This window comes from Delftia lacustris (genome assembly GCF_040267515.1).
In the GTDB taxonomy this organism is placed as follows: Bacteria; Pseudomonadota; Gammaproteobacteria; order Burkholderiales; family Burkholderiaceae_C; genus Comamonas; species Comamonas tsuruhatensis.
Map to the genome: position 1 here is coordinate 1,233,311 of NZ_CP141274.1, position 57,179 is coordinate 1,290,489.

Sequence of the window (57,179 nt, forward strand, 5' to 3'; positions counted from 1 at the left end):
CCACAATCGGTCACCAGCGGCAGGGATGGACCGCGAAGACCACAGCATTCATTGCGAAGGAGACAGACATGCACAGCTTGCTCAGGGTGGGCGCGGCGCTGGCCGTGGCCGCATCGGCCGCCGGCGCACAGGCCGACACCGAACTCGTGATTGCGACCGTGAACAACGGGCACATGATCGAGATGCAGAAACTCTCTGCCCGCTTCGAGCAGGCCCACCCCGGCATCACGCTCAAATGGGTCACGCTGGAAGAGGGCATGCTGCGCCAGCGCGTGACCACCGACATCGCCACCAAGGGCGGCCAGTTCGACGTGATGACGGTGGGCCTGTACGAGGTGCCGATCTGGTCAAGGAATGGTTGGCTGCTGCCGATTGCCACCGATGCCGCCTATGACGCAGACGACTTGCTGCCTTCCATCCGCAAGGGCCTGTCGCACGAAGGCAGGCTCCACGCCCTGCCGTTCTATGGCGAGGCATCGATGCTCATGTACCGCCGTGATCTGGCCGAAAAGGCGGGTTTCACCATGCCCGCGCAGCCGAGCTGGGAGCAGGTGCGGGAATTTGCCGCCAAGGCCCATGATCCCAAGGCTGGCGTCTACGGCATCTGCCTGCGCGGCAAGCCGGGCTGGGGTGACAACATGGCCCTGGTCACCACCATGGTCAACACCCACGGTGGCCAGTGGTTCGACATGCAATGGAAGCCGCAGCTGGACACACCGGCCTGGAAGAAGGCGGTGGGTTTCTATGTGGAGCTGCTGAAGGCCTACGGGCCGCCCGGCGCATCGGCCAACAGCTTCAACGAGAACCTGGCGCTGTTCAACGAGGGCAAGTGCGCGGCCTGGGTCGATGCCAGCATTGCGGCCTCGTTCGTGGGCGATCCACGGCAGTCCAAGGTGGCCGGCAAGGTGGCGTATGCGGCCGCTCCCGTGGCCTCCACGCCCAAGGGGGCGACGTGGCTGTGGACCTGGAACCTGGCCATTCCCGCCAGCTCCAGGAAGGTGGATGCGGCCCAGGCCTTCATCAAATGGGCCACTTCCAAGGAGTATGTGCAGTTGGTGGCGCGCGAGCATGGCTGGCGCGCCGTTCCCACGGGCACGCGGCAGTCCACCTATGCGAGCGCCGAGTTCCAGAAAGTCGCGGACTTTGCCGGCGCCGAGAAAAGCGCCATCGACAGCGTGAGCCTGAGCGATGCGACCGAGCCGCGCTCACCATACATCGGCGTGCAGTACGTGGCCATCCCCGAGTTCCAGGCCATAGGCATTGCCGTGGGGCAGCAAGTCAGTGCGGCGCTGTCGGGCAAAGCCACGGTGGAGCAGGCGCTCAAGACCTCGCAGACCCTGGCGGACCGCGAGATGAGGAAAAGTGGCTACTACAAGTGATGGCTGCCTCGATGCTTCGACCAAGCCCCGCGCCCATGACGCGCCTGCTGCCCCGCGCGCTCATGGCTCCCGCCGTGGCCGTGCTGCTGTGCTGGATGCTGGTGCCGCTGCTGATGACGGTGTATTTCTCGTTCGTCGACTACAACCTCATGCAGCCGGGCGGCCACCCCTTCGTGGGCCTGCGCAACTACGAGTTCTTCGTCACCGACCCGGACTTCATGCCCGCCGTGCGCCAGACCCTGGTGTTCCTGGCCAGCGTGGTGTCGATCACCGTGGTGCTGGGCGTGCTGCTGGCGCTGCTGGTCAACGAGCCATTTCCGGGCCGCGGCATGGTGCGCGTGCTGCTGATCTCGCCCTTCTTCGTGATGCCCGCCGTCAACGCGCTGCTGTGGAAGCACATGATGATGAATCCCATCTACGGCGTGCTGGCCAGCCTGTGCAGGGCGCTGGGCCTGGAGCCTGTGGACTGGCTGACCGAGGTGCCGCTGCTGTCCGTGGTCATCATGGTGTCCTGGCAGTGGCTGCCTTTTGCCTGCCTGATCTTCATCACCTCGCTGCAGTCGCTGGACCGCGAGCAGATGGAGGCGGCGCGCATGGACGGCGCCAATGCCCTGCAACGTTTCCACCACCTCACGCTGCCCCATCTGGCCCGCCCGATGGCGGTGGTGGTGATGATCGAGATGATCTTCCTGCTGGGCGTGTTTGCGGAGATCGCCATCACCACGGCGGGCGGCCCGGGCAACGAGAGCACCAACCTCACCTATCTCATCTACAAGCAGTCGCTGATGCATTTCGACGTGGGCGTGGCCTCTGCGGGGGCATTGTTCGCCGTGGTGCTGGCCAACATCGTTGCCGTCTTCCTGATCCGCATCGTCGGCAAGAGCCTGGACTGAGCGCATGACGGCCCCTTCACTTTCCACCGCCTTGCGTGCCGCCGCGGCCTGGGCGCTGGCGCTGCTGCTGTTCTTTCCGCTGGGCTGGCTGTTCCTGACCGCGTTCAAGACCGAGCTGCAGGCCATTGCCGTGCCGCCGCTGTTCGTGTTCGAGCCCACGCTGGCCAACTTCGGCGAGGTGCAGCAGCGCAGCAACTACCTGCTGCACGCACGCAACTCCTTGGTCACCAGCCTGGGGTCCACCCTGGCGGGCCTGGCCATCGCCGTGCCCGCAGCCTATTCGATGGCCTTCTTTCGCACGCGGCGCACACGCGATGTGCTGATGTGGATGCTGTCCACCAAGATGATGCCCGCCGTGGGCGCATTGCTGCCCATCTACGTGCTGGCCCAGGGCGCCGGCCTGCTGGACACGCTCACGGTGCTGACCGTGGTCTTCACGCTGTCCAACCTGCCCATCATGGTGTGGATGCTCTACAGCGCGTTCAAGGACATCCCGCACGAGATCCTCGAAGCCGCGCGCATGGATGGCGCCGGCCTGTGGGCCGAGTTCCGCCATGTGGTGCTGCCGCTGGCGCTGGGCGGCATTGCCTCCACGGGCCTGCTGTGTCTGGTGCTGAGCTGGAACGAGGCCTTCTGGTCGCTCAACCTCAGCAGCGCGCGCGCCGGCACGCTGGCCACGCTGATCGCCTCCTACTCCAGCCCCGAGGGGCTGTTCTGGGCCCGTCTTTCGGCCGCCTCGCTTTTGGCCATCGCGCCCATCGTGGTGTTCGGCTGGTTCAGCCAGAAGCAACTGGTGCAGGGCATGACCTTCGGCGCCGTCAAGTAGCCGCTCTTCCAACCAAGAAAACCATGGCCTATCTGCAACTGCAAGACATGCGCAAGAGCTTTGGCGAGGCGCACATCATCCGTGGCGTGGACCTCGCCATCGAGCGCGGCGAGTTCATCGTCTTCGTCGGCCCCTCGGGCTGCGGAAAATCCACGCTGCTGCGCCTGATCGCGGGGCTGGAGTCCGTCAGCGCGGGACATCTGCTGCTCGATGGGCGCGACATCACGCACGCGCCCTCGGGCCGGCGCGATCTGGCCATGGTGTTCCAGAGCTATGCGCTGTACCCGCACATGAGCGTGTACGACAACATGTCCTTTGCGCTGCGCCTGGCGGGCGTGCCGCGCAAGGAGATACTGCGCAAGGTCGGCCGGGCGGCAGAAACGCTCAATCTCACGGCCTGCCTGGAGCGCCGCCCGGGCGAGCTGTCGGGCGGGCAGCGCCAGCGCGTGGCCATCGGACGCGCCATCGTGCGCGAGCCCAAGGTCTTCCTGTTCGACGAGCCGCTGTCCAATCTGGATGCGGCGCTGCGCGGCAACACGCGCGTGGAAATCCTCAAGCTGCACCGTGCATTGGGCGCCACCACCATCTATGTGACGCACGACCAGGTGGAGGCCATGACCCTGGCCGACCGCGTGGTGGTGATGCGCGACGGTGCCATCGAGCAGGTGGGCTCTCCTCTGGAGCTCTATGACCGCCCGGCCAACCGCTTTGTCGCGCAGTTCATCGGCATGCCGCCGATGAACCTGCTGGCGGCCCATGCCGTGCCGGGCCTGTCGGCCAGCACGCAGGGGCGCTTGCCGCGGGACGGCACGCTGGGCATACGCCCCGAGGCGCTGCGCCTGTCCCGGGCAGATGCAGGTCCCAGTGATGGGGCTGGCGTCCAGGGGCGCGTGGACCTGATCGAAGCCTTGGGTGCCGACACGCTGGTCCATGTGGATGTGGCCGGCGTGCCGCTGGTGGCACGCCAGACCGAGCGCATGCCGCTGGCCGTGGGCGATGGGGTGAGGGTGTCCCTCGACCCGGGCTGCATGCTCCATCTGTTCGACCGCGATGGCCGTGCGCTGGCGGCCTGCTGAGCCTGGCGGCCGAGCCCTGCCTTCTTCTTTCCGTCTCTTCCCATCCCTTTGTCCGGGACACCATGAACGCGACTGCCCCCTCCCTTTCCCGCCCCACGGTGCTGCACCTGGGGCTGGGCTCTTTCCATCGCGCGCACCAGGCTGCCTACCAGCAGCGATTGATGGATGCGGGCGACACGCAGTGGGCGCTGGTGGGCGCCAACCTGCGCCCTGACATGGCGCAGACGCTGGACGCCCTGGTGCGACAAGGCGGTGCCTACACGCTGGAGACGATTGCGCCCAACGGCACGGTGCACTACCAGTGGATGGATGCCTTGAGCGAGGTGATTCCGTACGCGCCCGGGCTGGCCGCCGTCGTGCAGCGGGGCGCCTGGCCGGCCACCCGCATCATCTCCTTCACGGTCACCGAGGCCGGTTACTGCCTGGATGGTCAGGGAGCGCTCGACGCCGCGCATCCCGATCTGGCGCAGGACCTGGAGCGCGCACGCCGGGGAGAGGCGGGGACCACCCTCTATGGCGTGCTCTGCGCCATCCTGCAGGCGCGCCGCGCCACCGATGCCGGCCCCGTCACGCTGCTGAGCTGCGACAACCTGCGCCACAACGGCGACCGCCTGCGCTCCGGCCTGCTGGCCTTCATGCGCCAGGCACAGCTGCATGGGCTGGCCGACTGGGCACAGCGGCATACCAGCTGCCCCAACGCCATGGTCGATCGCATCACTCCCCGCCCGCCACCTGAGCTGCGCGCGCGCGTGCTGGCCGCCACCGGCCGCGACGACGAGGCCGCGGTGATGGCCGAGCGCTTCACGCAATGGGTGATCGAGGACCGCTTCATTGCCGGGCGCCCCGCCTGGCAGACCGTGGGCGTGGAGCTGGTACCCTCGGTGGCGCCTTACGAAGAGGCCAAGATCCGCATCCTCAACGCCAGCCACAGCTGCATCGCCTGGGCCGGGACGCTGGCGGGCCTGGAGCATATCCACGAAGGCTGCGCCGTGCCCGCGATACGCCAGATGGCCTGGGACTACGTGACCCGGGATGTGATCGCCTGCCTTTGCGCACCGGGCCGGCCCAGCCCGCTGGACCTGCCGGCCTACCGTGACACGGTGCTGGAGCGCTTTGGCAATGCGGCCCTGCGCGACACCAACCAGCGCGTGGCGGCCGATGGGTTTGCCAAGATCCCCGGCTTCATCGCGCCCACGCTGCGCGAGCGGCTGGAGGACAACGCCGCCATCGATGCCGCGGCCATGCTGCCAGCGCTGTTCCTGGCCTTCCTGCAGCGCTGGCACCGGGGCACACTGCCCTATGCGTACCAGGACCAGGCCATGGACCCGGCGGTGGCGCATGCCATCTGCGCGGCGCCCGATCCCGTGGCCTCGCTGTGCGCCGAGCCGCTGCTGTGGGGCGAGGTGGCAGGCCATCCGCAGCTGGTGGAGTCGGTGCGCCGGGCCTCGGAGCGGGTACGGGCATTTGTGGACAGAACCGAAACATGCACAAGGCGGAGCTGACATGCGCATAGCCATCGTGGGCGAGGCCCTGATCGATTTCACCGCCACGGGCGGCCTGGCCTTCCAGGGCCATGAGGGCGGGGCGCCCGCCAATGGCGCCATCGCGGCGGCGCGGCTGGGGCAGGCCACGGGCCTTGTCTCGCAGCTCTCGGAGGACCTCTTTGGCGAGCGCCTGTTCGCGCACCTGCAGCGCAACGGCGTGGACATGCGCCTGGTGCAGCGCTGCAGCGCGCCCAGTACGCTGGCCTTTGTGGAGCGTGGCGAACACACCAACCGCTATGCCTTCTACATGCAGGGCACGGCCGACACGCTGTGGGCGCCTGCCGAGCTGCCGAAGTTGCCGGACGAATGCCGCATCCTGCAGTTCGGCTCCATCGCGCTGCTGCATGCGCCGGCGGGGCCGCGCATCCTGGATCTGGTGGCCGCGCAGCGCGGTCGGCGCCTCATCGTCTTCGACCCCAATGTGCGCCCCACGCTGATCCGCGATGCGCAGGCCTTCCGGCGCGACTGCCTGGCCTGGCTGGCCCTGGCCGACCTGGTCAAGCTCAGTGACGAGGATGCGGCCTTCATCGCGCCCGGTCAGCCGGTGCTGGAGGCTGCCGGGAGCTGGCTGTCGCGCGGGCCCAGGGCCGTGGTGCTCACGCAGGGGGCCGAGGGGGCCACCTTGCTGCGCGCAGGCCACGCGCCGCTGTCGGTGCGCCCGCCTGCAGTGCCGCTGGCGGACACCATCGGCGCGGGCGACACCTTTGGCGCGGCACTGTCCGTGGCGTTGCTCGAGCGCGGCGTGGAGCAGGCGCAGCAGTTGAAGTCCCTGCCAGATGCCGCGTGGCGCGAGGTGCTGCGCTTTGCGGCCACGGCTGCCGCGCTCAACTGCACGCGCGCCGGCGCCCAGCCGCCCTGGCGTGCGGAGCTGGATGCCGCGCTTGCGGGCCTGGATGCTGCGCAGGCGCAGCAGCACCACAGGGCGTAGCGGCCGCCGGTGTTACCGTGCGCCCTGTGCCCGTCTCCATCGTCCCTGATTGACCGACTGCCATGCCCAGCACACGCCGCCGCCCGCCGCGCCAGCGCCATCCCGAACTGGAGCGCGACTTTGTCCGCACGCCCGCCCTGGGCTATGAAGACGTGGAGGGCAGTGGCCTGGTGCGCTGCCTGGCGCATGGTTTCCCGAGTCCGCTGGTGCGCTGGCATTTCCATGACGAGTACGAACTGCATCTCATCACCCACACCTCGGGCCGTGCCTTCGTGGGTGACTGGATAGGGCCGTTCGAGCCGGGCCACCTCGTGCTGTGCGGGCCGCGCCTGCCGCACAACTGGATATCGTTCGACGTGCCCGAGGCCGGCGCGCCCGAACGCGATCTCGTCATCCTGTTCAACCACGATCCCATTGCCCGTGCGGCCGAGCAGATCCCCGAGATGCGCGAGGTACTGCAGCTGCTGGACCGCGCGCGCCACGGCATCGAGTTCTTCGGCATGGCCGAGGCAGCGCGCGCGCACTGGGAGGGGGTCCGGGGTGCGCGCGGCATGCGCCGCTTCGCGGCCTTTTGTGATCTGCTGTCCGATCTTTCCGAATGCACGGCCTACCGGCTGCTGTCGGCCGTGCAGATGCAGGGCGTGCAGGCCGAGGCCCAGGTGGACCAGATCAACGAGGTGGTCAACCGCATCATGGCGCGCGTGAACGAGCCGCTGAGCCTGGCGGACGTGGCGGCCGAACTGGGCATGAGCGAAAGCCGCTTCAGCCGTTTCTTTCGCCGTGCCACAGGCAACAGCTTCACCGACTTTGTCAGCCGCGTGCGCATCAACAGTGCCTGCCATCTGCTCATGCAGACCGATTGCTTCATCGCCGATATCTGTTTTCAGGTCGGCTTCAGCAATCTGGCCAACTTCAACCGGCGCTTCCTTGAAATCAAGGGGATGACGCCCTCGGAATTCCGCAGGCAGGCCGAAAGCCGCTTCGGCGCGGGCTGAGGCGGGCGAGGGACCTGGAATCCGGGAAAGAAGGGGTGTGGTATTGCGCGCCACATGGGTAGAGCCCTTATTGCCGCGCTGGCACAGATCGATATGCTGGGTTGCGAAAAACACATGTTCCGCACCGGATCCGTGGCCAGTTTGTGACCACGATCAAGGAATGTGTCTTCCTCTGCGCGCAGGGGCGAAAGCAGGGTTCCTGACGATATCAATCACAGGGGGCCCCATTGTAGAATCCGCCGAATTTTGCGCTTTCAACAACAGAACCACGCCCTCGATATGAAGTTGCTTGCCTCTTTGCTGACGGCTGCCATTCTTGCTGCAGCCCCCGCCTTTCCCGCTTTCTCCGCTGGCGAGGCACCTGCTGCCCCGGCTCAGCCGAAGGCGGCCAAGGCCGATCTGGCGAAGGGCGAGGCCAGCTACACCGCCGTCTGCGCGGCATGCCATGCGGCCGACGGCAATTCGACGGTGCCCATCCAGCCCAAGCTGGCCGGCCAGCATCCCGAGTACCTGGTCAAGCAGTTGCTGGAGTTCAAGGACGACAAGCGCAAGGACCCGGTGATGAAGGGCTTTGCCAGCATGCTCAGCGAGCCTGACATGAAGAACATCGCCGCCTGGCTGCATGCGCAAAAGCCCAAGGACGGCTTTGCCAAGGACAAGGACCTGGTGGCCATGGGCGAGCGCATCTACCGTGGTGGCATCCAGGAGCGCAACATCGCCGCCTGCGCAGGCTGCCACAGCCCCAACGGCGCCGGCATCCCGGCCCAGTACCCGCGTCTGGCCGGCCAGCACGCCGACTACACCACCACCCAGCTCACGGCCTTCCGTGACGGCAAGCGCGGCAATAGCATTCAGATGACGCAGGTTGCTGCCAAGCTTAACGATCGCGAAATCAAGGCCGTGGCAGACTACATCGCTGGCCTGCGTTGATGTGCTCCCGGAACCGATGCGGTTCCCAGGGTAATCACCGGGAACCTATTGCCCTATAGACGCCCCAAGCCAGGCGGGTCCATCGCATGAATGCAGATGGTCCCGCTTTTTTCATTCGGGTTTTGGCTTTTCGCTCTTCATGTCAGACAACTCTTCCGGTGCCGCTCTTGCCTCCCCCCGCCCGCAGGCCGCGCGCGCGATGCTGGAGCTGCTGGCATCGATGCGCTTCGCGATCTCGCTGCTGACGGTCATCTGCATTGCCTCGGTGATCGGCACCGTGCTCAAGCAGCATGAGCCGGTGGGCAACTACGTCAACCAGTTCGGACCGTTCTGGGCCCAGCTGTTTCTTGCGCTCAAGCTCAATGCGGTCTACAGCGCCTGGTGGTTCCTGCTGATCCTGGCCTTTCTGGTGATCAGCACCTCGCTGTGCGTGGCACGCCATGCGCCCAAATACCTGGCCGATCTGCGCAATTTCAAGGAAAACGTTCGCGAGCAAAGCCTCAAGGCCTTCGGCCACCGTGCGCAGAATGTGGTGCCCGGCAGCACCGAGGAAGCCGCCAGGCGCCTGGGCCAGCAGCTGGTGTCGGGCGGCTGGAAGGTGCGGCTGCAGCAGCGCGATACGGCGGCCGGTCCCGGCACGGGCTGGATGCTGGCGGCCAAGGCGGGCGCGGCCCACAAGCTGGGCTACATCGCCGCCCATGGCGCCATCGTGCTGATCTGCCTGGGGGGGCTGTTCGACGGTGACCTTATCGTGCGTGCGCAGATGTGGCTGGGAGGCAAAACACCTTATACCGGCGGTGGCCTGATCTCCGAGGTGTCCGAGCAGCACCGGCTGAGCGAACGCAACCCCACCTTCCGCGGCAACCTGCTGGTGACCGAGGGCGGAACGGCGGGCACGGCCATCCTGTCGCAGTCCGATGGCGTGCTGCTGCAGGAGCTGCCCTTTGCGGTGGAGCTCAAGAAGTTCATCGTCGAGTACTACTCCACGGGCATGCCCAAGCTGTTTGCCAGCGAGGTCGTCATCCACGACAAGGCCACGGGCGAGAAGCTGGAAAAGCGCATCGAGGTCAACCACCCGGCCAGCTACCGCGGCATCGAGATCTACCAGTCCAGCTTTGATGACGGCGGCTCGTCGGTGAAGCTGCATGCCGTGCCGCTGGAGGCCGGGACCAAGCCCTTCGATGTCGAAGGCGTGATTGGCGGCTCCAGCCAGTTCACGCGCAAGCTCGCCGACGGCAAGGACGAGGCGCTGACGCTGGAGTTTGCCGAGCTGCGCACCATCAACGTCGAGAACTTCGGCGGTGCGGGCGGCGCCAGTGGCAGCGCCACCGATGTGCGCAAGGTGGACCTGAAGCAGGCCATCGACGAGCGCCTGGGCGCGGCCCACAAGACCGTGACCAAGAAGGAACTGCGCAACATCGGCCCCAGCATCCGCTACAAGCTGCGCGATGCCGCGGGCCAGGCGCGCGAGTTCCAGAACTACATGCTGCCCGTGGACACGGGCGACGGCCAGCGCGTGTTCCTGCTGGGCGTGCGCGACAACCAGGCCGACGCCATGCGCTATCTGCGCATTCCCGCCGACCCCGAAAGCGAAATGGACACCTTCCTGCGCCTGCGCAGCGCGCTGCAGGATCCCAAACTGCGCGAGCAGGCGGCCCGGGCCTATGTGGCCAAGGCCATCGATTCCTCGCGCTCCGAGCTGAGCGGTGCGCTGGCGCAGTCGGCCACCAAGGCGCTGGAGCTGTTCGCGGGACAGACCGACAAGAAGGGTCCCGATGGCAAGCCGCTGGGCGGGCTGCAGGCCATCTCCGATTTCATGGAAAGCAATGTGCCCGCGGCCGAGCGTGAACGCGCGGGCGAGGTGCTGGTGCGCATTCTCAATGGCGTGCTGTTCGAGATGGCCCAGATCGTGCGGGCCCAGGCCGGCCAGGCACCGCTGGAGCCCAGCGAGCAGACGCAGTCCTTCATGACACAGGCCGTGTTCTCGCTCAGCGACGCGCAGTTCTACCCCGTGCCCATGGTCTTCATGCTGCAGGACTTCAAGCAGGTGCAGGCCAGCGTGTTCCAGGTGGCGCGTGCGCCGGGCAAGAACGTGGTGTATCTGGGCTGCCTGTTCCTCATCATCGGCGTGTTCTGCATGCTGTACGTGCGCGACCGCCGCATCTGGATCTGGCTCACGCCCCGCGATGGCCAAAGCCATGCCGAAATGGCCTTGTCCACCAATCGCAAAACGCTCGATGGTGATAGAGAATTCGCCATGCTGGCCGGCAAGCTGATAGGCGCCGAGCCCATCCACAAGAAACCCCCCGGAGGTTCCGCATGAACACCGCCACCACGACGACTTTGACGCTCAACGAGGGCTTCTTCGCCCGCCGCAACTGGTTCGACTGGGTGTTTGCGGCCCTCGTGGCGGCGGGGCTGCTCTATGCGCTGCAGCGCTATGGCGAGTACATGGATGTCTACGAGAAGTGCATCCTGGTCGGCACCATTCCCGCGGCCATCTGGCTGGGCTGGTTCTGGCGCTCGCTGCGGGCGCTGATGCTGGTGGTGGCCGGGCTGTCGCTGCTTGCCATTGCGCTGTACCAGGGGCCGGAGGGGGCGCAGCTGGCGCGCTCGGACACGGTGTTCGGCCTCAAGTACTTCCTGTCCAGCCAGTCGGCCATCCTCTGGATGAGCATGGTGTTCTTCATCAGCACCGTCTTCTACTGGATCGGCATGTTTGCGCGGGGCGAGGGCACGGCGCTGTCGCTGCTGGGCTCGCGCCTGGCCTGGCTGGCCGTGACGCTGGCGCTGGTGGGCACCATGGTGCGCTGGTACGAGAGCTATCTGATCGGCCCCGATGTGGGCCACATCCCGGTCAGCAATCTCTATGAAGTGTTCGTCATGTTCTGCTGGATGACGGCGCTGTTCTATCTGTACTACGAACAGCACTACGATACGCGCGCCCTGGGTGGCTTCGTGATGCTGGTGGTCAGCGCGGCCGTGGGCTTTTTGCTGTGGTACACGCTGGTGCGCGAGGCGCACGAGATCCAGCCCCTGGTGCCGGCGCTCAAGAGCTGGTGGATGAAGCTGCATGTGCCGGCCAACTTCATCGGCTACGGCACCTTCGCGCTGGCTGCCATGGTCTCCTTCGCCTACCTCATCAAGCAGCAGGCCACGGAGACGCGCTGGTACAAGCTCGCCCCGCTGTGGATGCTGGGCGTGGTGCTGTGCTTCGAGCCCATCGTTTTCCGCAAGGGTGCGACCGACAACGGCGGCAGCTACTGGATGGTGTACTTCGGCGTCTCGGCGCTGATCGTGGCCGGCATCCTGCTGGCGCGCAAGCGCATCGCCGAGCGGCTGCCCAGCTTCGAGCTGCTGGACGATGTGATGTACAAGTCCATCGCCGTGGGCTTTGCCTTCTTCACCATCGCCACCGTGCTGGGCGCGCTGTGGGCGGCCGAGGCCTGGGGCGGCTACTGGAGCTGGGACCCCAAGGAAACCTGGGCGCTGATCGTCTGGCTCAACTACGCGGCCTGGCTGCACATGCGCCTGGTCAAGGGCCTGCGCGGCACCGTGTCCGCCTGGTGGGCGCTGGGCGGGCTGGCCATCACCACCTTCGCCTTCCTGGGCGTGAACATGTTCCTGTCGGGACTGCACAGCTACGGCGAGCTGTGATCCGCTGCTGATTCGGACTGCCGCCGAACAAAGGGCTGCATGCGCCGGCGCGCATGCAGCCCTTTTTGTATCCGGCTCTTTTTCATGGCAGTTGAGGCTGGGGCGTAGCATGGAACTTGCGCGGGCCTGCAAGGCTCCCAATCGTCATGCCGCCCGGCACCCCTGCCTCAGCAGGCACTTTCGGAGATTCCCATGCTGATCCGCTCCCACGACAACGGCTTCCAACATCCGCAAGGCAGCGAAATCACGCCCCGGGCGAGCTACCTGCAGCGCCGGGCCTGGTTGCAGTACCTGGCCGCAGGTTCGGCCGGTGCCGCCTTGCCGGGCTGGGCGGCAGGCGTGCAGCGCCCCGGCAAGCTGGCGGCGCTGGCTTCCGTGCCTTCGCAGGTGCCGGGCGCGAACTCCATGGAGCGCGTCACCGCCTATGCCGATGCGTCGCAGTACAACAACTTCTACGAATTCGGCCTGGACAAGGACGATCCTGCCAAGAACGCCCACACGCTCAAGACGCGGCCGTGGACAGTGAAGATCGAAGGCCTGGTCCAGCAGCCGCAGACACTGGACCTGGATGCGCTGCTCAAGCTCGCACCGCTGGAAGAGCGCATCTACCGGCTGCGCTGCGTGGAAGGCTGGTCCATGGTGATTCCCTGGGTCGGCTATTCCCTGGCCGAGCTGCTGCGCAAGGTGCAGCCGCTGGGCAGTGCCAAGTACGTGGAATTCGTGACCCTGGCCGACAAGGCGCAGATGCCGGGCCTGCGCAGCGGCGTGCTGGACTGGCCTTACACCGAGGGGCTGCGCCTTGATGAAGCCATGCACCCGCTGACGCTGCTGGCCTTCGGCATGTATGGCGAAGTGCTGCCCAACCAGAATGGCGCGCCCGTGCGGCTGGTCGTGCCGTGGAAATACGGCTTCAAGAGCGCCAAGAGCATCGTTGCCATCCGCCTGACCGACAAGGAGCCGGGCACGGCCTGGAACAAGGCGGCGCGCAACGAGTACGGCTTTTATTCCAATGTGAATCCGGACGTGCCGCACCCGCGCTGGAGCCAGGCCACGGAGCGGCGCATTGGCGAGGATGGCCTGTTCGCCAAGAAGCGCAAGACGCTGCTGTTCAACGGCTACGAAGCCCAGGTCGGCCAGCTCTACACGGGCATGGATCTGAAGAAGTTCTATTGATGCGGCCCATGCAATGACGGTGTTACAGCGCCTTTTGCTGCACCGGGCGGCCAAGCCGCTGGTGTTTCTTGTGTGCCTGCTGCCGTTTGCGTGGCTGCTGGCCGGAGCCATCCTGAACACTCTCGGCGCCAATCCGGCCGAGGCCCTGCTGCGCTCCACGGGGGACTGGACGCTGCGCTTTCTGTGCGTGGTGCTGGCCGTGACACCGCTGCGCCAGGCGCTGGGGCTGACGGCGCTGGCGCGCTTTCGGCGCATGCTGGGCCTGTATGTGTTCTTCTACGCCGTGCTGCACCTGCTGTGCTATGCGTGGTTCGACATGGGGCTGGACTGGGGCGAGATCGTGCTCGACATCCCCAAACGCCCGTTCATCCTCGTGGGCTTTGCGGCCCTGCTCTTGCTGACCGCGCTTGCCGCCACATCGCCGCACCGTGTGCTCCGGGCCATGGGCGCAAAGCGCTGGCAATGGCTGCACAGCTGCATTTATGCGGTGGCGCCGCTGGCCCTGCTGCATTTCTTCTGGATGCGCGCGGGCAAGAACAACTTCGCCGAGGTCGGCGTATACGCCGCCATTCTTGCGCTGCTGCTGGGCTGGCGTGTGGCCCATGCACTGCGCCGCCGGCGCGCCAGAAGCTAGCCCGCGACGGCGCGCAGGGCAGGGCGCAGCTGGCGGGTGACGGGGTCGATGTCCGCCATGGGCAACTGGTAGTTGCGCTGGTCGAACAGATCAATGCCGCACTGCAGGCCTTCCAGCCAGTTGAACAGGTCGGCAATCGCCTTGGCGCCCATGATGGGCGCGCCGTGCTGGGGCACGATCATGTCGATGGGCAGCTGGCGCGCCATCTGCACCCACAGCCGCAGGATCTTGTTGGAGACCATGTAGCGGCGGTGAAAGCCTTCCATGCGCACGATGTGCGGCACCAGATCGGTCACCGGCACCTGTGCCTCGATGCCGTTCATCAGGGACACGCCCAGGTCGCCCGTAAACAGGATGCGGCTGACGGGATCGTAGAAGTGGAAGTTGCCCTCGGCATGCAGGAAGTGGGCGGGCAGCAGGTGCAGCTCATGGCGGCCCAGCGGCAGCCGGCCGCCGGCGTCCGGCACGCCGATCACGCGGTTCTCGGTCTTGCCGACCTTGGTGAAGTGGGGCGCGAAGCGCTCCCAGATGCGCGAGATCACCAGCTGGGCCTTGGTGCTGGTCATCCAGCGATCCAGCGAGGCAATGATGTCGGGATCGGCGTGGGAGGCAATCAGATAGGAAAGCTTGTGCGGCGCGAAATGCCGAGACATGCCCATGAACAGCTCGTTGAACGCGAGATTGCCGCCCGGATCGATGATGGCGCCCGTGTCGTCATCGACGATGAGGAACTGGTTGGCTTGGATGGCCTGTCCATCTTCCTCGATGAGGTCGGTGAACATCAGGCAGGCGTGGTTTTTGTCTCGGTAAAGCTCTACGGGCATGGCGGGTTGTCGAGGGACAAGATGCGGTCACTCTAAGCGCCATGCCATGCAGCGGGGTTGACGTGCATCAAGCCGCAGTGCGGCTGCCGCGTCAGTCGGCCTGTGGCCTGCGGGAGTCCGAGGCGCCCGTGGGCGTGGAGCTTTCCTCGACGGCTGCATTGGAGGGGCCGGTCGGCAAGGTGGTGGGCGCCGGTGCGGGCGTTGCCCGCTCGGCCGGGCTGGAGATGCCCAGGGTCTGCGGCAGCGTGGCGCGGTGGCTGGCGGCTGGCGAGCTGGGCAGGAACAGAGGCCCCTTCTGCCCACAGGCCGCAAGGGACGCCGCACAGGCCCCAAGGGCAATGCACCTGACTAGAATTTGCGAGGCTTTCAACATAAGCGAATTGTAATGACCGACCAAGAATTTCTGGACCTTGCCGAACGACTGCTGCTGGCGGTGGAGCAAGACTGCGATCGCATCAACGATGAAACCGATGCCGACCTCGATGCCCAGCGCGTGGGAGGCATGGTGACCCTGGTCTTTGCCAACCGCAGCCAGATCGTGATCAACCAGCAAAAGCCGCTGCATGAGATCTGGCTGGCCGCCAAGGCCGGCGGCTTCCACTACCGCTACGACGCGTCGCAGGGCGCCTGGCTCGATACCAAGGGCGCGGGCGAGTTCTTCGCCAACCTGAGCCGCTACGCCACCGAGCAATCGGGCCTGGCGCTGCAGTTCTCGGCACGCTGAGACCCCGGCTTTCGGCTGGCTCCAAAAGAAAAGCCCGGCATGGCCGGGCTTTCTTGCGTGGTCGACCGCCTCAGTTGCGGAACAGGTCGAGGATGCGGTTGCGCTCCTCGGTGGCGGGCGGGGGCGTGGCGCCTGCGGCGCTGCCCGTGGATGCACTGTCCATGCCCAGGCTGCTGACGCCGCCGTTGCGCGCGTTTTCCTCGTAGTACCACTCGCCGCCCATGTTCACGACGCCAGGCGGCACGGGCATCTCGGCCACGGGAACGCCCTTGAGCGCGTGCTGCATGAAGCTGATCCAGATCGGCAGGCTCAGGCCGCCGCCGGTCTCGCGGCTGCCCAGGTTGCGCGGCGTGTCGTAGCCGATCCAGGATACGGCGGCCAGCGTGGGCTGGAAGCCCGCAAACCAGGCATCCACCGAATCGTTGGTCGTGCCGGTCTTGCCATACAGGTCGGGGCGCTTGAGCGTGGACTGCGCGCGCGCTGCAGTGCCCACGCGCGCCACGTCCTGCAGCAGGCTGTCCATGATGAAGGCGTTGCGCGCGTCGATGGCCTGGGGCAGTTCCTGCACCGGGGGCGGTGTGAATTCGGACAGGATGCGGCCCTTGTGATCGGTGACGCGGGAAATCAGCCAGGGATTGACGCGGTGGCCGCCGTTGGCGAACACGGAGTAGCCTGCCGCCAGCTGCAGCGGCGTGACGGCACCTGCGCCCAAAGCCATGGTCAGGTAGGCCGGGTGCTTGGCGGCGTCAAAGCCGAAGCGCGTGACCCACTCCTGGCCCTGCTTGGGTCCCACGGCCTGCAGCAGCCGGATGGAGATCATGTTCTTGGACTTGTTCAGGCCCGTGCGCATGGTCATCGGCCCGTCGTAGCGGCTGTCGTAGTTCTTGGGCTCCCAGGGCTGCCCCCCCGTCACGCCCGCACTGAAAAACAGCGGCGCGTCATTGATCATGGTGGAGGGCGAGAAGCCCTTTTCCAGCGCCGCGGAGTAGATGAAGGGCTTGAAGGCCGAGCCGGGCTGGCGCCAAGCCTGGGTCACATGATTGAACTTGTTCTTCTGGAAGTCGAAGCCGCCGATCAGGGCGCGCAAGGCGCCCGTCTGGGGAACCAGGGCCACGAAGGCGCCTTCCACCTCGGGCAGCTGCGTGATTTCCCAGGTGTTCTTGGGCGTCTTGACCACGCGGATCACGGCGCCGGGACGTATCTTGATGTTGGGCGGTGCCTTGGGGTTCAGGCCCGATTCGGCAGGCTTGAGGCCTTCGCCCGTGATCTCGATCTGCTCGCCGTCGGCACGGGCCGCCAGGATCTTGCGCGGGTTGGCATCCAGCACCACGGCGGCGAGCACGTCTCCGTTGTCGGGGTGGTTGGCCAGGGTGTCGTCAATGGCGTCTTCACGGTCCTCGGCGTCGGCGGGCAGGGCCACGAACTTCTCGGGGCCGCGGTACTTCTGGCGGCGCTCGTAGTCCATGATGCCGCGGCGCAGCGCGGCGTAGGCGGCTTCCTGTTCGCCGGCATTGATGGTGGTGTAGACGTTCAGGCCGCGCGTGTAGGCCTCGTTGCCGTACTGGGCAAAGATCAGCTGGCGCGCCATTTCGGCCACGTACTCGGCATGCACCCGGGTGTTGAAGGAGCCTGTGCGGATCTTCAGCGGCTCGGCCTTGGCTTCAGTGGCCTGGGCCGCCGTGATGAAGCCGTTTTCCTCCATGCGCTCGATGATGTAGAGCTGGCGCGAGCGGGCGCGCTTGGGGTTGCTGATCGGGTTGTAGGCCGAGGGCGCCTTGGGCAGGCCGGCCAGCATGGCCGCTTCGGCGACGGTGATGTCCTTCAGTGGCTTGCCGAAATAGGCTTCACAGGCGGCGGCAAAGCCATAGGCCCGATTTCCCAGATAAATCTGGTTCATGTAGATCTCGAGAATCTGGTTTTTGCTCAGCAGATGCTCTAGCTTGAAAGTCAGTAAGACTTCGTAAATTTTGCGTGTAAAAGTTTTCTCGGAAGACAGATAGACATTGCGTGCCACCTGCATGGTGATGGTCGATGCGCCCTGGCTTTTCACGCGGCCCAGATTGGCCAGCGCGGCGCGCGCCATACCTTTGTAGTCGACGCCACCGTGCTCGAAAAAGCGGGTGTCTTCAATGGCCAGCACCGCGTCGGTCATCACTTTGGGGATGTCCTGGATGGGTGTCAGCGTGCGCCGCTCCTCGCCGAACTCGCCCAGCAGGGCGCCTTCGCTGGAGTACACGCGCAGCGGAAGCTTGGGCCGGTAGTCGGCCAGCTCGGACACGTCGGGCAGGTTGGGGTAGGCCATGGCCAGGGCCACGGCCACGGTCAGCATCAGGGCCAGCGCGCCGGCGACGGCGATGCCCGCCAGCCATAGCAAGGCCTTGGGAAACCAATGCATGGGCTTGGACGGAGCGGAGCGAGGCTTTCCAGCCTGGGGTTCTCGGGAGTCTGAGGACGGCATGTCGCAGGGAGTGCTGAGGAGTGCCGCATTATAAAAATGCGTTCCCCAGGGGGTCGGTAGGAGGCGGCTGCACACGGTTGCCAGCATGGCCGCAAGCCTCGCATCCTAAGCCAGGCGTACAGGCCGACATGCAAGCAGGGGTGCATTCCTGTCGCATTTGATGGCCCGCAACAATGTCTGTTTTTGGCCACTACCGTCAACCATGCTCCGGCAGGCATGGTGAGTTGCGCGCAGTCTTGCTGATAGCATTCAACCTATATGTGAAGGTTTGTTGCGTTCTTTACATACACAAGAAGAGGGAGGGCAAGTTGATTGCTATGGGATCCTTATTCAGTCGCCAGCCCGCACCTTTGCTAGGCATCGACATCAGTTCTTCGAGCGCCAAGCTCGTTGAGCTGTCTCGTGCCAGGTCGGGCGAACTGTTGCTGGAGCGCTGTGCCATCGAGCCGCTGGAGCGGGGATGGATCACGGATGGCAACATCGAAAAGTTCGACGAAGTGGCAGAGGCTGTACGGCGGCTGGTCAAAAAAAGCGGCACGCGGACCAAGAACGTGGCCATGGCATTGCCGGCTTCGGCCGTGATCACCAAGAAGATTTCGCTGCCCGACGGCATGAGCGAGCAGGAACTGGAGGTCCAGGTCGAATCCGAGGCCAATCAGTACATTCCTTTTTCGCTCGACGAAGTGAGTCTAGACTTCTGTGTCATAGGCCCGTCATCGAATTCGCCTGGCGACGTGGATGTGCTCATTGCCGCCTCCCGCCGCGAGAAGGTGCAGGACCGCCAGGGCCTGGCCGAGGCGGCCGGCCTCAAGCCGATGGTCATCGACATCGAGCCCCATGCCTCCCGCATGGCCGCCGGACGGTTGATCGAGCGCCTGCCCAATCAGGGCAACAACGCTTTGGTGGCGCTGTTCGAGGTAGGCGCCATGACGACCAGCATGCAGATCCTGCGTGACGACGAGGTGCTGTACGACCGTGACCAGGCCTTTGGCGGCGCCCAGCTGACGCAGCTGATCGCGCGCCAATATGGTTTTTCCCTCGAAGAGGCCGAGTCCAAGAAGCGCAACGGCGAACTGCCGGAGGACTACGCTTCCGCCGTGCTCAAGCCCTTCGTGCAGAGCATGACGCAGGAAGTGTCGCGCGCACTGCAGTTCTTTTTCACCAGCACGCCCCACAACCGCATAGACCACATCCTGCTGGCTGGCGGCTCGGCACCGCTTTCCGGCCTGTCCGAGGCCATCACGCAGCAGACCGGATTCGCCTGCAGCCTTGCCAATCCCTTCGATGGCATGGAAGTCGGCAGCGGCGTGCGCCTCAAGCGCATGTCGCGCGAGGCCCCCGCCTACCTGACCGCCTGCGGTCTGGCCATGCGGAGGTTTGTGTCGTGATCCTGATCAATCTGCTTCCTCACAGAGAAGCCACACGCAAGCGACGCAAGGAAGCATTCCAGGCCACCATGGTCCTTTCGGCCCTGATAGGGCTTTTGATCATTGGTGCTGTCTACTGGTGGTACCAGATGATGATCGAAGCCCAGCAGGCAAAGAACAGCATGCTGCGCGCCGAGATCACGGTGCTGGAGTCCCAGATCAAGGAAATCGCCGGGCTGGAGGATGAGATCACTGCCCTGCGTGCACGTCAGAAGGCCGTGGAAGACCTGCAGTCCGATCGCAATCTGCCGGTGCACATGCTCAATGAGCTGGTGTCCCAGCTGCCCGATGGCGTCTACATCACCAGCATCAAGCAGGAAGGTCTGGCCGTGACCATGCAGGGCACGGCGCAGTCCAATGAGCGGGTGTCCGAGATGCTGCGCAATCTATCCGAGGGAACGCCCTGGATCTCCAAGCCGGAACTGGTGGAGATCGTGGCCAAGACGGTCAACGTCACGCCCAAGGACCAGCGCCGTGCTGCAGCGTTCAATCTGCGCTTCCAGCTCACGCGCGCCAGCGTTGCGGAGAAAGGCCTTCCGACGGCGGCCAACCCAGGAAAGTCCCAGTGATGGCCAAGAAGAAAAAGAACGACATCGACTTCTCCGCACTGCAGGAGAACATCCAGCGCCAATTCCGTGGTCTTGATCCCAATGATCCTTCGCGGTGGCCCTTGCTGCCGCGTTTTCTGTTGTGCGTTGCCATTGCGTTGGGCGTCGCCGCCTTGCTCTGGTACGTACTGATCAAGGACTATGAGGACATGCTGGAGCAAGAGCGCAACACCGAAGTCACGCTGCGCCAGGACTTCAGCCAGAAGCTGTCCAAGGCGGTCAGCCTGGATGGCCTGAAGAAGCAGCGTGAACAGGTCCAGCAATATGTGACACAGCTGGAAAAGCAGTTGCCCAGCAAGGCGGAAATGGCTGCGCTGCTCTCGGACATCAACCAGGCCGGACTGGGGCGCAGCCTGCAGTTTGAAACGTTCCGCCCCGGGGCGATGGTGGTCAAGGAGTACTACGCCGAGCTGCCCATTGCTTTGAAGGTCACAGGACGCTTTCATGACATCGGTTCATTCGCTTCCGACGTGGCCTACCTGTCTCGCATCGTGACCTTGAACAACTTGTCGATTGTCCCTGTGGGCAAGGACGGAAGCGAGGTCCTGAGCATGGAGGCGACGGCGCGAACCTTCCGCTATCTGGATGCCGAGGAAGTGCAGGCGCAACGTGCGGCCGCCGGGAAGGGCAAGAAATGAGGCAAATGCGTTTTCGCGGCTGGCTTGTGCTGGCCGCCTGTCTGTCGCTGGTGGCGTGCACTTCATCCGAGCATGAGGAACTGCAGACCTGGATGGCGCAGGAGCGTGCCAATGCAAAGCCTCGCGTCAAACCATTGGAAGAGCCGAAGTTATTCACGCCTCAGGCCTACCTGGGTTCGGAGGGGATGGATCCCTTCAACCCTCTGAAGCTGATGCAGGTGTTGCGCAGAGAGTCCGTGCAGTCCAACGCGAATACCAGCTTGATGGCTGCAGAGCTCAACCGCCGCAAGGAGCCGCTGGAAGCAGAGCCCCTGGATGCAATGACCATGGTGGGCAGCCTGGACAAGAAGGGTGTGCCCACGGCCTTGATCAGAGTCGGAACATTGCTGTATCAGGTCCGTGCAGGAAATTACCTGGGCCAGAACTACGGAAAGATCACCCGGATCACGGAGACTTCCATCCAGTTGCGCGAAATCGTCCAGGATGGCAGCGGCGACTGGATAGAAAGAAATAGCACACTGGAGTTGCAGGAGGGAAGGAAATGATGGGCACACATCGCAGCATGTCTCACAAAGCTCGCTGGGGAATCGCCTTGGGCGGTTGGTTGCTGGGCTCCTTTGCATGGGCGCAGTCCGCGATAGAGTCGGTCTCCGGTTCCATCCAGGGGGGCACCGAGGTGGTGCGCATCGAGCTTTCCGAAGCGCTGGCTGCGGACCCGACCGGATTTGCGATCCAGTCGCCTGCGCGGATCGCACTGGATTTTCCTGGCGCAACCAATGCGACGGGCAAATCGATGGTCGAGCTCAACCAGGGCAACCTGCGTTCCATCAATATCGTGGAAGCCTCTGGCCGTTCCCGGCTGGTGCTGAATTTGAAATCGGCGACTTCCTACCGCACTGAACGCCAAGGCAAGGCGTTGCTGATCCTGCTGGATCCTGTGGCCGCGTCTGCTGCGGTGAAGCCTTCTGCGCAGCAGGGTGTGTTTGAAGCCAAGACAGCCGTCGGTAGCGATGTCCAACCCATTCGGGATGTTGATTTCCGTCGTGGCAGCGATGGCTCGGGCCGCATCGTCGTGGGATTGAGCAATAGCCAGGTCGGCGTGGACCTGCGCCGAGAAGGCAAGGAACTGGTCGTCGATTTTCTGCGTTCCTCCCTGCCTGAAGGCTTGCGCCGCAAGCTGGATGTTGCGGATTTCGGAACACCGGTGCAGACAATCTCATCGGTGCAGCAGGGGGAATCCGTGCGCATGCGTATCGCTCCCGTCGGCGACTGGGAGCACAGTGCCTACCAAAGCGACAGCCAGTTTGTGATCGAGGTCCGCCAGAAAAAGGTGGATGTGAGCAAGCTCACGCAGGGCCCCGGCTACAGCGGTGAAAAGCTGTCCCTGAATTTCCAGAACATCGAAGTGCGGTCCCTGCTGCAGGTGATTGCCGACTTCACGAACTTCAACATCGTGACCTCGGATACGGTTTCCGGGGCGCTGACCCTGCGTCTCAAGGATGTTCCCTGGGACCAGGCGCTGCAGATCATCATGGATGCCAAGGGCCTGGGCATGCGCAAGTCGGGCTCGGTGCTCTGGATTGCGCCCAAGGATGAAATCGATGCGCGCACCAAGCGTGACTATGAAGCCGCCATGGAAATCCAGAAACTGGAGCCGCTGCGGACCCAGGGCTTTCAGCTGAACTATGCGAAGGCGGCCGATATCCTGTTGCAAATCACGACGAACACCAGCTCTGCCGGGGTTGGCGGAACTGCGACGAGATTTCTGTCCGAGCGCGGGTCCGCAATCTCCGAGCCTCGAACCAACCAACTCTTTGTGACGGACACTCCCGCCAAGCTTGAGGCGATGAAGGCATTGCTGGCCACGCTGGATGTGCCGGTGCGGCAAGTGCTCATTGAAGCGCGTATTGTGGAAGCCCGTGACACGTTCGGCCGTGCGCTGGGTGTGCGCCTCGGCGGTGGGGACTTGCGTGCCCAGCGTGGTGGTGATGGCGGCTACAGCATCGGCGGTGACAATCGTGTTGTCTTCGGTACGGGGTTCGACAACGCAAATGCCTCTGCAGGTGCGGGTGGTACGGTCAATACTTCGGGCAGCTTCGTGAATCTTCCTGCATCCGTGTCAGGAGTTTCAGGATCTGGCACCTTTGCCATGTCCATCTTCAATGCTGCAGCCAATCGTTTCCTTACACTGGAACTTTCGGCAATGGAAGCCGATGGTCAAGGCAAGATCATTTCAAGCCCTCGTCTCATGACCGCCGACCAGACCAAGGCACTGATCGAGCAGGGTACGGAGTACCCGTACTCAGTCACCGCACCCAACGGAGCGACCACCATAGCCTTCAAGAAGGCAGTGTTGAAGCTGGAAGTCACGCCGCAAATAACTCCTGAAGGCGATATCATCCTGGATTTGGATATCAACAAGGATTCTCGCGGAGAAACCACGACCCAGGGGGTGGCCATTGACACAAAGCATATCAAGACGCAGATCCTGGTACAAAACGGTGGCACTGTGGTGATTGGCGGTATTTTTGAGTTGGAAGAAACCAATCAGGAAAACAAGATTCCTTTGTTGGGTGATGTGCCTGTTCTGGGTAATCTTTTCAAGAGCCGCTCCAGGGCCTCTTCCAAGAGAGAAATGCTTGTATTCATTACACCAAAAATGATTTCTGATGGCTCTGCAAAACGCTGAGTGAAAATTTAGGGAGATATTTGATGAAGAAAATATGGTTGGCTACTTTGACGGCCTTTGCTCTGGTTGGGTGCGGGGGGGAGGAGGGAACCCGGGGACACCTGGAGGAGGTACGGGGGGCGGTACGACACCGGATGTAGCCAGTGTCGAGTTCCTTCTCGACAAGACTGTTGTCGCCAATTCGGGAAGCGACTCCGCTACCTTGACGGTCACAGCATTGTCCGCGAGCAGGAATCCTGTAGCCAATGCGCCTGTCTCCGTTGTGCTGGATTCGGGTGTTTTTACACCCAACGCCAATGTGACGGATGCCTCTGGCCGTGTTACTGGAAAGATAGAGATCGGTGGTGATCGTTCCAACCGGGATATCCGCTTCAACCTGAAGGCTGGTAATCAGTCGGGGACAGGTGTTGTGGCTGTCACCGGCAGCCAGATCGCCTTGACCGTGGTTCCCTCTGCTCCTTCGCCGGGACAACCAGTGGAGGTCACGGCAAAAATCTCGGATGCGAATGGCGCAGGAATTTCTGGCATTCCTGTTGTGCTTTCCGGATCGGTTCTCAGTGCTGCGGTGACGGCCCAGACGGACACATCTGGCGTGGCGAAGTTTGCAGCATTCAATGCACCAGGCACTGCCCAGATCTACTCTCTGCAAGCCAAGGCTTCAGGAGTGGTCTCGAACGAGCAGATCACTGTGGCAGGCGGCGCTGCCCAAGTTCCTGACGCGGTGGGCGTGGTCAGCGCGGCGAGCCTGTCCATTGTGCCGAATACCGTCAAGCCAAATCTGGATGGCGGTCGCACCAATACGGCGCAATTGCGAGCCCTGTTCCTGGATAAGGACAATCGCGCGATTCCAAATATGCGAGTCCGCTTTGAGATCGTTCCGCCTGGACTGGGCTCTGGGGAAGCTATCTCGACAGGTAGTCAATCCGTGATATCCAATGCCAGCGGAGTTGCCTTGGCGCAATATATTCCTGGCGTGCGTATCAGCCCGACAGATGGGGTCAGCATCCGCATGTGCTATGGCAGTTCTGACGCAGCTGTGTCCAATGGGAAATGCCCCAATTCGCGTATCAGTACGCTGACTGTTGCCAGCGAACCTGTCTCCATCACTATCGGCGACAACAATGAGTTGGAAAAAGGTGCCAATAACCTTACCTATATCAAGAAGTTTGATGTGGCCGTTGCCAATGCTGCTGGTGAGGCCGTTGCGGATGCGGATGTTTCAGTAAGCGTGGATATTCTGCGATACGGATTTGGTAGCTATGACAACGTCAAGAATTCACACGTCGCTGGATCCGGTTTTTGCTTGAATGAGGACATCAATCGCAATGGAAATCTGGACAGCGGTGAAGACGCCAATGGCGATGGCCGCTTGACGCCGCCCAAGGCAGACATCGTGGTTTCCTATTTCAATGGCCGCAAAACGGGAGCCAATGGCCGCGTGATCGTGCAGACGGAATATCCGCAGAACGTAGCCACCTGGCTGATCTACAAGCTGACGGTGAGCTCCAATGCGGCTGGTTCCGAAGGTCGTGCCGAGCGCCTCTTTGTGACCTCGTTCGTCGAGGGCGACCAGAAGAACGGCTCCTTCCTGACCTCGCCTTACGGAGTGACATCCGTCTGCCTGCCCGAGTGAACAAGTCGGTGAATCTCGATCAAGGTCCTGCCTCGCTCCGTGCGCCGGTGGTGGCCCTGATCGGCCTGCCCGGCTCCGGCAAATCGACCATAGGGCGCCAGTTGGCGCGCCTGTGGTCGATGCGTTTTGTGGATTCGGACCATGTGATCGAGCAGCGCCTGGGCTGCAGCATCCGGGAGTTTTTCGAGCGTGAGGGCGAGCAGGCTTTTCGCGACATGGAGTCGCAGGTCATTGATGAGCTGTCGGCCTCCACATCCAGCCTGCTGTTGTCCACGGGCGGCGGCGTGGTGCTGCGCGAGCAAAATCGCCGCCATCTGCATGAGCGCACCCAGGTCTTCTACCTGGATTGCACGCCAGAGGACATCGCCGCGCGGCTGCGCAACGATGTGACGCGGCCCTTGCTGCAGGTGGAGGATCCGGCGTTGCGCCTGCGCGAGTTGCTGCTGCAGCGCGAGCCCCTGTATCTGGAGACGGCGCACTTCGTGATCCAGACATCCGGCCTGTCTGTGGCGCAGGCCGCCCAGCGCATACGCATGCAGGCGGAACTGGCCTGAACGCTGCCCACTGGAACACCAAAGGCCTCGGCACTTGCCGGGGCCTTTTTCTTTAAGATCGACAGTTGCCGGGCGCGCTGCCGTGTCGCGGAAACCTTTTCATTCTTTCTCCCCTGGAGCGACATCATCTTGCCCCACGCCTCCTCCTCGCCTGCTGCCCAGGTCGTGACCATTGACCTGGGTGAGCGCTCCTATCCGATTGCCATCGGCACCAGCCTGCTGGACCAGGCAGCCACCTATGCCGCGCTGCCTTCTGCGGCACAGGCCGTCATCGTCAGCAACGATGTGGTCGCACCGCTCTATGAGCCCGCACTGCGCCGCGTGCTGGAGCAGCGCTACCGCAGCGTGCGGACCGTGGTGCTGCCCGATGGCGAGGCCCACAAGGACTGGCAGACGCTGAATCTGATCTTCGATGACCTGCTGTCCGGTGGCTGCGACCGCAAGACCGTGCTGTTCGCGCTGGGCGGCGGCGTCATTGGCGACATGACGGGCTTTGCTGCCGCCAGCTACATGCGCGGCGTGCCCTTCGTGCAAGTGCCCACCACGCTGTTGTCGCAGGTGGACTCGTCGGTGGGCGGCAAGACTGCCATCAACCATCCGCTGGGCAAGAACATGATCGGCGCCTTCTACCAGCCGCAGCTGGTGGTTTGCGACCTGGCCTCGCTGGACACGCTGCCCGCGCGCGAGCTGAGCGCCGGCCTGGCCGAGGTCATCAAGTACGGGCCCATCGCCGACATGGACTTCCTGGCCTGGCTGGAGGAGAACATGGACGCCTTGCTTGCCCGCGACCGCACTGCACTGGCGCACGCGATCAAGCGCAGCGTGGAGATCAAGGCCTGGGTCGTGGGGCAGGACGAGAAAGAGGCTGGGCTGCGCGCCATTCTCAATTTCGGCCACACCTTCGGGCATGCGATCGAAGCCGGCATGGGCTACGGCAACTGGCTGCACGGCGAAGGCGTGGGCGCCGGCATGGTCATGGCGGCCGAGCTGTCGCAGCGCCTTGGCCTGGTGGATGCCGCCTTTGTGCAAAGGCTGCGCGTGCTGATCGAACGTGCGGGCCTGCCGGTGCGCGGCGCCGTGCTGGATGAGCGTGACAACGCTGACCGCTATCTGGAGCTGATGCGCGTGGACAAGAAGTCCGAGGCGGGCGAGATCCGCTTCGTTCTCATTGACGGGCCGGGAAAGGCCGTCATGCGCTCGGCGCCCGATGCCTTGGTGCGCGAAGTCATAGACGCCTGCTGCGCCTGACGCGCGGCGCTGTGGGCAAGCCGGAACTGCTAGAGTGCCCTTGTCAGCATGATGAGGCGATCGAATGCAGAAACAGGCCCTGGCCCCCTATGCCTGCAACCCGGCGTTCAGCCGGGGGCGGCGTTTCCCGGAGGCGCCTGCGCCCACGCGCAGCGACTTCCAGCGCGACCGGGACCGCATCGTCCATTCCTCGGCCTTCCGGCGCCTGGTCTACAAGACCCAGGTCTTCGTCAACCATGAGGGCGACCTGTTCCGCACCCGCCTGACGCACTCGCTGGAAGTGGCCCAACTGGGCCGCTCGGTGGCCCGGTCGCTGCAACTGGACGAGGATCTGGTCGAGGCCATCTGCCTGGCCCACGACCTGGGCCACACCCCCTTCGGCCATGCGGGCCAGGATGCGCTCAATGCCTGCATGCAGCCGCATGGCGGCTTCGAGCACAACCTGCAAAGCCTGCGCGTGGTGGACCGGCTGGAAGAGCGCTATCCAGCCTTTGACGGCCTGAACCTGAGCTTCGAGACGCGCGAGGGCGTTCTCAAGCATTGCTCGCGCACCAATGCCGAGCACCTGGAGGCGCGCGAGCCCGGCGGGGTGGCGCAGCGTTTTCTGCTGGGCCGGCAGCCTTCGCTGGAGGCCCAGCTGTGCAACCTGGCCGATGCCATTGCCTACAACGCCCATGACGTGGACGATGGCGTGCGCTCCGGCCTGATCACCATGCCCCAGCTGTGCGAGGCTGTTCCCCTGTTCGCGCGCTATCACGACGCAACACTGGCCGAGCATCCTCAACTGGGCATGCCCCTGGCCGAGCGGCGCCTGCTGTACGAAAGCATCCGCCGCATGCTCAGCGATCAGGTCTATGACGTGATCGCCGCCACGCAGCAGCGCATTGCGCAGGCGCGGCTCTGTTCGGTGGACGAGGTGCGCGCCCAGCCTGGCCCTCTGGTGGGCTTCAGCGATACCATGAGGCAGCAGTCGCAGCAGCTCAAGCAGTTCCTGTTCCGCAATCTCTACCGCCATGAGCAGGTGGTGAAGACCATGGAAGGCGCGCAGCAGGTGGTGGCCGAGCTGTTTGCGGCCTACATGGTCGAGCCCGACCGCATGAAGCCGCGCTTCGTGCAGCGGGCCATGCTGGCCGAGGACGTATCGGCGCGTGCGCGGGTGGTGGCCGACTTCATCGCCGGGATGACGGACCGCTACGCGGCCCGCGAGCATGAGCTGCTGACAGGCCTGCGCCTGCTGGGCTGAGAAATCCGAGCAACGGCGTCGCCGGGGCGGCGCGGCTAGAATGCGGACCCTGCGTGACAGGGCAGGGAAGGGTTCCTGGACGGTTTCGCAATGTCTGGGGGCGCAGTGCCCCCGTTCGCATTTTTGAAGGGCACAGCCATGACCGATACCAACCACGAGATTCGCGCGGCCGAGTTTCCGCCTGTCACCGTGATCGAGGATACGGTGCACTGGCTCGAAAAGGCCGTGATCGGCCTGAACCTGTGCCCCTTCGCCAAGGGCGTGCACATCAAGGGCCAGATCCACTACACGGTCAGCCAGGCCACCGACGCCGAAGGCGTGGCGGCAGACCTGCACCGCGAGCTGGAAGCCCTGGCCGAGGCCTCCCCGGACAAGCGCGACACCACGCTGCTGATCCTGCCGCACGCATTGCAGGACTTCCTGGACTTCAACGACTTTCTCGAAGTGGCCGACGCCATGGTCGAGGAGCTGGACCTGGGCGGCATACTGCAGGTGGCCTCGTTCCACCCGCAGTTCCAGTTCGAGGGCACCGAAGCCGACGACGTCACCAACTGCACCAACCGCTCTCCCTATCCCACGCTGCACCTGCTGCGCGAGGACAGCATAGACAAGGCGGTCGAGGTGTTCCCCGAAGCCGAATCCATCTACGAGCGCAACATGGAGACGCTGGAGAAGATCGGCATCGAAGGCTGGCTGGACCTGGGTGTGGGCGCGCGCTGCCCTATGGCGCACGCAGCCAAGCCGGGCGCTGCCGAATGAAGGCGCGCCAGGGCAAGCCTGCCGCAAAGCCCGAGCAGGATGTGACCGCGCAGCTGGGCCTCAAGCCCGGCCAGTCCATTGAACTGCTCAAGGCACTGCACATCCTCACGCGCGAAGGCAAGATCAACCAGGATTCGCGCCGCAAGCTCAAGCAGGTCTACCACCTCTACCAGTTCATCGCGCCCATCCTCGAAGAACTGTCGGCCGACGGCCATGCGGTCACCCTGGCCGACCACGGCGCCGGCAAGTCCTACCTGGGATTCATCCTCTACGACCTGTATTTCAAGCCGCTGGGGCGCGGCCATATCTACGGCATAGAAACGCGCGCGCCGCTGGTGGAGGCTTCGCAGAAGCTGGCTGCCGAGCTGGGCTTCGAGCGCATGGGCTTTCTGAACATGTCGGTGGCCGAGTCCACGCATGCCGACTTCATGCCTGCGCAATTCGACGTGGTCACGGCCCTGCACGCCTGCGACACCGCCACCGACGACGCCATCGCCTTCGGCCTGGAGAAGAAGGCCAAGGCCATGGTGCTGGTGCCCTGCTGCCAGGCCGAGGTCGCAGCCTGCCTGCGCCAGACCAAGGCGCTGAGCCTGACGCGCACGCCGCTGGCCGAACTGTGGCGCCATCCCATACACACCCGCGAAATGGGCAGCCAGCTCACCAACGTGCTGCGCTGCCTGTACCTGGAGGCCTGCGGCTACCAAGTCACCGTGACCGAGCTGGTGGGCTGGGAGCACAGCATGAAGAACGAGCTGATCATTGCGCGCTACACGGGGCAGAAAAAGCGCAGTGCGGTCGAGCGGCTCCGTGCAATCCTCAACGAGTTTGGCTTGTCAGGGTCTGCACTGGCGCACCGCTTTGGCCAATAGTGATACGGATGCTGCGCAAGGTGTGTGCACCTGACTCTTAGTGTGGTGTCTGATTTTTATTTTGGATAGCTATTGGGTGAGCGATAGATGTAATTTTTTGAGTATCGAGGTTTGTGGATAATGGTGCTCGGATATATTTGTTAGCTCTCACCATCGGTGGAAGTTCCACAGCTTCAAATAGATACAAAGCAGAAAATGTATAGATACTCGCTATGGCTGGCACTCTCTCTGGTAGCTTGCGGTGGTGGCGGAGGTGGGGATACGACGCCACCAAAGCCCACTGAGCCTGAAAATGGTTGGTTGACGTTTGACAAGCCGGATGTCGTGGTGCTCCAGGGCGATTCGGAGCAAGTTACGGTGAAAGCTACGTCTACCAAGGCGCTTTCCGCGCCGCTGAATGTGCGTGTCGATGCTACGGATGAGTTCGTTTCTGGTACGACGGTCACCTATGAAAAGATCGCGGGTTTCGAGTTCAATCTGAGTACAGCTACTAGTGCACCGGTTGGCAAGCGCAGCGGCGTATTGAAGGTCTTTTTGTGCAGTGATGATGCACGCGTATGCAACTCACCCTATCCAGGCTCGCCCTGGACCGTTCCCTATGAAATCGAGGTGGTCTCCAAGGCTTTGAAGCAGACCCCGCTGGCCATGCTGCCTGGTGCTGTGGCTTGGAACAACTTGGGTGGCAATGCTGCGCGCACGGGTTATGTGACGACCAATATCACCTTGAGTCCGGCTAATTTTTCCTTGCGCTGGGCAAAGCGGGGAGGACCTTCAACCTCAATGTGGAGACTGACAGAGGCCGTCGTGGTCGATGGACGGGTTTACACAGGCGGTAATAGCCTTCGTGCCTATGGAGAAGCCGACGGCACGCTGCTCTGGGGGTCGTCGTTTAACTCTGGCCCAGCGGTTGTCAGCCAGGGCAACGTATTTTCTTATGCGGATGAAACGACTTTTGCTCCCAATCGTCTGTATGTGCGCAATGCCGTGACTGGATCCTCGGTGAACACGCCCGATCACTACGAAGGACAGGAAGACCGCTCTTTGCTGGTTGCGGATGATGACTCGGTCTATGCCCCGTTCACCTTCAGAATGACGGCTGTGGACGGTATTGTGGCGTGGCGGGATTATGCGCCCATGCGCAGTCTGCCTTCCAGGGCTTCCGATCGGTTGTATATGGCAGATGCGTCCAACGTCTATGCCCGGGATATCAAGGATGGCAGAGAGATAGCGCGCATTGCAACCGGAGGTGAGCAAAGGGAAGTCCGCAGGGCGACCGGTACCCTCGCCGATGGTCAGGATCGCGTGCTAGTCTCGCATTTCAACCAGGGCAATGCCTCGCTTGGCAGCTACTCGATTGGGCAAAAGCAAAAACTCTGGGATGTCGAGGCTTCCTTTCTGAGCCGCCCAGCCTTGGCGGGCGATACGGTCTATGTAGTCAATGTGCCGCAGCCCGCCAAGGGCGTCGCCACGCTGGAGGCGCGTTCGTCGGCAACAGGTGCCGTGGTCTGGTCCACGCCGCTGCCTGATGCCGTGGTGCCGGTCGGCGAGGAGGCTGTCTATCACGTTGCTGTGGTCGGCAACTTGGTCTTTGTGTCTTCTGACCGCAAATTCGGGGCGTCCACCTACGCGATTGATCGTTCCAGTCATGCTATTGGCTGGCGCCATCCCGTCAATGGAAGTCTGGCAGTTTCCGACAACGGCATCCTGTATGTCGCGCAGGCGCTCGACGCCAGCCTGTTCGCCATCAATCTGCGTTGATGTAGTAAGGGAAAGCGGCTGGAAATTCGAGCCGCTTTCTTATTTACTCTTTTGTTTCCGCTGGCGAGGTCTTTTTTCTCAGCGCGTTGCGTGGTACCAGGCGATGCCATCGGCATCGATGCTGCGCTGCACCTGCCCCGCATGCATCAAATGATTCAGGCAGGCCAGGCTTTCGCCCGTGGCCATGCCCAGCAGGGCGGGGCTGGATTCGCTGATCGGGCGTGAGAAGAGGGCGCCGAAGACATCGACGGCGCGACGCGGCTCGGCCAGGGCGGCCAGCAGCCGGTCGCTGGCACGCTCCTGGCCTGCCACCAGCGAATCGATGCGCGCATGCAGGCCGCGAAAGCAATCGCCGTGCGCGGGCAGGACGAGCACATCGTCGGGCACTTCGCGCCTGACCTTTTCCAGAGACTCCATCCAGTCGGCCATGGGGTTGGCGTCGGGTTCCATGGGGTGGACCGAGACGTTGGACGAGATGCGCGGCAGCACCTGGTCGCCCGAGATCAGCAGCTTGAGATCGGGGCAGTACAGGCTGGCATGCTCGGGCGAGTGGCCGCTGCCGACCACCACGCGCCACAGGTGTTTTCCTATGCGCAGTTCCTCTCCATCGTGCAGGCGGCGGTAGCTGTCGGGCAGGGCATGGATGTGCTTGCCGAAGTTGCCGAAGCGGGCGCGGTAGGACTCCAGTGCGCTGTCGCTCCAGCCTGCGCGGCGGTAGAAGGCGATGGCGTCGGGCGGGGCCTCGCGGCTGCAGTCCGAGACCACGACGCGGCAGTTGAGGTACTCCAGGCGCGTCATGTACAGGGGCACATGGAACTTGCGCGTCAGCCATCCGGCCAGACCCACATGGTCGGGGTGCATGTGGGTGACGAAGACGCGCGTCAGCGAGCGGCCATCGGTGGATTGGGAGAACAGCGCGCGCCAGGTGGCCACGCCTTCGTCGGTGCGCGCACCCGTATCGACGATGGCCCAGCCCTGGCCGTCATCGATGGCCCAGAGATTGATGTGGTCCAGCGCATAGGGCAGGGGCATGCGCAGCCAGAGCACGCCGGGCGCCACCTCCAGCGTCTGCCCGCGCTGCGGCGGCGCCTCGAACGGGTAGTCGAGCACCGGCCTGGGCGGCGCTTCCGGGGCCTGCGAGGCGATCGGGTCTTGGGCTGTCTGGTTCATGGGGTTCCTTGTTCCGTCGCTGGGCTGGCCGCAATGCTATCCGGCCCTCAGCGCCTTGCCTGCAACGATACGCCTGCCGGCCTGGGCTGACTGTCACTGGCTCGTCACGGGCTGTTCCTACAGTGCACAAATCAATCAACAGGGGGAGGGCGCGGCCTTGCCGCGGGGTCCCCTGCCTACAGAGGGATATCCGCATGAAACTGAAGATGTTGTGCAGCGCGCTGGCCGGTGCGTCGCTGCTGTTGAGCGCCTGTGGCGGCAGCGATGGATCGTCCGCTGCCACCCCGACCAAGAACGTGCTGTTCTTCCTGGGTGACGGCATGGGCATCACCACCATGACCGCCGCGCGCATCTACAGCGTGGGCGAAGACGGTGAGCTGACCATGGACAAGCTGCCCGAGACGGCCTTCGTCCACACCTTCTCGAACGACGCCCAGGTGACGGACAGCGCACCCTCGATGGCCGCCTACATGACCGGCGTGAAGATGAACAACGAAGTCATCTCCATGACGCCCGACACCAAGGCCACGGATGCCAGCGGCAAGGCCTATCACACCAACTACGACAGCACCTGCCCCAGCGGCAACGGCCAGGCCGTTCCCACGCTGCTCGAGCAGATGAAGTCCGCCGGCTACGGCACGGGCGTGGTCTCCACCGCGCGCATCACGCATGCCACGCCGGCAGCCACCTATTCGCACGTCTGCCACCGCGATGCGGAGAACACCATTGCCGCGGCCCTGGTGCCTGGCGGATCCGGCTACAACAGCAAGCTCGGCGACGGCGTGGACGTGATCCTGGGCGGTGGCTCGTACTACTTCACGCCCAAGGCCGACGGCGGCCGCCGCAACGACAGCCGCAACCTGATCGCCGAGTTCAAGACGCAAAAGTACAGCTACGCCGCCAACAAGAGCGAGTTCGACAAGCTGCCCGTGGACGGCAGCAAGATCGCCGGCCTGTTCACCAAGGACCACATGGCCTATGACCTGGACCGCGATGCGACCAAGGAACCGAGCCTGGCCGAGATGACGGGCAAGGCCATCAACGCGCTGTCGGCCAAGAAGAAGGGCTTCTTCCTGATGGTGGAAGGCGGCCGCATCGACCATGCGCTGCACGCTACCAACGCGCGCCGTGCGCTGCAGGATACCGTGGCCTTCGACAACGCCATCCAGACCGCGCTGGACAAGATGGCCAAGATCGATCCGGGCCTGAAGAACACGCTGATCGTCGTCACAGCCGACCATGACCACACGCTGCACCTGAACGGCTATGCCGCGCGCACCGGCAAGACCGAGGCCGGCAAGCCCGGCGTGCTGGGCCTGGTCAAGAACTACGTGGACGGCAAGGCCTCCACCGATGTGGATGGCAATCCCTACACCATCCTGGGCTTCGGCAACGGTCCCAAGCGCCTGGCCACGCGCGGCCCCATCGACGCGGCCACGCTGGAGAGCCCCGACTACCTGCAGGAGGCCGTGGTGCCCCTGGCCTCCGAAACCCACGGCGGCGGCGACGTGTTCCTGGGGGCTCAAGGCATGGGTGCCGATACGTTCTCGGGCGTGATCGACAACACGGCCGTGTTCAACCTGATCAAGAAGAGCATCGGCTTGCAATGAAACACCCCCTGAGCGACTGCGTCGCTTCCCCCTCTCTCGCTTCGCGGGAGGGGGACGACGCCCTCGCTGCGGGGCGGCCCTTGCTCGGCGTCCGCCGCCTGGGCCACGCCGGTTTCATGCGGTCCTAGCACGCTGTACGACCAGGGTCTTGTACCGCAATCAAGGCATTCAAAGTATTCAAGGAATTCCACATGCATCCGATCCTCCAAAAGACCTCCCTCGCCCTGGCGGCGGCCGGCGCGCTGGCGCTGCTGGCGCCTGCAGCCCATGCGGCTGGCGAGGCCAAGAACGTCATCTTCTTCCTCGGCGACGGCATGGGCCCGGTCACCGTGACCGCCGCGCGCATCTACAAGGGCGAAAAGCAGCTGGCCGAAAAGGCCGGCTCCCTGGCCAGCAGCGAACGCGCCACGCTGACCATGCAGTCCCTGCCCTACGCCAGCCGCATCAAGACCTTCTCGCGCGATGGCCAGACCACGGACAGCGCGCCCTCGATGGCCGCCTACATGACCGGCGTGAAGATGAACAACGAAGTCATCTCCATGTCGGCCGAGACCATGGCCTACGCGGCCAACGGCCAGCAGTACATCAACGGCGAGGACACCACCTGCCCGGCCGGCAACGGCCAACCCGCGCAGACCCTGCTGGAGCTGTCCAAGGCCAAGGGCCGCGCCGTGGGCGCCATCTCCACCACGCGCGTGGGCCATGCGACGCCTGCGGCCACCTATGCCCATATCTGCAACCGCAATGGCTACAACAGCATTGCCGAGCAGTCCGTGCCCGGCCATGCCAACTACAACGCCAGGCTGGGCGACGGCATCGACGTGCTCATGGGTGGCGGCCAGCGCAACTACCTGCCCAAGTCGGTCAACCCCAGCAGCAAGCGCACGGACACGGCCAACCTCGTGGACATGATGAAGGCCAAGGGCTACGCCTATGTTGCCAAGGGCAGCGAGCTGGCGGCCCTGGACGCGACCAAGGCGCCCAAGCTGCTGGGCCTGTTCACGCAAAGCGAAATGGCCTACGAGCTGGACCGCGTCAAGCAAAGGCTGGACGAGCCCAGCCTGTCCGACATGACCGGCAAGGCGCTGGACGTGCTCAGCCGCAATGACAAGGGCTTCTTCCTGATGGTGGAAGGCGGCCGCATCGACCACGCACTGCACGGCACCAATGCCAAGCGTGCGCTGGAAGACACGCTGGCCTTCGACCGCGCCATCGAGACCGCCATGGCCTACATGGAAAAGAAGGATCCGGGCCTGAAGAACACGCTGATCGTCGTCACCGCCGATCACGACCACAACATGGTGTTCAACGGCTACTCCAGGATCGGCAACCCCATCCTGGGCAAGGTGCAGGACTACCAGAGCGGCCAGATGGCCAAGGCCCAGGACGGCAAGCCCTACACCACGCTGGCCTTCGGCAATGGCGGACGTCCCAACGCCACGGCCTCCAGCCAGGTCAATGCCGAAGATGGCAACAAGCCCTGGATTGCGCCCACACGCGGCGCGGAGCGCCAGGACCTCAGCGGCGTGGACACCACGGACGACAACTACCTGCAGGAAGTGGGCCTGAACCTGGGCACGCCGGGCTCCGAGACCCATGGCGGCGGCGACGTGATGCTGTTCGCCGGCGGCGCGGGCGCCAGGATCTTCAAGGGCACGATGGACAACACCAAGGTGTTCTCCAAGGTCCGCGAAGCCGCTGGCCTGTAATTGTTTCTTCCTTCGTTGGCTGCTTGCCAACCCCTGGCCGGAGCCGTGGCGCATGCGTGTGCCCGGCCCCGGTTTTTTCGCATTGGCTGGATTCCATGACGCTCTCCCTTCCGGCGCCGCGCGCGGCGCGCCACATCTACGCGGCCGCGCTGCTGGCCTGCTCCGTCTCCGCAGCATGGGCCGCCGAGCCGCCCAAGCCGGCACCCGCACCCACGGCCGCAGTCCCTGCGGATTCCGTGGCGCGCACCACGGCCGCCGTGCAGGCCACGCCTGAAGCCGACCTGCGCATCACCTATGAAGCCATGAGCGTGGGCAGCGACGGCGTGCAGCGCAGCAGCGTCTATACCAACCGCGTCTACCGCCGCAAGGCCCAGCTGTGGATAGAGCGGGAAATGCCCGCCGCCCTGCGCCAGAGCCAGGAGCACGGCCATGACCACGCCCACGGCCCGCACGCCGGCCACGCCCATGACGAAGCCCGCGCCGCACCCCTGTCCATCCGCCGCGCCGATGACGGCAAGGTGGGCGTGGAAGTCATCCTGGCCAAGCTGCGCCGCGTCATCAGCGTGGACCTGGCCCACCACGGCAACGTGGGCTACGGCGGCTCCTTCGACAACGTGTACTGGATCGTGCCACCCACCGCGCTGCAAGGCATGGAGCGCGTGGGCAAGCCGCACAAGGGCGTGCAGCGCTACCGCGGCAAGGCCAATGAACAGACCACCGTCATCGACTGGGACGTGGCCAACCAGTTCGCCCGCCGCGTGGAGCGCAGCGACTCCCACGGCACCGAGCGCATCGTCGTCACCGCCACCAAGCTGCCCGCACCGCTGGCCCAGCCCTGGAAGGCCATCGAAGGCTACGACAAGGGCGACTACTCCGATCTGCTGGATTGAGCACCTGACACCCCAATGCAAAGAGCTGCCCGGAGGCAGCTCTTTTTTTATTCCCCATTTCAATGCTCAAACGCATGGCGCTGGAAACCGGCGCAGCCTAACACTAGGGGCGCCGAGCAAGAGCCGCCTCGCGGCGATGGCGCCGTCCCCCTTCAGGGGGAAGCCGCGCAGCGGCTCAGGGGGAGGCCAGTTACACCTGTGCTCCGGAGTCCTTGACGACCTTGCTCCACTTCGTCGATTCGGCCTTGATGTAGGCGAGGAATTCGGCCGGCGTGTCGATCACGACATCACCTCCCTGGTCGTTGATCTTCTTGACCACGGCCGGATCCTTGAGCACCTTGGCAATGGCCGTGTACAGGCGCTGCTGCACGGCGGCGGGCGTCTTGGCCTGGGTCCACAGGCCGAACCAGGAGGTGGCCTCGTAGCCGGGCACGCCAGCTTCGGCCACGGTGGGCACATCGGGCAGTTCGGGCGAGCGCTTGGCCGTGGTCACGGCGATGGGACGCAGCTTGCCCGAGCGCACATGCTGGATGGCCGAGGGCATGTTGTCGAACATGATGGCGATCTGGTTGCCCAGCAGGTCGGTGATGGCCGGGGCGCTGCCCTTGTAGGGCACGTGCACCATGTCCAGGCCAGTCATGGAGCGGAACAGCTCGCCCGACAGGTGGATGGAGCTGCCGCTGCCCGAGGAGCCGTAGTTCAGCTTGCCGGGATTGGCGCGCGCGTAGGCGATCATTTCCTTGACGGTCTTGAACGGCTGGCTGGGGTGGGCTACCAGCAGGTTGGGCACGTTGGCCACGCGCGTCAGGGGCGAGAAGTCCTTGATGGGGTCGAAGCCGGGCTTGGCGTAGAGCGCGGCATTGATGGCATGCGTGCCCACGGTGCCCATGAACAGCGTGTAGCCGTCGGCCGGCGCACGTGCGGCGGCCACGGCGCCGATGTTGCCGCCCGCGCCGGGCTTGTTGTCCACGATCACGGTCTGGCCCAGCTCCTGCTGCAGCGCCTGGGCGACGATGCGCGCCAGGATGTCGGTGGTGCCGCCAGCGGCGAAGGGCACGAGGATGGTGATGGGCTTGCTGGGGAAGCCGTCCTGGGCCAGGGCGGCGGGGCCGGACAGGGCGCCGAGCGCGGTCAGGGATGCGGCGGCCAGCGCCTGCAGGCCACGGCGGCGGGTGAAACGGGTGGTTTGATCAAACATCGAGAGGTCTCCTGATTCGGCAATAAGGTGGATGGCCGGGCCCGGCAACGCCGGGCTGGGCCAGGGCAATGCCCTGTGTGGCGCACGCCTGTGCAGGCGGGCGCTTCCAGTGGTTCTTCTTGAAGGGGGTTGTGCCTGGGAAGGCGTTCGGTCAAACGGTTGGTCCGACGTTCGTTCAGACGGGCGCCACGCCCAGCGTGGTGCCGCCACAGATGTAGAGCACCTGGCCGGTGACGAAGCCGTTGTCGGGCGACAGGAAGAACAGCGCGGCGCGCGCCACGTCTTCCGGTGTGCCCATGCGGCCCACGGCAATGCTGTTGAGGATGCGCTGGGTCTGCGGCGCGCCTTCGGGGTTGCTCTTGGTGAACAGCTCGGTGGCGATGGGGCCGGGGCCCAGGGCATTGACCGTGATGCGGTTGCGGCCCAGCTCCATGGCCAGGGTGCGCGTCAGGCCGATCAGGCCGGCCTTGGTCGCCGAGTAGACGATGCGGTCGGGCTTGCCCAGCGCGGCGCGCGAGGACATGTTCACGATACGGCCCTCGCCGCAGGCACGCAGCGTGGGCAGGAAGGCCTGCACCAGCAGCATGGGCGCGCGCAGGTGCAGTCCCACCACATCGTCCAGATGCCGGGTGCTGGCGTTGTCGATGGTGCCGGGACGCGTGGCGCCCGCGTTGTTGACCAGGGCCACCACGTTGTGCGCGGCGGCAATGCGGGCCGCCGCCTCGGCGGTGGCCTGCTCGCTGGTCAGGTCGGCCTGGTAGCTCACCAGCAGCGGATGGCTCCAGTCGGGCAGCACATAGTCGAGATTGACCACGGCGCGGCCCTGGGCCAGCAGGGCCTCGGCGATGGCGCGGCCGATGCCGTTGCTGGCGCCGCTGACCACGGTGACGGGTGTCTTGTTGTCCACGGTGCTCATCGCAGTCTCAGACCTTTTCCAGGATCACGGCAATGCCCTGGCCCACGCCGATGCACATGGTGCACAGCGCGTAGCGGCCGCCCAGCGTGTGCAGCTGGTTCACGGCGGTGGTGGCCAGGCGCGCGCCCGAGGCACCCAGCGGATGGCCCAGCGCAATGGCGCCGCCCCATTGGTTGACGCGGCGGTCGTCGTCGGCAATGCCCAGATCGCGCAGCACGGCCAGGCCCTGCGCGGCGAAGGCTTCGTTCAGCTCGATCACGTCCATCTGCTCCAGCGTCAGGCCGGTCAGGGCCAGCACCTTGCGCACGGCGGGCGCCGGGCCGAAGCCCATGATGCGCGGGGCCACGCCGGCCACGGCCATGCCGACCACGCGGGCGCGGGGCACCAGGTTGTATTGCCTGGCGGCTTCCTCGTTGGCCAGCAGCAGGGCGCAGGCGCCGTCGTTCACGCCGCTGGCATTGCCGGCCGTTACCGTGCCATCCGGGCGCACCACGCCCTTGAGCTTGGCCAGCGCCTCGATGGTGGTGGCGCGCGGATGCTCGTCCTGGCTCACCACGATGGCGTCGCCCTTTTTCTGGGCAATGGACACGGACACGATTTCCTTGGCCAGGTAGCCGGCCGCGATGGCGGCGGCCGCCTTTTGCTGGCTGGCCAGGGCCATGCGGTCCTGGGCTTCGCGCTCGATCCTGAAGTCGTCGGCCACGTTCTCGGCCGTCTCGGGCATGGAGTCCACGCCGTACTGCTGCTTCATCAGCTTGTTGACGAAGCGCCAGCCGATGGTGGTGTCATAGACGGCGTTGCTGCGGCTGAAGGCGCTTTCGGCCTTGGGCATGACGAAGGGCGCACGGCTCATGCTTTCCACGCCGCCCGCGATCATCAGGCGGGCCTCGCCCGCCTTGATGGCGCGCGCGGACGTGCCCACGGCGTCCAGGCCCGAACCGCACAGGCGGTTGATGGTGGCGCCCGGCACATCGATGGGCAGGCCGGCCAGCAGGGCGGACATGCGTGCCACGTTGCGGTTGTCTTCGCCGGCCTGGTTGGCGCAGCCGTAGAGCACGTCGGCCACGGCCGTCCAGTCCACGCCGGGGTTGCGCTCCATCAGCGCCTTGATCGGCACGGCGCCGAGGTCATCGGCACGCACCGGGGACAGGGCGCCGCCGTAGCGGCCGAAGGGGGTGCGGATGGCGTCGCAGATGAAGGCCTGGTTGGACTGGCTCATGGTGTCTCCTGGAAAAAGAATGAAGAGGTGCCGGGGTGCGCCGCAGCGCACCCGCTGGGGGGGAGCTGAGGGATCAGGCCGTGGCCGTCGCGTCCTTGATGGGCAGGCCCACGATGGACTGCAGCTCGGCGTGCGAGAGGCCGGGCACGGTGTCGATCAGGCGCAGGCCCTCGGGCGTGCATTCCAGCGTGCACAGGTCGGTGTAGATGCGCTTGACGCAGGACAGGCCCGTGAGCGGATAGCTGCAGGCCTCGACGACCTTGCATTCGCCGGTCTTGGTCAGCAGGTCCATCATCACCCAGGTCTGGCGTGCACCCACGGCCAGGTCCATGGCGCCGCCCACGGCGGGAATGGCACCGGCCTCGCCCGTGCTCCAGTTGGCCAGGTCGCCCGTGGCCGAGACCTGGAAGGCGCCCAGCACGCAGATGTCCAGGTGGCCGCCGCGCATCATGGCGAAGCTGTCGGCATGGTGGAAGTAGCAGCCGCCCGGCAGCAGGGTGACGGGCTGCTTGCCGGCATTGGTCAGGTCATAGTCCTCCTGGCCTTCGGCGGGCGCCGGGCCCATGCCCAGGATGCCGTTCTCGCTTTGCAGGATGACCTCGCGGCCGGCCGGGATGTGGTTGGCCACCTGGGTGGGCATGCCGATGCCCAGGTTGACGTAGGCGCCGTCGAAGATGTCTTCGGCCACGCGCCGGGCCAGCTCTTGCTTGCTGCGTTTCTGGTAGCTGCTCATGCTCTTGCTTTCGGCGGTTGGGGCGCTCATGCGGTTTTCTTGAAGCCGCCGGCCTGGGTGGCCACGCGGTCGATCTTCACGATCTGGCTCACGTAGATGCCGGGCGTGACCACGGCCTCGGGGTCCAGCGCGCCCAGCTCCACGATCTCGTGCACGGTGGCGATCGTGTGCTTGGCCGCCGTGGCCATCACGGGCCCGAAGTTGCGGGCCGACATGCGGTAGGTGAGGTTGCCCCAGCGGTCGCCCTTCTCGGCCTTGACCAGTGCCACGTCGCCGTGGATGGGATGCTCCAGCACATAGTGCTTGCCGTTGATCTCGCGCGTTTCCTTGCCGTTGGCCAGCTCCGTGCCATAGGCCGTGGGGCAGAAGAAGCCGCCGATGCCGGCGCCGGCGGCGCGCAGGCGCTCGGCCAGGTTGCCCTGGGGCACGAGTTCCAGCTCGATCTTGCCGCTGCGGTACAGGTCGTCGAACACCCAGCTGTCCACCTGGCGGGGGAAGCTGCAGATGATCTTGCGCACCTGGCCGCTCTTGAGCAGCGCGGCCAGCCCCTGGTCTCCGTTGCCCGCGTTGTTGTTGACCACGGTCAGCTCGCGTGCGCCCTGGGCGATCAGGCCGTCGATGAGTTCGGTGGGATTGCCCGAGGTGCCGAAGCCCCCGATCAGCACGGTGGAGCCGTCCTGGACGCCCGACAACGCCTCGGCGATGGTGTCGGTGATTTTGTTGATCACTTGCTTGTCTCCGGTATGCAGGCCGCTGGCGCTGCGCTAAAATGTTCGTATGTAGAACAAAAGTTCGCAGAAAGAATTATAGAGCCATGGAAAAAAATGCCGCTTCCGTAATTTCCACAGGTGGGGTTGAAGAAGAGGGCGGTACGCCGCGCCCCGGCGACAGCTATGTGCAGTCCTTTGCGCGCGGCCTGGGCGTGATCCGCTCGTTCAGCGCCGAGGCGCCTGCGCAGACGCTCAGCGAGGTGGCGGCGCGCACGGGGCTCACGCGCGCCGGGGCCCGGCGCATCCTGCTGACGCTGCAGACGCTGGGCTATGTGAAGAGCGACGGCAAGCTGTTCCAGCTCACGCCGCGCATCATGGAACTGGGCTTTGCCTACCTCAGCTCCACCCCGGTCTGGAACCTGGCCGAGCCCGTGATGGAAAACCTGGTCGACGAGGTCAAGGAGTCCTGCTCGGCCGCCGTGCTCGATGGGGGCGACATCGTCTATGTGCTGCGCGTGCATACCCACAAGATCATGAGCACCAACCTCAGCGTGGGCTCGCGCCTGCCGGCCTGCTGGACCTCGATGGGGCGCGTGCTGCTGGCCGGCGAGAGCGATGAATCCCTGCAGGCCCTGCTGGATGCACGCGAGCGCCGCCAGTTCACGGCGCTGACCGAGCAGAACGACGAGCGCCTGCGCCAGCGCATTCTGGAGGTGCGCGCCCAGGGCTGGGCCCTGGTGGACCAGGAACTGGCCGAAGGCCTGATCTCCATCGCGGCGCCCGTGAAGAACGCGGCAGGGCGCACCGTGGCCGCGCTCAACATCAGCGGCCAGGCCAACCGCAACAGCGCCGAGATGATGCGCGTGCAACTGCTGCCCCGGCTGCTGGCCGCCACGCAGCTGGTGAGCCAGCTGCTGAGGGCCTCGTCGCGTCTTTCCCTGTAAAACGGAGTGCGGCGCAGTGCGGCAGTGCGGGGCGGGGCGCTCCATAATTGCCGCTCCACGCCCTGCACCCGCTTGCCTGCACCCAGCACCATGGCCCGCCTGCCCAGACTCACCATTGCGGATCTGCCGCATCACATCATCCAGCTCGGCAACAACGGCGCGGACATCTTCATCGATGCCCAGGACCGGGAGACCATGCTGGAGCTGCTGCGCGAGATGGCGCGCAGCTGCGAGCTGGCCGTGCATGCCTACGTGCTCCTGCCCAGCCAGTTCCACCTGCTGGCCACGCCGCGCACCGACGATGGCCTGCCCAGGTTCATGCAGGCCGTGGGCCGGCGCTATGTCCGCTACTTCAACGACCGCCACGGCCGCAGCGGCACGCTGTGGGAAGGCCGCTATCGCGGCACGGTGCTGCAGCCCAGCTGGCTGCTGCCCACCATGGTCTTCATGGACGACAGCCCCGTGCGCGCCGGCCTGGTCCAGCGGCCGGCCGACTGGCCCTGGTCCAGCTACGCGCACAACGCCGGCTTGCGCAGCGACGCGCTGATCCAGCCGCATGCCGTGTTCTGGGAACTGGGCAACACCCCGTTTGCGCGCGACGCGGCGTATGTGTCGGCCGTGGAAGAGGGCGTCAGCAGCGATGACGGCGAACGCATCAGCCAGTCGGCGCTGCGGGGCTGGGCGCTGGGCGATGAGCAATTCATTGCCGATTTACAACAGCGCACCGAGCGCCGCGTGACCCGCCAGCGCGCCGGCCGTCCGCCAGGACGGACCAATGAGCGCACCACAACAGTGCGTTAGTACCCACTGATGGACTGCAAGTGCTTGATTCCTCATCGCAGGCCTCTGTGAAATAAATGTGTCCCTTATTAATTTCCGATTTTTTTGTTCTGGAATTAATTGGGATCTGACCCTTATATAAATTTATTGCATGAGGTGATGCCTTGCCTTAATCTTGCGTTCCCTGCGAAAAATTTGAGGATTCCGCCATGACGACGGCTGCCGAGATCAAGCATCTCCAAGACCACGGTCTGTACTCCAAGAGCAACGAGCACGACGCCTGCGGCCTCGGCTTTGTTGCACATATCAAGGGCGTCAAGCGCCATGACATCGTCACCGGCGCGCTCAAGATCCTCGAAAACATCGACCATCGCGGTGCCGTGGGTGCCGACAAGCTCATGGGCGATGGCGCGGGCATTTTGATCCAGATTCCCGACCAGCTCTACCGCGAAGAGATGGCAAAGCAGGGCGTGGCCCTGCCGCCCGCGGGCGAGTACGGCGTGGGCATGATCTTCCTGCCCAAGGAGCACGCCTCGCGCCTGGCCTGCGAGCAGGAGATGGAACGCGCCATCAAGGCCGAAGGCCAGGTCCTGCTGGGCTGGCGCGATGTGCCCGTGAACCGCGACATGCCCATGTCGCCCACGGTCCAGGAAAAGGAGCCCATCCTGCGCCAGGTCTTCATCGGCCGCGGCGCCGACGTGATCGTGCAGGACGCGCTCGAGCGCAAGCTGTACGTGATCCGCAAGACGGCCAGCGCCGCCATCCAGAACCTCAAGCTCAAGCACAGCAAGGAATACTACGTTCCCAGCATGAGCAGCCGCACCGTGGTCTACAAGGGCCTGCTGCTGGCCGACCAGGTGGGCGTGTACTACAACGACCTGTCCGACGAGCGCTGCGTCTCGGCCATCGGCCTGGTGCACCAGCGCTTTTCGACCAACACTTTCCCCGAGTGGCCGCTGGCCCACCCCTACCGCTACGTGGCCCACAACGGTGAAATCAACACCGTGCGCGGCAACTACAACTGGATGCTGGCGCGCGAGGGCGTGATGGCCTCGCCCGTGCTGGCCGAGGACCTCAAGAAGCTCTATCCCATCAGCTTCGCTGGCCAGTCCGACACGGCAACGTTCGACAACTGCCTGGAACTGCTGACCATGGCCGGCTACCCCATCAGCCAGGCCGTGATGATGATGATTCCCGAGCCCTGGGAACAGCACGAGTCCATGGACGAGCGCCGCCGCGCCTTCTATGAATACCACGCCGCCATGATGGAGCCCTGGGACGGCCCGGCCTCCATCGTGTTCACCGACGGCCGCCAGATCGGCGCCACGCTGGACCGCAACGGCCTGCGCCCCTCGCGCTACGTGATCACCGATGACGACCTGGTCATCCTGGCGTCCGAAGCCGGCGTGCTGCCCGTGCCCGACAGCGCCATCGTGCGCAAGTGGCGCCTGCAGCCCGGCAAGATGCTGCTGATCGACCTGGAGCAGGGCCGCCTGATCGAGGACGACGAGCTCAAGGCCAACATCGTCAACACCAAGCCCTACAAGCAGTGGATCGAGAACCTGCGCATCAAGCTGGGCAGCGTGGGCGGTGACACCCATGCCGGCCCCGAGGCCGCCAGCCTGCCGCTGCTCGAGCGCCAGCAGGCCTTCGGCTTCACGCAGGAAGACATCAAGTTCCTGCTGGCCCCCATGGCCAAGAACGGCGAGGAAGGCATCGGCTCCATGGGCAACGACAGCCCGCTGGCCGTGCTGTCGGACAAGAACAAGCCGCTGTACAACTACTTCCGCCAGATGTTCGCGCAGGTGACCAACCCGCCGATCGACCCCATCCGCGAAGCCATCGTGATGTCGCTGGTGTCCTTCATCGGACCCAAGCCCAACCTGCTGGACATCAACCAGGTCAACCCGCCCATGCGCCTGGAAGTGCACCAGCCCGTGCTGGACTTCGCCGACATGGCCAAGCTGCGCGACATCGAACGACACACGCAGGGCAAGTTCAAGAGCGCAACGATCGACATCACCTACCCGCTGTCCTGGGGCAAGCAGGGCGTGGAAGCCAAGCTGGCATCGCTGTGCGCGCAGGCCGTGGACGCCATCAAGGGCGGCGCCAACATCCTGATCATCAGCGACCGCCATGTGAGCGCCACCCAGGTGGCCATCCCCGCGCTGCTGGCGCTGTCGGCCATCCACCAGCACCTGGTGCGCGAGGGCCTGCGTACCACGGCCGGCCTGGTCGTGGAAACGGGCACGGCGCGCGAAGTGCACCACTTCGCCGTGCTGGCGGGCTACGGCGCCGAGGCCGTGCATCCCTACCTGGCCATGGAAACCCTGGCCGACATGCACAAGGAGCTGGGCGGCGACCTGTCGGCCGACAAGGCCATCTACAACTACGTCAAGGCCATCGGCAAGGGCCTGTCCAAGATCATGTCCAAGATGGGCGTGTCCACCTACATGTCCTATTGCGGCGCCCAGCTGTTCGAGGTGATCGGCCTGAACAGCGACACCGTGGACAAGTACTTCACCGGCACGGCCAGCCGCGTCGAGGGCATCGGCGTCTTCGAGATCGCCGAGGAAACCATCCGCAACCACCGCGCGGCCTTCGGTGACGATCCCGTGCTGGAGACCATGCTGGACGCCGGTGGCGAATACGCCTGGCGCGCCCGTGGCGAAGAGCACATGTGGTCGCCCGACGCCATCGCCAAGCTGCAGCATTCCACGCGCTCCAACAACTGGAGCACGTACAAGGAATACGCCCAGCTGATCAACGACCAGAGCAAGCGCCACATGACGCTGCGCGGCCTGTTCGAGTTCAAGTTCGACCCGTCCAAGGCCATCCCGCTGGACCAGGTCGAGTCGGCCAAGGAGATCGTCAAGCGCTTTGCCACGGGCGCCATGTCGCTGGGCTCCATCAGCACCGAGGCCCATGCCACGCTGGCCGTGGCCATGAACCGCATCGGCGGCAAGAGCAACACCGGCGAAGGCGGGGAAGATCCCCAGCGCTACCGCAATGAGCTCAAGGGCATCCCGATCAGGAAGGGCGAGACCCTGGGCTCCATCATCGGCGCCGACAAGGTCGAGGCCGACATCGAGCTGCAGGACGGCGACTCGCTGCGCTCCAGGATCAAGCAGGTGGCATCGGGCCGCTTCGGCGTCACGGCCGAGTACCTGTCGTCCTCGGACCAGGTGCAGATCAAGATGGCCCAGGGCGCCAAGCCCGGCGAGGGCGGCCAGCTGCCCGGCGGCAAGGTGTCCGACTACATCGGCAAGCTGCGCCACTCCGTGCCCGGCGTCGGTCTGATCTCGCCCCCGCCCCACCACGACATCTACTCCATCGAGGATCTGGCCCAGCTGATCCACGACCTGAAGAACGTGGCGCCGCACGCCGACATCTCGGTCAAGCTCGTGTCCGAAGTGGGCGTGGGCACCATCGCGGCCGGCGTGGCCAAGTGCAAGAGCGACCACGTGGTCATCGCGGGCCATGACGGCGGCACGGGCGCATCGCCCTGGTCGTCCATCAAGCATGCGGGCTCGCCCTGGGAAATCGGCCTGGCCGAGACCCAGCAGACCCTGGTGCTCAACCGCCTGCGCGGCCGCATCCGCGTGCAGGCCGACGGCCAGATGAAGACCGGCCGCGACGTCGTCATCGGCGCGCTGCTGGGCGCCGACGAGTTCGGCTTCGCCACGGCGCCCCTGGTTGTCGAGGGCTGCATCATGATGCGCAAGTGCCACCTGAACACCTGCCCCGTGGGCGTGGCCACGCAGGACCCGGTGCTGCGCGCCAAGTTCTCGGGCAAGCCCGAGCATGTGGTGAACTACTTCTTCTTCATCGCCGAGGAAGTGCGCCAGATCATGGCCCAGCTGGGCGTTGCCAAGTTCGACGACCTGATCGGCCGTGCCGACCTGCTGGACACCCGCAAGGGCCTGCAGCACTGGAAGGCCCAGGGCCTGGACTTCTCGCGCCTGTTCGCCCAGCCCGAAGTGCCCGCAGACGTGGCGCGCTTCCATGTCGAAAAGCAGGACCACCTGCTGGACAAGGCGCTGGACGTGAAGCTCATCGAGCGCTGCAAGCCCGCCATCGAGAACGGCGAGCGTGTGCGCATCATGGAAGTGGCGCGCAACGTCAACCGCTCCGTGGGCGCCATGCTCTCCGGTGCCGTGACGCGCGTGCATCCCGAAGGCCTGCCCGATGACACCATCCGCATCCACTTCGAGGGAACCGGCGGCCAGTCCTTCGGCGCCTTCCTGTGCAACGGCATCACGCTGAACCTGCGCGGCGACGCCAACGACTACACGGGCAAGGGCCTGTCCGGCGGCCGCGTGGTGGTGCACGCCAGCCATGAGTTCCGTGGCGATACCACCAGCAACACCATCGTGGGCAACACCGTGATGTTCGGCGCCACCAGCGGCGAGGCCTTCTTCGGCGGCGTGGCCGGCGAGCGTTTCGCGGTCCGCCTGTCTGGCGCCACCGCCGTGGTCGAAGGCGTGGGCGACCACGGCTGCGAATACATGACCGGCGGCACCGTGGTGGTGCTGGGCAAGACCGGCCGCAACTTCGCCGCCGGCATGAGCGGCGGCGTGGCCTATGTCTACGACGAGGATGGCCGCTTCGCCGAGCGCTGCAACAAGGCGTCCGTCTCGCTGGACCAGGTGTTGCCCCACGACGAGCACCTGGCCCAGGTCTCGCCCGCCGTCTGGCACCGCCGCGAAACCGACGAGCGCCAGCTGCGCGCGCTGATCGAGGCGCACAGCCGCTGGACGGGCTCCAAGCGCGCCCGCGATCTGCTGGACAACTGGGCGGCGGCCCGCTCCAAGTTCGTCAAGGTCTTCCCCAGCGAGTACAAGCGTGCCCTGTCCGAGATGTACGAGCGCCAGGTGATGGAAGAGCCCGCCACGCCCGAGGTCGAGGAACACGCCAAGGAGGCGGTGGCCGCCAAATAACAAGGAAGCGAAGGATGCGGGCAGCAGCCCGCATCCATCCCTGCACCCCACACATCAGGACAACGAATCATGGGAAAGACCACCGGCTTCATGGAATATGAGCGCCTCGAGGAAGGCTATGCGCCCGTCGCCGAGCGCGTGAAGCACTACAAGGAATTCGTCATCGGCCTCGATGACAGCCAGGCCAAGATCCAGGGCGCGCGCTGCATGGACTGCGGCACGCCGTTCTGCAACAACGGCTGCCCGGTCAACAACATCATTCCGGACTTCAACGACCTGGTCTTCCACGGCGGCTGGAAGAGCGCCAGCGCCGTGCTGCACAGCACCAACAACTTCCCCGAGTTCACGGGCCGCATCTGCCCCGCACCCTGCGAGGCCGCCTGCACCCTGAACATCAACGACGACGCCGTGGGCATCAAGTCCATCGAGCACGCCATCATCGACCGTGCCTGGGCCGAAGGCTGGGTCAAGCCGCTGCCCAGCAGCCGCAAGACCGGCAAGAAGGTGGCCGTGGTCGGCGCCGGCCCCGCAGGCCTGGCGGCCTCGCAGCAGCTGGCCCGCGCCGGCCACGATGTCACGCTGTTCGAGAAGAACGACCGCGTGGGCGGCCTGCTGCGCTACGGCATTCCCGACTTCAAGATGGAGAAGTCGCACATCGACCGCCGCGTCGAGCAGCTCGTGGCCGAAGGCGTCAAGATCCGTACCGGCGTGCTGGTGGCGGGCAAGGACGGTCTGGGCGAAGACTCCAAGGTCACCAACTGGGCCAAAGAAACCGTCAGCCCCGAGCAGCTCATGGCCGAGTTCGACGCCGTGCTGCTGACCGGCGGTGCCGAGCAGTCGCGCGACCTGCCCGTGCCCGGCCGTGAACTCAAGGGCATCCATTTCGCCATGGAGTTCCTGCCGCAGCAAAACAAGGTCAACGCCGGCGACAAGCTCAAGGGCCAGCTGCGTGCCGATGGCAAGCATGTCATCGTCATCGGTGGCGGCGACACGGGCTCCGACTGCGTGGGCACCAGCAACCGCCACGGCGCCGTCAGCGTGACCCAGTTCGAGCTGATGCCCATGCCGCCCGAGCAGGAGAACAAGCCCCTGGTCTGGCCCTACTGGCCGATCAAGCTGCGCACCAGCTCCAGCCACGAGGAAGGCTGCGAGCGCGAGTTCGCCATCGCCACCAAGGAGTTCATCGGCGAGAAGGGCCAGGTCACGGCCGTCAAGACCGTGCGCATCGAAATGAAGGACGGCAAGATGGTCGAGGTGCCCGGCAGCGAGCAGGTGCTCAAGGCCGACCTGGTGCTGCTGGCCATGGGCTTCGTCAGCCCCGTGCAGGCCGTGCTCGATGCCTTTGGCGTGGACAAGGACGCACGCGGCAACGCCAAGGCCACCACCGACTTCACGGGCGGCTACGCCACCAGCGTGCCCAAGCTCTTCGCCGCCGGCGACGTGCGCCGCGGCCAGTCCCTGGTGGTCTGGGCCATCCGCGAAGGCCGCCAAGCCGCTCGCTCCATTGACGAGTTCCTCATGGGCACGTCCGACCTGCCTCGGTGAGATGCCAACCCCGGAAGGGGCTTGGCCATAGACAAAGAAAAAGCCCTTGGTGATGAACCAAGGGCTTTTTATTACAAATTCCTCGTGTTTCAGCGTAGGCCCTTGAAACTGGCGCGCCCTAAAGCGAGGGACACCGAGGAAGGGCCTGGGCCGGCCGCGCCGCCCCGCACCGAGGGTGTCGTCCCCCTCTGGGGGAAGGCGCGAAGCGACTCAGGGGGAGGGTTTATCCTCTGCGGGCTTGTCCACTGCGGTGCCGGGTTCGGCTTCTTCTTCCGGCGCCTTGGAGACGCGGCTGAACCAGCCGGCACCCAGGATGCCGATCTCGTAAAGAATGCACATGGGCACGGCCAGGGCCAGCTGGGAGATCACGTCGGGCGGCGTGACCACGGCGGCGATGATGAAGGCCACCACGATGAAATAACCGCGGAAGGACTTGAGCTTGGCGATGTCCACCAGGCCGAAGCGCACCAGCAGCATGACCACGATGGGCACCTGGAAGGCCAGGCCAAAGGCCAGGTACAGCGACAGGATGGCCTCCACATACGATGCAATGTCCGGCGTGGCCGCCACGCTGTCCGGGGTGAAGCCCTGGATGAAGGCGAACATCTTGTCGAGCACGAAGAACTGCACGAAGGCGATGCCGATATAGGCCAGCAGGCTGCCGAAGATGATCAGCGGCAGCGCAAAGCGCTTTTCATGGCTGTACAGGCCGGGCGCCACGAAGGCCCACATCTGGTACATGATCCAGGGCAGCACGGCCAAGATGCCCACCATCATCAGTACCTTGAGCGGCACGAAGAAGGGGGTGAACACGCCGACTGCGATGAGCTTGGCATCGGGCGGCATGTGGGCCTTGATCGGGTGGGCGATGAAGTCGATCAGCCCGTTGGGGCCGGGCCATATGGCCAGCACGGCGATCGCCAGACCGATGCCGTAGATGCAGTAGAGCAGGCGGTCGCGCAGCTCCATCAGGTGCTGGACGAAAGGCTGCTCGGTGCCTGCCAACTCGTCGTCTTTAGGTGGAATGTCGGACATGGTGCGAAACCGCGGCGGGCCGCAAGGGCGTCCACGGACCTGGTATGAAAAGCAGAAAGCCCGACGGATCGGGCAGGGTGGGGCGATGGCGAGTGCCCGGGTGGCAGAGGCTGGGCCGGTTGCCTCGTGGCCCGCTGCGCGCCAGCATCTTCAGCGGGACTTCTGGGGACGAAAGCGCGCCACGCGCGCCGCGCCCGACTGCGCCTTGGTGCGCACGCCGGCCCGGGCCTTGTACCACTGGGGCACGGCGGCACGCTTGAGGCGCCAGTTCTTGCCCGGGTGGCGGTAGGCCGGCGCCACGGCGCTGTACGTATCGCTGCCTGAATCGTAGGAAGAGGAGTCGTACGAGGAAGACGTGCCGTTGAGCGATGCCGTGGACTCGTTCCAGTCCTTCTCGAAATTGGCGGCCGAAGTGTGGATGGACTGCTCGACGTCGCGCGCCGCGCCTTCCACCGTGTCCTTCATCTTGCGCAACTCGTCGAGTTCCATCGAACGGTTGACCTCGGCCTTCACATCGGAGACGTAGCGCTGGGCCTTGCCCAGCAGGGTACCGACGGTGCGCGCCACGCGCGGCAGCTTCTCGGGGCCGATGACCACGAGAGCCACGGCGCCGATCAGCGCCATCTTGGACAGACCGATATCAAACATGGAGGCTTGGCGTGCGGAGCATCAGCTCTTTTGCTTGGCTTCGACGTCGATGGTGGCCTTGTCGGTGGCTGTCTGGCCTGCAACCTGGCCAGGGGCAGCTGCGGGGGTGTCGGTGGAGGTCGAGCCGTCCTTCACACCGTCCTTGAAGCCCTTGACTGCACCGCCAAGGTCGGAACCGATGTTCTTCAGCTTCTTGGTTCCGAACACCAGAACCACGATGGCCAGGACGATCAGCCAATGCCAGATGGAAAACGAGCCCATGAGAATCTCTCCTAAGAATTGCAGATCATTTTAGACGCCGGGCCATGGCGGCAGTTCGCAAGGCCCCACAAAAGCCGTTCGGCCGGCGCATGTACGCAGAAGTCGCAAGCAAGAGGCGGGCCATCTTGCGCGCAAGCCTGCGTCCAGCAAAGGCTTCAGCCCTTCAGCCAGGGGCGGGGGCCGCCCATGACATGGATGTGCAGGTGGTGGACTTCCTGTCCGCCCTCGGTGCCCGTGTTGACCACCAGACGGAAACCGCCATCGGGATACGGATTGCAGCCTTGCTCGGCGGCCAGGCGGGGCGCCAGCACCATCATGCGGCCCAGCAGCGCAGCGTCGTCGGCCTGGACCTGGGCCATGGAGGGGATGTGCTTCTTGGGCACCATCAGAAAGTGGATGGGCGCGCCGGGATGGATGTCATGGAAGGCGAAGACTTCATCGTCCTCATAGACCTTGCGGGAAGGGATCTCGCCTTTGATGATGCGGCAAAACAGGCAGTTCGGGTCGTGGTCGTGCATGGCGCTACGGGAGTCCTGGGAAGCTGGCGGTGGATCGAAAAATCAGGGTGAATTGTCGTTGATGTGCAGTGTCTGGCGCACGCCGATGTCGCTGCGGTGCTGCTGGAGCCAGTGCTGCCCCTGCTCGCGCCCCAGCTCGAACAGCTCGCGCACGAAACGCATGTCGGAGCGCGTCTTGGTCGAGGCGCCGTAGCCCTTGAGCACCGCGCCGCCGTCCACGCGGTGCAGCAGCACCTTTTTGTAGCGTGCCGGGTCCAGCTTGCCCTGCTCCAGCAGGCGCTTGACGAACTCGATGGCGCGCAGCTCGGACAGCAGGCCGGCGTTGAAGGTGACCTCGTTCATGCGGTCCATGATGTCGGCCGCCGTGTTGGGCAGGTCGGTGTGCTCGATGGGATTGATCTGCACCAGCAGGATGTCGCTGGACGCCGTGCCGTAGATCAGGGGATACAGGGCGGGATTGCCCGAGAAACCGCCGTCCCAGTAAGGCTCGCCATCGATTTCCACGGCCTTGAACAGCTGGGGCAGGCAGGCCGAGGCCATGACCGCGTCGGCACTGAGCCTTCTGCCCGAAAAGATGCTTCCCCGGCCCGTGCGCACATTGGTGGCGCAGACAAAGACCTTGGGCACCACGCCCTCCACGGGCGGACGCGTCAGCGCCTCGAAATCCACGACCCGTTCGAGCAGCTTGCGCAGCGGGTTGATGTCCAGCGGATTGGTCTGGTAGGGCGAGAAGAACTGGTTGAGCACGCCCATGAAGGGGCTGCCCGGCAATGGCGCGCCCCACATCAGGCTGCCCATGGTGCCCACGCCTTCCCACAGTTCGGTCAGCGAGGCGCGGGCCAATTGGGCGCCCAGCGCCTGGGCGGCCACAGGATCGCTTTCCTGGCGCGCGGCCTGGGCAAAGCCCTGTGCCAGGGCCACGGCATTCATGGCGCCGGCGCTGGTGCCGCTGATGCCGTCGAAGACAAGGCTGCCGTCTTCCAGCAGTGCGTCCAGCACGCCCCAGGTCAGGGCGCCGTGCGAGCCCCCGCCCTGCAGGGCGAGGTTGATCTTGCAGGTCGGGGTGGAGGACATGGCGGGCGGGCCGGCGGCTTCAGCGGTCCACGGCCTGGTTGCGGTTCATGGCGACCATGCCGCGCACGATGCGGTACAGGAACCAGATGGAGATCACCGTCCAGGCGATCCAGCCGGGCACGAAGAACAGCAGCCACAGCGGTGCCGTGACCAGGTACAGGATGCCGGCCCAGATCACGCTGCGGATGCGCCACGAGAAATGGTTGGCCATCCAGCTGCCTTCGGCGTCGCCGCGCTTGACCAGGTCGATGATCAGGGCGATCACCAGCAGCGCGATGCTGGGCTGGGCGCCGGGCACGACGGCGGCCACGGCCACCACCAGGTGCAGCAGGTAGCTGACCCAGCCCCAGGCCTTGAGGCCTTCGATGCGGGACTGGTCCAGGGCACGGACTTCGATGTAATCGTCATTCATGGCAGCGGTCCTTTCTCGTTCACATCACGTTCCTGGGCCTTGCGCAGCGCCTTTTCCTCGATGCCGCTGGTGCCTTCGCGGCGCTCCAGCTCGGCGACGACCTGGGCGGGCGTCAGGCCATAGTGGGCCAGGGCGATCATGCTATGGAACCACAGATCGGCCACTTCGTAGAGGATTTTGCCGGCGTCCCCGCCATGGTCTGCGTCCTTGGCGGCCATGACGACTTCGGTGGCCTCTTCGCCGATCTTCTTCAAAAAGGCATCCGGGCCCTTGTGCAGCAGGCGGGCGACGTAGCTTTTGTCGGGGTCGCCGCCGTTGGCGGGCTTGCGGCTTTCGATGACGGCGGCCAGGCGCGCCAGGGCGTCCTGCGAGGAAGTGCTTGCGGTGTCGTTCATGTTCGTGGAATTCATTTGTAGATCGATTCGGGGTCTTTCAAGACCGGATCGACGGCCTGCCACTGACCATCGCGCAGCACGCTGTAGAAGCAGCTGTGGCGCCCCGTGTGGCAGGCAATGCCGGGCTCGTGGCCGGTCTGGGTGATCTTGAGCAGGACCACGTCGTTGTCGCAGTCGATGCGCACCTCGTGCACGGTCTGCACGTGGCCCGATTCCTCGCCCTTGAACCACAGCTTGTTGCGCGAGCGGCTGAAATAGACGGCGCGGCCCAGCTCGGCCGTCTTGGCCAGGGCCTCGCGGTTCATCCAGGCGAACATCAGCACGTCGCCCGTGTCCTTTTCCTGCGCGATCACGGGCACCAGGCCCTGCGCATCCCATTTGACTTGATCTAGCCAGTTCATTGCCTGCATTGTGAATATCCTGGGTTGGAATCCCTGTGACAGCATTGTCAGGAATTGCCTGGATTGAAAATACACCCCCTGAGTCGCTTCGCGCCTTCCCCCTCTCTCGCTGCGCGGGAGGGAGACGACAGCCTTGCTGCGGGGCGGCCCTTGCTCGCTGTCCCTGGTCCCTTGGGCCGCGCCGGTTTCATGGGTTGTGGGCGGCGCGAGCGCCATGGAAAACTGAAATGAAGGAGTCCGCCGACGCGCCGTATCAGAGGCGCACGGGCACGCCGCGCTCGGCCATGCGCTGCTTGGCCTGGCCCACGGTGAATTCGCCATAGTGGAAGATGCTGGCGGCCAGCACGGCGTCGGCGCCGCCCAGGGTCACGCCATCGGCCAGGTCGTCCAGCGAGCCCACGCCGCCGGAGGCGATCACGGGCACGGGCACGGCGTCGCTGACGGCGCGCGTGAGCTTCAGGTCGAACCCGGACTTGGTGCCGTCGCGGTCCATGCTGGTCAGCAGGATCTCGCCCGCGCCGCGGCGCGCCATTTCGGCGGCCCACTGCACGGCGTCCAGGCCGGTGTTCTTGCGTCCGCCGTGGCTGTAGACATCCCAGCCGGGGCCGGCGGCGCGGCCGTCGGCGCCGATGCGCTGCTCGTCTTCGGCGGTGCGGCGCTTGGCGTCGATGGCCACGACGATGCACTGCGCGCCGTACTTGTCGGAGGCGGCATTGATCACATCGGGATTGGCGATGGCGGCCGAGTTGAAGCTGGTCTTGTCGGCGCCCGCGTTGAGCAGGCGGCGCACGTCCTCGACGGTGCGCACGCCACCGCCCACGGTCAGCGGAATGAAGACCTGGCTGGCCACCGATTCGATGATGGGCAGGATCAGGTCTCGGCCATCGCTGGTGGCCGTGATGTCCAGGAAGGTCAGCTCGTCCGCGCCCTGGGCGTTGTAGCGCGCGGCGATCTCCACCGGGTCGCCCGCATCGCGCAGCTCCACGAAGTTCACGCCTTTGACGACGCGCCCTCCCGTGACGTCAAGACAGGGGATGATGCGTTTGGCAAGCATGGGCAGACTCGTGGCTAGGGCGTGAAACAAGGGCGAAAAGATACCACGCCCTCGGCGCCCGCAGGCGCTGCGGGGTTCAGCGCTTGAGACCTGCGGCCTGGCTTTGCCAGCGCCATGCGTCCTCGCACATGCGGTCCAGGTCCAGCATGGCCTTCCAGCCCAGCAGGCGCTCGGCCTCGGCGGGGTCGGCCCAGCACTGGGCCACGTCGCCGGGGCGGCGCGCCACGATCTGGTAGGGCACGGGGCGGCCGCTGGCGCGCTCGAAGGCCTTGACCATCTCCAGCACCGAGACCGGGCGCCCCGTGCCCAGGTTCACGGTCAGCAGGCCCTGCTGCTCGCGCAGATAGCGCAGCGCCGCCAGGTGGCCGCGCGCCAGGTCGGTGACGTGGATGTAGTCACGCACGCCCGTGCCGTCCGGCGTGGCGTAGTCATCCCCATAGACACTGAGCTGCTGGCGCTGGCCGATGGCGACCTGCGAGACGTAGGGCATGAGGTTGTTGGGGATGTCGCGCGGGTCCTCGCCGATCAGGCCGCTTTCATGGGCGCCCACGGGATTGAAGTAGCGCAGCCGTGCCAAGCGCCACTGGCCGGGCTCGGCGCGGTCCAGGTCGGCCAGCATTTCCTCGATCCACAGCTTGCTGCGGCCGTAGGGGTTGGTGGCAGACAGCGGGAAATCCTCGCGGATCGGCAGGCTGGCCGGGTCGCCGTAGACCGTGGCCGAGGAGGAGAACACCAGGCTGTGCACGCCCGCTGCCTGCATGGCCTGCAGCAGGGCGACCGTGCCGCCCACGTTGTGTTCGTAGTAGCGCAGTGGCTGGGCCACGGATTCGCCCACGGCCTTGAGTGCGGCGAAGTGGATCACCTCGCGGATGGAGTGCTCGGCAAACACCCGGTCCAGCGCGGCGCGGTCGCGCACATCGCCTTCCACGCACAGCGGGCGCCGGCCCGTGATGCGTTCCATGCGGTCGAGCACGTCGGCGCTGCTGTTGCTGAAGTTGTCGTAGATCAGGTAGGGCTCGCCTGCGGCGGCCAGCTCCACGCAGGTGTGGGAGCCGATGAAGCCGGCGCCGCCTGTGACCAGGATCATGAATACCTCTCATTGGTGATTTTTTGGCGTGCCTAGTATCGCAATAACCCAGCTTCTCCCCGGGTTCAAGTGGGCTGAGCACAAAAGTAGGGAGAAAACACATTTGTAGACAAACAACGTTATGCTCGGCCCGCTTTTCGTCGGATTGACGATAGCTTTCATCAAATTGTTAAGAAATTTGATGCATAAAAACTATGAATTGATGGGGCATCACCACGCCCTGAGGAGAAGGCCGTGAACGGTTTCCTGCGAAGCTGCCTGGTCTGCTGGGGGTTGCTGTGCGGCTGGGTGGTGCAGGCTGCCGAACCCGCGGTGGCTGTCTATTACGGGAACAAGGCATCGCTCAGTGAATTGAGCCTCTACGACATTGCCGTTGTGGAGCCGGGCCATGGCTATGACCCGGTCCGGTTCCGCAAGCAGGCCCCGGGCAGCGAGCTGTATGCCTACGCTTCCGTGGCCGAGG

At 64.9% G+C, this 57,179-nt stretch carries 52 protein-coding genes (1 of these 52 cut by a window edge); 33 read left to right on the forward strand and 19 right to left on the reverse strand.

Features of this window, described 5'->3' with window-relative positions; all coding sequences use genetic code 11:
• Positions 1 to 68 precede the first annotated feature (68 nt).
• From U6958_RS07085 to U6958_RS07140, 12 genes are all read left to right on the forward strand, one after another.
• Complete coding sequence (locus tag U6958_RS07085) at positions 69 to 1,379, forward strand: sugar ABC transporter substrate-binding protein (RefSeq protein WP_047326507.1); 1,311 nt, start codon at positions 69 to 71, stop codon at positions 1,377 to 1,379.
• A gap of 35 nt (positions 1,380 to 1,414) precedes the next feature.
• Entirely contained in the window at positions 1,415 to 2,272 is an 858-nt protein-coding gene (locus U6958_RS07090; RefSeq protein ID WP_016445524.1) for a carbohydrate ABC transporter permease, read from the forward strand.
• 4 nt (positions 2,273 to 2,276) lie between these two features.
• A complete protein-coding gene (locus U6958_RS07095; RefSeq protein WP_026062016.1) occupies positions 2,277 to 3,098 on the forward strand; it encodes a carbohydrate ABC transporter permease in 822 nt (273 codons plus the stop codon).
• A 23-nt stretch (positions 3,099 to 3,121) separates the two neighbouring features.
• On the forward strand, positions 3,122 to 4,174 hold the full coding sequence (locus U6958_RS07100; protein WP_074921493.1) for an ABC transporter ATP-binding protein: 1,053 nt from the start codon (positions 3,122 to 3,124) through the stop codon (positions 4,172 to 4,174).
• A 62-nt stretch (positions 4,175 to 4,236) separates the two neighbouring features.
• The gene (dalD, locus tag U6958_RS07105) at positions 4,237 to 5,676 is read left to right on the forward strand and encodes a D-arabinitol 4-dehydrogenase (RefSeq protein WP_074921492.1); all 1,440 of its coding nucleotides are present in this window, start codon (positions 4,237 to 4,239) and stop codon (positions 5,674 to 5,676) included.
• Position 5,677: 1 nt separating this feature from the next.
• Positions 5,678 to 6,646: a carbohydrate kinase gene (locus U6958_RS07110; protein ID WP_074921491.1), complete on the forward strand. Its 969-nt coding sequence runs from the start codon at positions 5,678 to 5,680 to the stop codon at positions 6,644 to 6,646.
• A gap of 62 nt (positions 6,647 to 6,708) precedes the next feature.
• A complete protein-coding gene (locus U6958_RS07115) occupies positions 6,709 to 7,641 on the forward strand; it encodes an AraC family transcriptional regulator (protein WP_074921490.1) in 933 nt (310 codons plus the stop codon).
• A 279-nt stretch (positions 7,642 to 7,920) separates the two neighbouring features.
• A complete protein-coding gene (locus U6958_RS07120; RefSeq protein ID WP_016445530.1) occupies positions 7,921 to 8,571 on the forward strand; it encodes a cytochrome c in 651 nt (216 codons plus the stop codon).
• 139 nt (positions 8,572 to 8,710) lie between these two features.
• The gene (locus U6958_RS07125) at positions 8,711 to 10,894 is read left to right on the forward strand and encodes a cytochrome c biogenesis protein ResB (RefSeq protein ID WP_074921489.1); all 2,184 of its coding nucleotides are present in this window, start codon (positions 8,711 to 8,713) and stop codon (positions 10,892 to 10,894) included.
• Complete coding sequence (gene ccsB / locus U6958_RS07130; RefSeq protein WP_016445532.1) at positions 10,891 to 12,228, forward strand: c-type cytochrome biogenesis protein CcsB; 1,338 nt, start codon at positions 10,891 to 10,893, stop codon at positions 12,226 to 12,228. Before U6958_RS07125 ends, ccsB begins: the two co-directional genes overlap by 4 nt.
• Before the next feature lie 192 nt (positions 12,229 to 12,420).
• Positions 12,421 to 13,401 carry a protein-methionine-sulfoxide reductase catalytic subunit MsrP gene (gene msrP, locus U6958_RS07135; protein WP_016445533.1) on the forward strand — a complete coding sequence of 327 codons (981 nt, stop codon included), beginning with the start codon at positions 12,421 to 12,423 and terminating at the stop codon, positions 13,399 to 13,401.
• Positions 13,402 to 13,414: 13 nt separating this feature from the next.
• The gene (locus U6958_RS07140; RefSeq protein ID WP_074921488.1) at positions 13,415 to 14,035 is read left to right on the forward strand and encodes a sulfite oxidase heme-binding subunit YedZ; all 621 of its coding nucleotides are present in this window, start codon (positions 13,415 to 13,417) and stop codon (positions 14,033 to 14,035) included.
• Here the strand turns inward: U6958_RS07140 and U6958_RS07145 are convergent.
• Both U6958_RS07145 and U6958_RS07150 read right to left on the reverse strand, forming a co-directional pair.
• Positions 14,032 to 14,859 (reverse strand): MBL fold metallo-hydrolase, encoded by an 828-nt coding sequence (locus tag U6958_RS07145; RefSeq protein WP_074921487.1) that lies wholly within the window; start codon positions 14,857 to 14,859, stop codon positions 14,032 to 14,034. The genes U6958_RS07140 and U6958_RS07145 overlap by 4 nt on opposite strands.
• Positions 14,860 to 14,950: 91 nt before the next feature.
• Positions 14,951 to 15,232: an LPS translocon maturation chaperone LptM gene (locus tag U6958_RS07150; protein WP_082254145.1), complete on the reverse strand. Its 282-nt coding sequence runs from the start codon at positions 15,230 to 15,232 to the stop codon at positions 14,951 to 14,953.
• 12 nt (positions 15,233 to 15,244) lie between these two features.
• On the opposite strand from U6958_RS07150, the gene cyaY reads away from it, so the two are divergent.
• Positions 15,245 to 15,583 carry an iron donor protein CyaY gene (gene cyaY, locus U6958_RS07155; protein WP_017406663.1) on the forward strand — a complete coding sequence of 113 codons (339 nt, stop codon included), beginning with the start codon at positions 15,245 to 15,247 and terminating at the stop codon, positions 15,581 to 15,583.
• Positions 15,584 to 15,653: 70 nt separating this feature from the next.
• Here the strand turns inward: cyaY and U6958_RS07160 are convergent, their stop codons facing one another.
• Entirely contained in the window at positions 15,654 to 17,978 is a 2,325-nt protein-coding gene (locus U6958_RS07160; RefSeq protein ID WP_017406662.1) for a penicillin-binding protein 1A, read from the reverse strand.
• A gap of 371 nt (positions 17,979 to 18,349) precedes the next feature.
• On the opposite strand from U6958_RS07160, the gene U6958_RS07165 reads away from it, so the two are divergent.
• From U6958_RS07165 to U6958_RS07220, 12 genes are all read left to right on the forward strand, one after another.
• Complete coding sequence (locus U6958_RS07165) at positions 18,350 to 19,429, forward strand: pilus assembly protein PilM (RefSeq protein ID WP_026062715.1); 1,080 nt, start codon at positions 18,350 to 18,352, stop codon at positions 19,427 to 19,429.
• The gene (locus U6958_RS07170) at positions 19,426 to 20,037 is read left to right on the forward strand and encodes a PilN domain-containing protein (protein WP_043789993.1); all 612 of its coding nucleotides are present in this window, start codon (positions 19,426 to 19,428) and stop codon (positions 20,035 to 20,037) included. Before U6958_RS07165 ends, U6958_RS07170 begins: the two co-directional genes overlap by 4 nt.
• Entirely contained in the window at positions 20,037 to 20,714 is a 678-nt protein-coding gene (locus U6958_RS07175) for a type 4a pilus biogenesis protein PilO (RefSeq protein WP_046238460.1), read from the forward strand. The genes U6958_RS07170 and U6958_RS07175 overlap by 1 nt, the downstream gene beginning before the upstream one ends.
• Positions 20,711 to 21,259, forward strand: coding sequence for a pilus assembly protein PilP (locus U6958_RS07180; RefSeq protein WP_026062714.1), 549 nt, complete (start codon positions 20,711 to 20,713; stop codon positions 21,257 to 21,259). The genes U6958_RS07175 and U6958_RS07180 overlap by 4 nt, the downstream gene beginning before the upstream one ends.
• Positions 21,256 to 23,403, forward strand: a complete 2,148-nt coding sequence (gene pilQ / locus U6958_RS07185; protein ID WP_083393587.1) for a type IV pilus secretin PilQ — start codon at positions 21,256 to 21,258, stop codon at positions 23,401 to 23,403. The genes U6958_RS07180 and pilQ overlap by 4 nt, the downstream gene beginning before the upstream one ends.
• A 202-nt stretch (positions 23,404 to 23,605) precedes the next feature.
• Positions 23,606 to 25,036 (forward strand): hypothetical protein, encoded by a 1,431-nt coding sequence (locus tag U6958_RS07190; RefSeq protein ID WP_404997200.1) that lies wholly within the window; start codon positions 23,606 to 23,608, stop codon positions 25,034 to 25,036.
• Positions 25,037 to 25,044: 8 nt separating this feature from the next.
• A complete protein-coding gene (locus tag U6958_RS07195; protein ID WP_208607049.1) occupies positions 25,045 to 25,590 on the forward strand; it encodes a shikimate kinase in 546 nt (181 codons plus the stop codon).
• Positions 25,591 to 25,719: 129 nt separating this feature from the next.
• Positions 25,720 to 26,838 carry a 3-dehydroquinate synthase gene (gene aroB / locus U6958_RS07200; RefSeq protein WP_074921486.1) on the forward strand — a complete coding sequence of 373 codons (1,119 nt, stop codon included), beginning with the start codon at positions 25,720 to 25,722 and terminating at the stop codon, positions 26,836 to 26,838.
• A 64-nt stretch (positions 26,839 to 26,902) separates the two neighbouring features.
• Complete coding sequence (locus tag U6958_RS07205; protein ID WP_074921485.1) at positions 26,903 to 28,081, forward strand: deoxyguanosinetriphosphate triphosphohydrolase; 1,179 nt, start codon at positions 26,903 to 26,905, stop codon at positions 28,079 to 28,081.
• Between the two features lie 138 nt (positions 28,082 to 28,219).
• Entirely contained in the window at positions 28,220 to 28,840 is a 621-nt protein-coding gene (locus tag U6958_RS07210; RefSeq protein WP_016445546.1) for a DUF1415 domain-containing protein, read from the forward strand.
• Positions 28,837 to 29,709, forward strand: a complete 873-nt coding sequence (locus U6958_RS07215) for an SAM-dependent methyltransferase (protein ID WP_074921484.1) — start codon at positions 28,837 to 28,839, stop codon at positions 29,707 to 29,709. Before U6958_RS07210 ends, U6958_RS07215 begins: the two co-directional genes overlap by 4 nt.
• 300 nt (positions 29,710 to 30,009) lie before the next feature.
• A complete protein-coding gene (locus U6958_RS07220; RefSeq protein ID WP_167368401.1) occupies positions 30,010 to 31,467 on the forward strand; it encodes a PQQ-binding-like beta-propeller repeat protein in 1,458 nt (485 codons plus the stop codon).
• Between the two features lie 78 nt (positions 31,468 to 31,545).
• Here U6958_RS07220 and U6958_RS07225 read toward each other — a convergent pair whose 3' ends face one another.
• Positions 31,546 to 32,637: an MBL fold metallo-hydrolase gene (locus tag U6958_RS07225; protein WP_074921482.1), complete on the reverse strand. Its 1,092-nt coding sequence runs from the start codon at positions 32,635 to 32,637 to the stop codon at positions 31,546 to 31,548.
• A 194-nt stretch (positions 32,638 to 32,831) separates the two neighbouring features.
• On the opposite strand from U6958_RS07225, the gene U6958_RS07230 reads away from it, so the two are divergent.
• From U6958_RS07230 to U6958_RS07240, 3 genes are all read left to right on the forward strand, one after another.
• Positions 32,832 to 34,247: an alkaline phosphatase gene (locus U6958_RS07230; RefSeq protein WP_074921481.1), complete on the forward strand. Its 1,416-nt coding sequence runs from the start codon at positions 32,832 to 32,834 to the stop codon at positions 34,245 to 34,247.
• 191 nt (positions 34,248 to 34,438) lie between these two features.
• On the forward strand, positions 34,439 to 35,956 hold the full coding sequence (locus U6958_RS07235) for an alkaline phosphatase (protein WP_016445550.1): 1,518 nt from the start codon (positions 34,439 to 34,441) through the stop codon (positions 35,954 to 35,956).
• A gap of 95 nt (positions 35,957 to 36,051) precedes the next feature.
• A complete protein-coding gene (locus U6958_RS07240; RefSeq protein WP_074921480.1) occupies positions 36,052 to 36,846 on the forward strand; it encodes a hypothetical protein in 795 nt (264 codons plus the stop codon).
• A 190-nt stretch (positions 36,847 to 37,036) separates the two neighbouring features.
• On the opposite strand, the gene U6958_RS07245 is transcribed toward U6958_RS07240, so the two are convergent.
• The 5 genes from U6958_RS07245 to U6958_RS07265 all read right to left on the reverse strand — a co-directional run bounded on the left by U6958_RS07245 (position 37,037) and on the right by U6958_RS07265 (position 41,640).
• Positions 37,037 to 38,044: a tripartite tricarboxylate transporter substrate binding protein gene (locus U6958_RS07245; protein WP_016445552.1), complete on the reverse strand. Its 1,008-nt coding sequence runs from the start codon at positions 38,042 to 38,044 to the stop codon at positions 37,037 to 37,039.
• Between the two features lie 175 nt (positions 38,045 to 38,219).
• Positions 38,220 to 38,960, reverse strand: coding sequence for an SDR family NAD(P)-dependent oxidoreductase (locus U6958_RS07250; RefSeq protein WP_046239361.1), 741 nt, complete (start codon positions 38,958 to 38,960; stop codon positions 38,220 to 38,222).
• 7 nt (positions 38,961 to 38,967) lie between these two features.
• On the reverse strand, positions 38,968 to 40,179 hold the full coding sequence (pcaF, locus tag U6958_RS07255; RefSeq protein ID WP_074921479.1) for a 3-oxoadipyl-CoA thiolase: 1,212 nt from the start codon (positions 40,177 to 40,179) through the stop codon (positions 38,968 to 38,970).
• 73 nt (positions 40,180 to 40,252) lie between these two features.
• Positions 40,253 to 40,912, reverse strand: coding sequence for a 3-oxoacid CoA-transferase subunit B (locus U6958_RS07260; protein WP_026062883.1), 660 nt, complete (start codon positions 40,910 to 40,912; stop codon positions 40,253 to 40,255).
• A 26-nt stretch (positions 40,913 to 40,938) separates the two neighbouring features.
• Entirely contained in the window at positions 40,939 to 41,640 is a 702-nt protein-coding gene (locus tag U6958_RS07265; RefSeq protein WP_012207359.1) for a 3-oxoacid CoA-transferase subunit A, read from the reverse strand.
• A gap of 86 nt (positions 41,641 to 41,726) precedes the next feature.
• Between U6958_RS07265 and U6958_RS07270 the strand changes: the two genes are divergently transcribed.
• The 4 genes from U6958_RS07270 to U6958_RS07285 all read left to right on the forward strand — a co-directional run bounded on the left by U6958_RS07270 (position 41,727) and on the right by U6958_RS07285 (position 49,831).
• Positions 41,727 to 42,566, forward strand: a complete 840-nt coding sequence (locus tag U6958_RS07270) for an IclR family transcriptional regulator C-terminal domain-containing protein (protein WP_017407349.1) — start codon at positions 41,727 to 41,729, stop codon at positions 42,564 to 42,566.
• 90 nt (positions 42,567 to 42,656) lie between these two features.
• Positions 42,657 to 43,367, forward strand: a complete 711-nt coding sequence (locus U6958_RS07275) for a transposase (RefSeq protein WP_017407350.1) — start codon at positions 42,657 to 42,659, stop codon at positions 43,365 to 43,367.
• A 188-nt stretch (positions 43,368 to 43,555) separates the two neighbouring features.
• Positions 43,556 to 48,286 carry a glutamate synthase-related protein gene (locus U6958_RS07280; protein WP_074921478.1) on the forward strand — a complete coding sequence of 1,577 codons (4,731 nt, stop codon included), beginning with the start codon at positions 43,556 to 43,558 and terminating at the stop codon, positions 48,284 to 48,286.
• A gap of 69 nt (positions 48,287 to 48,355) precedes the next feature.
• Positions 48,356 to 49,831, forward strand: coding sequence for a glutamate synthase subunit beta (locus tag U6958_RS07285; protein WP_016445557.1), 1,476 nt, complete (start codon positions 48,356 to 48,358; stop codon positions 49,829 to 49,831).
• A gap of 210 nt (positions 49,832 to 50,041) precedes the next feature.
• On the opposite strand, the gene tatC is transcribed toward U6958_RS07285, so the two are convergent.
• The 10 genes from tatC to galE form a co-directional block, all read right to left on the reverse strand.
• A complete protein-coding gene (gene tatC / locus U6958_RS07290; RefSeq protein ID WP_017406166.1) occupies positions 50,042 to 50,866 on the reverse strand; it encodes a twin-arginine translocase subunit TatC in 825 nt (274 codons plus the stop codon).
• 150 nt (positions 50,867 to 51,016) lie between these two features.
• Complete coding sequence (gene tatB / locus U6958_RS07295; RefSeq protein ID WP_016445559.1) at positions 51,017 to 51,514, reverse strand: Sec-independent protein translocase protein TatB; 498 nt, start codon at positions 51,512 to 51,514, stop codon at positions 51,017 to 51,019.
• A 21-nt stretch (positions 51,515 to 51,535) separates the two neighbouring features.
• Positions 51,536 to 51,775 (reverse strand): Sec-independent protein translocase subunit TatA, encoded by a 240-nt coding sequence (tatA, locus tag U6958_RS07300; protein ID WP_016445560.1) that lies wholly within the window; start codon positions 51,773 to 51,775, stop codon positions 51,536 to 51,538.
• 155 nt (positions 51,776 to 51,930) lie between these two features.
• A complete protein-coding gene (locus U6958_RS07305) occupies positions 51,931 to 52,293 on the reverse strand; it encodes a histidine triad nucleotide-binding protein (protein ID WP_016445561.1) in 363 nt (120 codons plus the stop codon).
• A gap of 42 nt (positions 52,294 to 52,335) precedes the next feature.
• Positions 52,336 to 53,367, reverse strand: a complete 1,032-nt coding sequence (locus tag U6958_RS07310) for a patatin-like phospholipase family protein (protein ID WP_016445562.1) — start codon at positions 53,365 to 53,367, stop codon at positions 52,336 to 52,338.
• A 19-nt stretch (positions 53,368 to 53,386) separates the two neighbouring features.
• A complete protein-coding gene (locus U6958_RS07315) occupies positions 53,387 to 53,779 on the reverse strand; it encodes a membrane protein (RefSeq protein ID WP_013800783.1) in 393 nt (130 codons plus the stop codon).
• Positions 53,776 to 54,189, reverse strand: coding sequence for a phosphoribosyl-ATP diphosphatase (locus U6958_RS07320; RefSeq protein ID WP_016445563.1), 414 nt, complete (start codon positions 54,187 to 54,189; stop codon positions 53,776 to 53,778). The genes U6958_RS07315 and U6958_RS07320 overlap by 4 nt, the downstream gene beginning before the upstream one ends.
• On the reverse strand, positions 54,186 to 54,584 hold the full coding sequence (hisI, locus tag U6958_RS07325) for a phosphoribosyl-AMP cyclohydrolase (protein ID WP_174538852.1): 399 nt from the start codon (positions 54,582 to 54,584) through the stop codon (positions 54,186 to 54,188). The genes U6958_RS07320 and hisI overlap by 4 nt, the downstream gene beginning before the upstream one ends.
• Before the next feature lie 244 nt (positions 54,585 to 54,828).
• Entirely contained in the window at positions 54,829 to 55,629 is an 801-nt protein-coding gene (gene hisF / locus U6958_RS07330) for an imidazole glycerol phosphate synthase subunit HisF (protein WP_013800786.1), read from the reverse strand.
• A gap of 76 nt (positions 55,630 to 55,705) precedes the next feature.
• Positions 55,706 to 56,716, reverse strand: a complete 1,011-nt coding sequence (gene galE, locus U6958_RS07335; protein ID WP_074921477.1) for a UDP-glucose 4-epimerase GalE — start codon at positions 56,714 to 56,716, stop codon at positions 55,706 to 55,708.
• Positions 56,717 to 56,950: 234 nt separating this feature from the next.
• Here galE and U6958_RS07340 point away from each other — a divergent pair, with 234 nt between their 5' ends.
• Positions 56,951 to 57,179, forward strand: partial view of a bifunctional glycoside hydrolase 114/ polysaccharide deacetylase family protein gene (locus U6958_RS07340; protein WP_016445566.1) — the start only. 2,591 nt of this gene lie beyond the right edge of the window; only the first 229 of its 2,820 coding nucleotides appear in the window; its start codon is at positions 56,951 to 56,953; its stop codon lies beyond the right edge, outside the window.

Coding starts and splice junctions, on each gene's coding strand:
- U6958_RS07085 (WP_047326507.1), top strand. CDS start 69: ATGCACAGCTTGCTCAGGGTGGGCGCGGCGCTGGCCGTGGCCGCATCG.
- U6958_RS07090 (WP_016445524.1), top strand. CDS start 1,415: ATGACGCGCCTGCTGCCCCGCGCGCTCATGGCTCCCGCCGTGGCCGTG.
- U6958_RS07095 (WP_026062016.1), top strand. CDS start 2,277: ATGACGGCCCCTTCACTTTCCACCGCCTTGCGTGCCGCCGCGGCCTGG.
- U6958_RS07100 (WP_074921493.1), top strand. CDS start 3,122: ATGGCCTATCTGCAACTGCAAGACATGCGCAAGAGCTTTGGCGAGGCG.
- dalD (WP_074921492.1), top strand. CDS start 4,237: ATGAACGCGACTGCCCCCTCCCTTTCCCGCCCCACGGTGCTGCACCTG.
- U6958_RS07110 (WP_074921491.1), top strand. CDS start 5,678: ATGCGCATAGCCATCGTGGGCGAGGCCCTGATCGATTTCACCGCCACG.
- U6958_RS07115 (WP_074921490.1), top strand. CDS start 6,709: ATGCCCAGCACACGCCGCCGCCCGCCGCGCCAGCGCCATCCCGAACTG.
- U6958_RS07120 (WP_016445530.1), top strand. CDS start 7,921: ATGAAGTTGCTTGCCTCTTTGCTGACGGCTGCCATTCTTGCTGCAGCC.
- U6958_RS07125 (WP_074921489.1), top strand. CDS start 8,711: ATGTCAGACAACTCTTCCGGTGCCGCTCTTGCCTCCCCCCGCCCGCAG.
- ccsB (WP_016445532.1), top strand. CDS start 10,891: ATGAACACCGCCACCACGACGACTTTGACGCTCAACGAGGGCTTCTTC.
- msrP (WP_016445533.1), top strand. CDS start 12,421: ATGCTGATCCGCTCCCACGACAACGGCTTCCAACATCCGCAAGGCAGC.
- U6958_RS07140 (WP_074921488.1), top strand. CDS start 13,415: ATGACGGTGTTACAGCGCCTTTTGCTGCACCGGGCGGCCAAGCCGCTG.
- U6958_RS07145 (WP_074921487.1), bottom strand. CDS start 14,859: ATGCCCGTAGAGCTTTACCGAGACAAAAACCACGCCTGCCTGATGTTC.
- U6958_RS07150 (WP_082254145.1), bottom strand. CDS start 15,232: ATGTTGAAAGCCTCGCAAATTCTAGTCAGGTGCATTGCCCTTGGGGCC.
- cyaY (WP_017406663.1), top strand. CDS start 15,245: ATGACCGACCAAGAATTTCTGGACCTTGCCGAACGACTGCTGCTGGCG.
- U6958_RS07160 (WP_017406662.1), bottom strand. CDS start 17,978: ATGCATTGGTTTCCCAAGGCCTTGCTATGGCTGGCGGGCATCGCCGTC.
- U6958_RS07175 (WP_046238460.1), top strand. CDS start 20,037: ATGGCCAAGAAGAAAAAGAACGACATCGACTTCTCCGCACTGCAGGAG.
- U6958_RS07180 (WP_026062714.1), top strand. CDS start 20,711: ATGAGGCAAATGCGTTTTCGCGGCTGGCTTGTGCTGGCCGCCTGTCTG.
- pilQ (WP_083393587.1), top strand. CDS start 21,256: ATGATGGGCACACATCGCAGCATGTCTCACAAAGCTCGCTGGGGAATC.
- U6958_RS07205 (WP_074921485.1), top strand. CDS start 26,903: ATGCAGAAACAGGCCCTGGCCCCCTATGCCTGCAACCCGGCGTTCAGC.
- U6958_RS07210 (WP_016445546.1), top strand. CDS start 28,220: ATGACCGATACCAACCACGAGATTCGCGCGGCCGAGTTTCCGCCTGTC.
- U6958_RS07215 (WP_074921484.1), top strand. CDS start 28,837: ATGAAGGCGCGCCAGGGCAAGCCTGCCGCAAAGCCCGAGCAGGATGTG.
- U6958_RS07225 (WP_074921482.1), bottom strand. CDS start 32,637: ATGAACCAGACAGCCCAAGACCCGATCGCCTCGCAGGCCCCGGAAGCG.
- U6958_RS07230 (WP_074921481.1), top strand. CDS start 32,832: ATGAAACTGAAGATGTTGTGCAGCGCGCTGGCCGGTGCGTCGCTGCTG.
- U6958_RS07235 (WP_016445550.1), top strand. CDS start 34,439: ATGCATCCGATCCTCCAAAAGACCTCCCTCGCCCTGGCGGCGGCCGGC.
- U6958_RS07240 (WP_074921480.1), top strand. CDS start 36,052: ATGACGCTCTCCCTTCCGGCGCCGCGCGCGGCGCGCCACATCTACGCG.
- U6958_RS07245 (WP_016445552.1), bottom strand. CDS start 38,044: ATGTTTGATCAAACCACCCGTTTCACCCGCCGCCGTGGCCTGCAGGCG.
- U6958_RS07250 (WP_046239361.1), bottom strand. CDS start 38,960: ATGAGCACCGTGGACAACAAGACACCCGTCACCGTGGTCAGCGGCGCC.
- pcaF (WP_074921479.1), bottom strand. CDS start 40,179: ATGAGCCAGTCCAACCAGGCCTTCATCTGCGACGCCATCCGCACCCCC.
- U6958_RS07260 (WP_026062883.1), bottom strand. CDS start 40,912: ATGAGCAGCTACCAGAAACGCAGCAAGCAAGAGCTGGCCCGGCGCGTG.
- U6958_RS07270 (WP_017407349.1), top strand. CDS start 41,727: ATGGAAAAAAATGCCGCTTCCGTAATTTCCACAGGTGGGGTTGAAGAA.
- U6958_RS07275 (WP_017407350.1), top strand. CDS start 42,657: ATGGCCCGCCTGCCCAGACTCACCATTGCGGATCTGCCGCATCACATC.
- U6958_RS07280 (WP_074921478.1), top strand. CDS start 43,556: ATGACGACGGCTGCCGAGATCAAGCATCTCCAAGACCACGGTCTGTAC.
- U6958_RS07285 (WP_016445557.1), top strand. CDS start 48,356: ATGGGAAAGACCACCGGCTTCATGGAATATGAGCGCCTCGAGGAAGGC.
- tatC (WP_017406166.1), bottom strand. CDS start 50,866: ATGTCCGACATTCCACCTAAAGACGACGAGTTGGCAGGCACCGAGCAG.
- tatB (WP_016445559.1), bottom strand. CDS start 51,514: ATGTTTGATATCGGTCTGTCCAAGATGGCGCTGATCGGCGCCGTGGCT.
- tatA (WP_016445560.1), bottom strand. CDS start 51,775: ATGGGCTCGTTTTCCATCTGGCATTGGCTGATCGTCCTGGCCATCGTG.
- U6958_RS07305 (WP_016445561.1), bottom strand. CDS start 52,293: ATGCACGACCACGACCCGAACTGCCTGTTTTGCCGCATCATCAAAGGC.
- U6958_RS07310 (WP_016445562.1), bottom strand. CDS start 53,367: ATGTCCTCCACCCCGACCTGCAAGATCAACCTCGCCCTGCAGGGCGGG.
- U6958_RS07315 (WP_013800783.1), bottom strand. CDS start 53,779: ATGAATGACGATTACATCGAAGTCCGTGCCCTGGACCAGTCCCGCATC.
- U6958_RS07320 (WP_016445563.1), bottom strand. CDS start 54,189: ATGAATTCCACGAACATGAACGACACCGCAAGCACTTCCTCGCAGGAC.
- hisI (WP_174538852.1), bottom strand. CDS start 54,584: ATGCAGGCAATGAACTGGCTAGATCAAGTCAAATGGGATGCGCAGGGC.
- hisF (WP_013800786.1), bottom strand. CDS start 55,629: ATGCTTGCCAAACGCATCATCCCCTGTCTTGACGTCACGGGAGGGCGC.
- galE (WP_074921477.1), bottom strand. CDS start 56,716: ATGATCCTGGTCACAGGCGGCGCCGGCTTCATCGGCTCCCACACCTGC.